The organism is Sphingomonas sp. SORGH_AS_0438, assembly GCF_031453475.1.
Lineage (GTDB): Bacteria > Pseudomonadota > Alphaproteobacteria > Sphingomonadales > Sphingomonadaceae > Sphingomonas.
Genome location: NZ_JAVIZS010000004.1, coordinates 1 through 43741 on the forward strand (window position 1 = coordinate 1; position 43741 = coordinate 43741).

Genomic DNA, 43741 nt, shown 5'->3' on the forward strand with positions numbered 1-43741 from the left:
GGACCAACCACAATTATAGGCGATTAAGCCACTAAGCGATTAAGCTGCAAATTTGGTCCCGATTGGGATGGTATTTCGGGATTATGGAAGTAGATCGGTTAGCCGGTTCCACCTGAGACATCAGGAGCCACTTTGGGGTCCGGGTCCTGCGCCTTGCCGGTCGCGGGTGCCACCTTCTGGCTCGGCATAGCGGTGAGATAAGCAACGATCGCATCGACGTCCTTCTCGGCCACTGGCGCCTTATACACCTCACGCATCTTGGTGACGGTCGCCTTCCACTGATCCGCCGATAGCGCAGGCTGGGTCAGCGCCATGCTGGCTGAGTGGCACGAGGTGCAATTGGCATTGATGACGTCGGCGTGCGGACCGTCGGGGTAGGTCGCGTCGTCGGCCGGCAGGTCGACGCTGGTCGAGGCAAGCGAGAAGCCGCGCGCTGACACGCTGGCGGCCGGTGCCGGCTCAGACATCTCGGAGATCGGAACGGGCGCCTTGCGGCTGCTCGGCGCGCCGATCGAGACGAGGATGATGCCGGTCAGGCCGATCAGGCCAGCAGCCATCATGCCGGGAGACGGAGTCTTCATGATTTGCTCGCTCCTCAGGCCGCGATGATGGTGGTGGTTTCAATGTTGCCGCGCATGAACCCGCCGGGATTCCAGATCGGCTTCATCGGCTGAGCGACACCGTTGGTGTTCCAGCAGCGCACCATGATGGGGTTAGGCCCGCGTCTCAGCGGCACCCGCCCGTCCCAGCGCCGGAAGCTGTACCTGCCCTCGTCCGCTCCGAGCGTCGTCCTGTACCAGGTGCGGCCACCGTCCGACGACACATCGACCTTGGCGACGCCGCAATCGCCGCCCATTGCGATGCCGCCGACCGGGATCGACGCTTCATAGGCGATCGCCTGACCATCGGGCAGGCTGGTCATCCAGCTACGCGGGATCATGCGATTGATCGGTACGGTCGGGAAGTCCTTGGCACCGGGCGCGACATTCGCGCCGGGTGTCGCGGGGATCTTGTAGGCCTTGGCCATCCAATACTGGTCGTCAGGGCCGGGCAGTACCTCGATCGCGTTCAGCATCTTGACCCAATAGGTCGAGTACCAGCCCGGCACGATCAGCCGGCAGGGAAAGCCGTTGAGGAGCGGCAGTTGCTCGCCGTTCATGCCGAAGGCGATCATGACCTCGCCGTCGCGGGCATGGTCGATGTCGAGTGCCTTCTCGAAGTCAGGAGCGCCCGCCACGACCGGCTGATCGAGAGCGCCGAAGCGCACCTGCACCGCGCCTGCCTTGACCCCGGCGAGGTCGAGCACGTCGCGCAGGCGAACGCCGAGCCACTTGGCGTTGCCCATCGCGCCATTGCCCCATTGCGCGCCGGCGACGCGCGGCTGGAACAGCCCGCGGCTGTTGCCCGAGCACTGGTTCACCGCCGCCATCTCGACCCGTGGAAGGCGCAGCAGCTGAGCGAGGCTGATCGACAGCGGCCGATTGACGTGGCCGAAGACGTTGAGGCGGAAACTTTCGACGTCGATCGAGGTCGGTATGTCGGCCCAGTGCCAGCGGACGAAGAACTGGTCGTTGGGCGTGAACACCGACTTGTCGAAGACCTCCATCGGCGTCTCCAGCAAGGGTGGATGGACGCGCTGGAGGATCATGCTGCCCTTGCCGGGAAAGGCGCTGGTCATCGGCCGCTCGGCATTGCCGCCGGGCAGCTTCAGGTCGACGAGCTGCTGCGCCAGTGCCGGCGCGGCGGCAAGGCCGGCGGTGCCGAGCGCGGCATGGCTGAGGAAGCGGCGACGGCTGGTCTCACTCGCCAGCCCGGCGTCGAAATTGTCCATGACAAGGCTCTCCTGTGGCCAGTCACGCTGGCGGATCAAAGGGGCATTCTGCAAGTGATCGGACCGACTGATCCGATCATCATGGCGGATCAGTTCGGGGTGGCGATGCAGGGCGAGACGAACAGGTTGCCCCGCCATGCACCGGCTAGCGTCTTGGCACCGACCAGCAGCCACATCGCCGCGAGCGCAACCGTCAGCACCGTGCCGACGATACCGAAAAACATAAGGTTCAGCGTCGTGCCGAGGCGGAAGGTGGCGACGGTGTAGACGCCGAGCGGGAAGGTGTAGCCCCACCAGCCGAGGTTGAACGGCACGCCCGCGCGCCAGTAGCGGATGGTGATAAGCGTCGCGAGCGCCAGCCACCACAGGCCGAAACCCCAAAGGCAGAGCCCGGCGACAACGCCGATCCCCTGCGCGACGGTGCCGACGCCGGCTAGCCCGTGCGCGGTGAGGATCGCCGGCGCATCCGCGCCGAGCACCAGCATGCCCAGAGCACCCGTGCCGATCGGCCCCAGCGCCAGCCAGGAAGATGCCGCCATGCTTTCATGCGGCAACTTGTGGAGTGCCATGCGCAGGATGAGGATGGCGAGGATGCCAAACGCGACCGGCACCGAATAGGCCCACAGCACATAGGAGGTCGCGAGCGTCACTATCTGCGCGTGGGGATCGGTTAGATGCGGCGCGAGCAGCCCGCCGCTGGCGCCCGCCACTTCGGCAGCGACGACCGGCAGCAGCCATACGGCGGTCATGCCGTCCAGGCTGTGCTCGTGGCGGGTAAACATCAGGTAGGGGATCAGCACGCCGCAGGCGAGCGACATGGCGACGTCGATCCACCACAGGATATGCGCGACCGGCACGATGCCATTTCCGAACCGCGCGATGCCGAAGGCGAGACAGCCGTTGATGATCGTCGCCAGCCCCATCGGAATGGTCCCGATGAACATCGACACGGTGTTGTGCCCGAAGATGCGCCGCGCCTCGTGCCCGAACATCACCCAGCGCGCGCCATAGAGGCCGGCGAACAGCGCGAAGAGCGCGATATTGAAGAACCACAACACCTCGCCGATAGGTTTAAGCGAAGGCCCGATGCCGGGCACCTGCGGCAGCGCGAGGGCAAGGATGCCCGTGCCCATCGTCGCGGCGAACCAGTTGGGCGTGAACTGGCGGATCATCTCGCGGGGGTGATCGAGCCGGCTGAGCGGCTTGAGGCCGCTGAGAACGGAGTGCGTGTCGGCAGTCATGCGACCTGCTCCTTGATGAGATCCGTCAGCGCGTCGGCCGCGCGGGTGCGATAGCGTTCCTTGTGGCGCAGCGCGTGAAAGGCGCGGTCGGGCAGCCCGAGCGGCAGCTCGACGAGATCGCCAGCCTTGAGCGCGCGCGCGACGACCAATCGCGACAAGACGGCAACGCCGGCACCGGCCTCAACGGCGGTGCGCACCGCCTCGTTGGACGGCAGCGTCATCGCTATCGTCAGCTGGGCCGGATCAAACCCGCGCGTTCGCAGCACGTCCTCGAAAGTCGAGCGCGTACCCGATCCCTGCTCACGGACGATCCAGCGTGTAGTGCGCAGCCAGGCCTCGTCGATGCGTTCGGCTTCCTCGCGGCCGACCAGCACCATTGGGTCATGCCCGACATTCCAGTGGGCAAGCGCCGGTTCGTCCACCTCGCCCTCGACAAAGCCGAGTTCCGCCGCGCCGCTCAACACCTGCGCTGCCGCGCCTTCGGTGTTGTCGATCGCCAGCTCGACCGCGATCTGTGGGTGGCGTTCGTGGAAGGCGGCGAGCTTTGCCGGCAACCAATAGCTCGCGATCGTCTGGCTGGCGACGATCCGCAACGAACCACGCGCGAGCCCGGCATAGTCCGCGAGCATCGTCTCGGCATGCGCTGCCCGCCCCAGCACCGCGCGCGCTTCCTCCAGAAAGCCGCGGCCTGCCTCGGTAAGCTGGATGCCACGCCCGACGCGGTGGAACAGCGGAACGCCGTAGCGCGCTTCGAGGGCCGCAACCGCCCCGGAGGCAGCAGACTGCGTGACGTTCAGCGCCTCCGCTGCCTTGGTGACGTGTTCGCGCTCCGCGACACCGACGAATATTCTGAGCTGCTCCAAAGTCATGCAGCATATATCGCGTACTTAGATCGATACGACCAACCGTTTGATATGGTCATTCCAATCTGGATATCGGAATGGTCGGCAGCCTTTCGTCTGCGATGGTCTCGAAGACTTGAAGCGTTACGCGTGCCCGCGACGTTTGATCGTCCATGACCGATATGATCGAGCGCAGTTCTGATCCCTACAATGCCGAGCCGACGCCCGGTGCGTTGATCGAGCGGTTTCTGACGCCGCAGGCGCTGTTCTACGTGCGCAGCCACGGGCCGGTGCCGGATCTGCCCGCCAATCATCGGATCGAGGTGAGCGGGAGGGGCATGGCGAGCCGCTTCTTCTCGGTGCAGGAACTGAAGAGCACGTTTGCCACGCGCACGGTAACGGCGGTTCTCCAGTGCGCCGGCAACCGGCGTACCGATCTCCAGCAGGTCGCCAACACCTCCGGCGATCCGTGGGACGTAGGCGCGATCGGCAATGCGGAGTGGACCGGCGTACGCTTGGCCGATGTGCTCGATGCGGTCGGCGCGCCGGATGCGTCCGAGCTGTTCGTGGCGTTCACCGGCGCGGACGAGGTGGACGTGGAGGGTGAAGAAGCCTTGTTCGGGGTATCGATCGCCATGAGCAAGGCGCGGGAGCCCGACGTACTCCTCGCCTGGGCGATGAATGGCGAGCCGCTGACGCCCGAACATGGCGCCCCGCTCCGCATGGTGGTGCCTGGCTATGCCGGGGTCCGCAGCGCCAAATGGCTGACACGGATCGAGGTGCGTGAAACGCCCTCCGAGGCACCGATCCAGGCGCACGACTACAAGCTCTTCCCCGCCGCTGTGACGAGCGACACCGTCGACTGGAGCCAGGGTCTGACGATCAATGCCATGCCGCTCAACGCCGCGATCTGCTCGCCCGGTGCGGGCGAGAGTTTGGCCGCCGGAGAGGTGCGGATTGAGGGATATGCCATTGCCTATGACCGCCGTATTTCTCGGATCGAAGTGTCGGTGAACGGCGGTCGCGACTGGCAACAGGCGACCTTCGCCGATGATCCGGAGACGCGCTGGGGCTGGCGGCGCTGGATCCTTGACGCCACACTTGCCAAGGGACGCCAGCACCTTGTCGCCCGTGCCTTCGACGAGACCGGGCAGGGACAGCCCGAGCGGCCGGATACGATGTGGAATTTCGCCGGCTATCTGTGCACCGCCTGGCATCACGTTCACGTGCTGGTCGAATGATCGAAGCATCAGCGGCACCGGACGTCGCTTTCTGGATCGATGCGATTGGCCGGCTGGTGGTGGCGACCGCGGCCGGGATGGTGCTCGGCTGGGAACGCTCGCGTGAGAACCGGCAGATCATGGGCCTGCGGACGCTGGGTCTGGTCGGTCTGGCGAGTTGCATCGCCGTTCAGGCGATCGTGCATAGTGGCTTGCCGAACGTGAACGCCGATGCCGCAGGACGGGCGATGCAGGGCATTCTGTCCGGCGTCGGCTTCATCGGTGCCGGTGCGGTGCTGCGGGTCGGCCAGGGTCAGGAAGTGCATGGATTGGCGACCGCCGCGTGCATCTGGGTGACAGCCACGATCGGCGCGGCAGCAGGGTTGGCGGTGTGGCCGCTCATCATCGGCGGGGTGAGCCTTGCAATGCTCGTCCTGTTCGTCGGCGCGCCGCTGGAACGCCGCATCCGCGAGCGAGCCCGTCTGACGCCGGCCGAGACCGACAGGAAGGATGTCGAGCGCAAGCCGTGATCGCGCTGGACCGCCCGGTGCCCGTCGGCGCCGGGAGGCGGCAAGGCGCTATCAGGACACAAGCGCGGCATCTGCCTGACGCCGGACTTCATCGGCGATCGGATGCAGTTCGGCCGCGGGTCGCTCGCCCACCACACTATAGCCGATCCCGTCGACCGCCCATGTGACCCGGCCCATGGTCCCGCTGGACGTGCTGGTCATGCTCGCGGTCTTGTCGATCTGCATGGGCCTCGTCAGCACCGCAAGTTTCGACGCTTGCGGTCCGTCGTAGAGGAGCAGTGCCGCAGGGCCGTGGGGCGTCGCGACCAGTCGCCCCCCGCCATAGCGATAGCCGGCCGTGCTGAGGTCCGGGATCGTGACGCGCTCACCCAATCGAGCGGAGGTCCATCGGATCAGCATGGCGCGCTGGTCGGGGCCGATCTCCGCCGGTCGTATCCGGTCGGCGGCATAGACACGGAAATTATCACTCGCCTCGTTGGCCAGCGCCGCGATGCCCGCGCGGGGTTCGCCGCTCCACCGCGCGCTCGACCAGCCACCGCCAAACCCCAACGCCAGCAGAAGTGACGCGGCGATGGCGAGCTGCCAACGCGGTTGCCGTTGCCGTCCCCTGATCGCTGCCACGCGCATCGTCGCCGGGATCGGTTCATCCGCGACGGGGGCGAACAGGGATGCAAGGGCTCGCGCCTGCTCCGCCTGCTCTCGCACACGGGCATGCACGTCCGGCTGGCCTTCAAGATAGGCGTCGACCAGGCGCTGCCGCTCGGGCGACAGCCTGCCATCGATCCATGCGGCCAGATCGTCCTCGCCGATCGGGCTGGTCATTGCACGCTCCTCAATCGCGGCCGTTCACCCTCCCGGAGGAGGGTCGCCAGACGGTCGCGCCCCCGCGATATGCGCGACATTACCGTGCCCAGCGGCACGCCGACTACGGCAGCGACCTCCGCATAGGGCAGGCCCTCGACCGAGACCAGGAGCAGCACCGTTCGCTGTTCTTCAGGCAACGCATCAAGCGCGCGCAGCAGGTCGCGGTGGTGCAGGCCTGTGTCCTGATCGGCCGGGCGGCCGAGCGCGGCGTCGTCCACGAGGTGGAGCGGAACCGCCGTACCTCGCCGGCTATGCTGCCGCTGATGATCGACCAACAAATTGTGCAGGATCGCATAGACCCACGGGCGGACCTCCGCACCCCGTCGCTGTCGCCAGCGCCCGACCGCGCGCTCCAGGCAATCCTGCACCACGTCATCCGCCATCACCCGGTCGCGCAACCACGACCGGGCATAGCGGCGCAGCCCGGGGATCAGCGGTTCGATCGCGGCGGCAAGCGGGTCCATCTCAGTCGCGCTGCACCTGCACGATGCGCCCCGGCGCGCCGTTCACCACCTCCGCAACCGCCAGAAAGCGCCGGGGTGTCGCGGTGCTGCCCTGAACGATCTGGCGGATCGGACCCGATGCGTTGACGATCGCCGCACCTGCCGGGTTGCTCATGAAGTTCGCAAGCGGCTCTACAGCGCCGCTGCCGTCCGCATTGGCGGTCAGTACGAGCATGTAAGGCTTCTTGGGCTGCAAACCGGTAACGGCACTCTGCACGACCTGAATGATGCCCTGGTCGAAGAGGGTGATGCTGCTTGCCGTACCTTTGCCGCCAATCGGCCCCATGGTCAGATGCAGCGCCTTGCCCGCTGTGCCGAGCGGCTGGAGATTGTCGGTGCCGGGGCCTGTCGGAACTGCGTTCGACACATAGGCGATCGCCTGCGGTGCCTGTCCGACCGGCACGGTAGCGACGACCGTGTTGCCGGCGGTGTCGATCGCGGCCAGCTCATCGGAATTCTCTAGCCCGACATAAACGCGCCGGCCGTCGCCCGATGGCCAAACACCGTGCGGCATCTTGCCGACCGGAATTGTTGCCACCGGCGTGAAGTCGGACGTGCGGAACACCTTGACCACATTCTCTCCGCCGACCGTCACATACGCGAACTGCCCCTTGGCCGTGCGGGCGAAATTGACATGGTTCGTGATAGGCCCGGTATCCAGCACCTTCAGGATCGCGAAGGGTGGCCGAGCATCGAATGCGACCGTCTTGCCGATGTCCTTCAGCGTAAACCACACTTGCTTGCCGTCCGGCGTCGCGGCGATGTTGGGGCAGAAGGGGCTTGGCTGCGCCACCTGTCCGACCTGCGCGTGGGTCGCGACATCGAACACAGCCAATACCGGATTGAACGAAGAGCAGACATAGCCGTACCGGCCATCGGGAGAGAAGATCGTCATGCCCGGACCACCGGGCGTCTTGATGCGCCCCGTCTCCTTGTACGTCGTGGGGTCGAGCACGGCGATATAATCCTCGCCGCGGACCGTGACCCACACCTCCTTGCCGTCCGGCGTGAAGAACGCCTCGTGCGGACTGCGCCCGACATAGGTCGTGTGCTTGACGGTGTTGGTGGCGGTGTCGATCCACGACACGGCGTTCGATCCGATCGACACGACCGCCAAGGTCTTCCCGTCCGGCGAGAAGCCCAGGCCGTGAACCAGCACCTGTCCCTTGTAGAGCGGGGAGAAGTTCATCGGCTGGGGATCGCCGAGTTTGATGACGCCGAGCAGCCGGTTGTCGGCCGGGTCGGTCACCGACACCGTGTTGGAGAATTGTTCAGACGCATAGACGCGGTCGCGGTGGCTGACGGGCATGTCCTTAGCGTTCCACGGCGCCTGCTGGGCCATGGCGAGGCCCGGTGCGGCGCTCATCAGCAAGGCGGCCGAGCGCAGGATGGTCCGGATCATGTCAGTGCTCCATAGGGCTATGGTGGTCGCCGCCCTGCGTCGGGGCTGGCGTCGAAGGCGGTAGCGGCTGGCCGATCGCCAGCTTCATGGCGGCGATCTCCTGCTGCTGATCGATGATGATTTCCTGCGCGATGCGCTTGAGCTGCTCGTTATGGCCGTAGCGCAGCTCCGCCACCGCCATATCGATGGCACCCTGATGATGCGGAAGCATCATCGCCACGAAGTCGCGGTCGACGTCACCGGACGGCTTGACCATCATGCCCGCCATCATCCGGTCCATCGCGACAGACATCATGGTAGCGTAGCCATCGGCGGGGGCGGCCGCGACTGCGCCGGTAAGTAGGGCCGAAGCCGTCAGACCCAGCATCCAATCTCGTCTACGCATAAGCCTCCAGCGCATCGGTCTCGAAAGCGTAGACGATGCTCGTCGGGGTTTATTCCGTGGCCAAAGCCATTTTATCGGTCCTCACCAAAACGATAGTCTCATGCTTCTGCGGTTGGTTGACCGGGTCGCGGTCGGACAGCATATGCGCAGGCACGGCGATGGATTTCCGCCGGGCCATTCGGTCGAACCGCCCTCGCAAGGGCCGATGATTCCTACCAGGCGCCGCAAGGCAGCAAGGAGGAATCGTGCGCGCGACATTTCGCAATCTCTATGACCAGTTCAACATGGCAGCGTTCATTCGCGATCGCCGCACCCATGCCACGTCGGTACTGCGGTGGGCTTTGATCCTGGTCCCGATGGCCGCAGCGGTGGGAACGCTCTGCGCGGCATTCCTGCGGAGCCTCGACGCCGTAACCCGGCTTCGCTTCGCCTTTCCCTGGCTGCTCTACCTGCTGCCGATCGGCGGGTTCGTGGTCGGACTGCTCTACCATCTGACAGGGCGCTCGGTCGAAGGCGGCAACAACCTCATCGTCGAGCAAATCCACGAACCGGGGGGCGGCGTGCCGCTGCGCATGGCTCCGCTCATCTTCTTCGGCACGGTCGTGACACATCTGTTCGGGGGATCGGCGGGACGTGAAGGCACCGCCGTGCAGTTGGGCGGCAGTCTTGCCAGCGGGTTTGGACGCGCGCTCAGATTGGATGCGGAAGCGACACGCACCCTCCTTATGACCGGGATCGCGGCTGGGTTCGGCGCGGTCTTCGGGACGCCGATTGCGGGCGCGGTCTTTGCACTGGAGGTGCTGGCGATCGGTCGGGTCGAGTATCGCGCGCTGGTGCCATGCCTGGTCGCGGCGCTGGTCGGTGACTGGACCTGTCTTGCCTGGGGCATTCATCACGGCGTCTACCATGTCGATGCGCTGGTGCCGGTCGACGCGCTGCTCGTCGCCAAGGCCGGTGTCGCCGGCATTGCCTTCGGTCTGACCGGGCTGACCTTTGCCGAGGCCAATCACGCGCTGGGCGGATGGTTGAAGCGCGTGATCCCCTATGGCCCACTACGACCCGTTATCGGCGGGCTGGCCGTGATTGCGCTGGTCTGGCTGCTCGGAACCCGCGACTATCTTGGCCTGGGTACGCTCGCCGCGACACCGGACAGCCTGACCATCGCCAGCTTCTTTGGTCCCGATACGCACTCGTGGAGCTGGGCGCTGAAGCTGCTCTTTACCGTCGTGACCCTGAGCGCGGGCTTCAAGGGGGGCGAGGTCACGCCGCTGTTCTTTATCGGCGCGGCGCTCGGCAATGCGCTCGCGCCGATGTTCGGAGTACCGTCGGGGCTATTCGCAGCGATCGGCTTCGTCGCGCTGTTCGCGGGCGCGGCCAACACACCGCTGGCTTGCACGTTCATGGGGATCGAGTTGTTCGGCGCGGCCTATACGGTGCCGATCGCAGTCGCGTGCTTCGTCGCCTACCTCTGCTCAGGCCACAACGGCATCTACCTGTCGCAGCGCGTCGCTGTGCCAAAGGTACCTGCCGCACACCTCACACCCGACGCGACCCTGCGCGATGCCCGCACGCACCGCGCTTCTCGCCGGCGCACGCGCGCCTGATCCTGTTTCCTGTCGAAAGCCCGTCATGCCCAATCGTTTCACCGTCCATCACCGCGAAGTCGGGATGCTGCGCATCTATCTGAAACCGTCCGACAAGATCGGCCCGCGTCGCTTCTGGGGGGCAAAGCCGCTCTATCGCGAGCTGATTCGCACCGCGAAGGCGGACGGCATCATCAACGCCGTCGCGCAAAATACCCATTACGGCTTCAGCAATCACGAACCGATCCGGGAGAACGGCTCGGAAATTGCCGATCCGCATCTGACGATCTGTGTCGAACTGGTCGGCGATCGCGATCAGCTCGACCTCTTCTGTCGCCGGCATGGAGATCTGATCGGCGACAAGGTGATCGTCTACAAACGACTGGAGCATTGGACTATCACGCGCAAAACTGAGCTAACCAGAGCCTGATCGGCGTTCCCGTAAAGGAAGCTGAGGCGAGAAGGGCAGGGCGGCAGTGAGCCGTTGAGCGCTGCCGCTCCCTGCATTCCCAAAACCTGTTCCCGATTGCTCTTTCCCAAAACCCACCGGGTACGACGGAGAAATGGGACGGCTGGTTCGTCGCTAATGTCCTGAGTTTCGCGACAGCGGCATGGCTTGCGCTTTCCTCTGATCTGCCGCTGTCGCGATAATCAGGTGCGGATCAGGCGCCATTCGTGATGACAATACGGGTGCCGCTGGTTAGCATGTACCAAATGGCATCCAGACCGGTTCTCTTGACCCCCTTTGAGGATTGAGCAGTGGCCAAGTCCCCTCGCTCAAAATCAACACCCGGCTATAAAACCGTTGGCAAGACGTACGACGGGGTTAAGGTGCTTGCCCCTAAGACAAAGTCTAAGACGTTTACCGCCGCAGAAGTACGGCGTGCTATTGCAAAGGCGACAAGTCAAGCGGCCAATTCGAAAGATAAGCCGTTGAGGGATAGCGATGCTCTTAGGGTGCAGAAGCGCGAGGATGGCCGCTTTGAAGTGAAGAAGAAGGGCGCTAAACGTGCTAGCGCTGTAAAGGACACTCAGGCCCAAGCCATTGAGAGAGCAAGGGAACTTGATCCCGGCCAATCCCCGATAGCTAAACGTGTCCGGAAGTCGCCAGGTGCCAAAAAAGGCACTTGGCGCGAGACGTGATGGCGGCCGCTCGCCCTGGATCACGGAAGAAAGCGAACACGACACTAGACGTGTTTATCAACTGTCCGTTTGATCTGGAATATAAGCCAATATTCAATGCCATGGTCTACACAGTAGTCCGATCGGGCTATAGGGCTCGTTGCGCCTTGGAAACAGACGATGCCGCTGAGAATAGATTAGGCAAAATTATAAAGATCATAGGCGAATGCCGTTATGGTATTCACGATATATCACGAACGGAAGCTGGAGGCGACCCACCCTTGCCTCGCTTTAATATGCCGCTTGAACTGGGGCTTTGGTTAGGGGCCCATCATCTTGGGCGCCCTGACCAAGCTGGAAAGAAGTGCATTGTTTTTGACCGCGAGCAATACAGATACTTGCGATACATATCCGATATTGGGGGTCAGGATATCCATTCTCACGATGGAAATATTGATAAGCTCATATCAGAGCTAGCGGCCTGGCTCAGGCATTTACCGGGCGGCGTGCATGCGGGCGGCGGGCAAGCCATCTTACGAGAATATCGCGCTTTCGAAGAATTGCTGCCGCTCCTTAGCGCTCAAAAGGACATGACTCCTGAAGAGCTTCTGTTTGCCGACTTCAACTTGATGGCGACGGAGTACGTCGCGAGCCTGCAGGAGGCGGCTCCGCTTGTAGTGGAGCCTAACAGAACGGCCACACCAAGCGATGGGGAGCATGTACTGCCAGCTATGGCGCCTTTGCCCGAAGCTCAGGCCGATCCAAGGTGATCGGAGGCCGGTCCCAACCGGCCTCCCCAAATCACTTCTTCTTGTCGGGACGTTGCGATAGGGCAGAGCCTGCCGCCGTCTTTGAGTTCTTGCCGGTTCGGCCATCCCGCAAGACCTTGGAAGCAGCCTTGCCAGCCTTCTCGCTCGTGTGCTCGTTCTTCGCCATGGTCAGGCTCCAAGCATTACACCATATGGTGGTGCAAAGCAGATAACACCCTATTAGTTGATTTGTTCCCTACCTGTTTCGCGCCGCAGTGGACGCGGACTACCACTAAACTCAACCAACCGGTCCGGCTCAGCCGCAAACCAAGCGTAGCTGCCCCATGCGAGGCTATCGACCGTCTTCTTAAACGGCCCGGCACTGCGATCTAGGTAGGCAGTTACGAACGCAACGTGCTCGGCCGGGAAGGCCGCCTCGGCAACTAGCTCCTCTAACGCTTCCTTGCGGCGTTGGCTGATCGGACCATCGGTTGCGACCACCTCCACAAAAACCAGCAACGGGTGTGCCGGCCCAAGGTCGACCAAAATCGTGTCAGGCAGGTTCTTGTCGGCTTGGATGGCGAGGCCGATCGATCGCGCCAGCTCGTCGTCACGCGCCACCACCTTGTTTCCGCTCTCGCTAAGAAACACCACAGCAGGATCAGTGAGAAAGGCAGGCGCAAACACCTCCACAACCGCCTTGGTGATCTCGGAGCTGGGGCCGGGCTTCATCCGGCGCGTCTCTCCGTTCGGGAAGGTGACGAGCACTTGGTCGGTACTAACGCCGGCGCCGCGGCGGACGATCGCTAAGCGGGCGAGCGCACCCTTGTTCAAGGTTTCGGCCTGCCATGCCGCAATACGGGCCTGCAGCGCCTCGCCGGTGAGGGCAGGGTCGAACAAGCCGGCGAAGCTCGCCTTCAAGGCATAGCGCGGTTTGCTCGACGTAGTGGCAAGGTCGGTGCGCTCGGTCACGGCGCCGATTGCCACCAGCCCCTCGCGCAACGTCTCGTCGCGGATCGGCTCGCGGGTGTTGTCCTGGTACCAGCGACGTCCCTCGATCTGGGCACCGGTACGCAGCACACCGGCTGAGTAGGCGGCACGGCTCGCATCATCGAACTGCGCCGCCTGCTCGTCCGTCATGCGGTAGACGTGCTTGGGGCCAAGATACGTGCCGCCGCCCTCGATCGCGTCGATGTAAAGGGCGACAAACACCGTGCTCGCTGCGAGCATGCGGGTCAGATAAGCGCGATTGGGTGCGCCATCGGGGAAGATGGCCTGCAGCCGGGCATGGACCTCCTCGCGGGTGAGCATCGCCATCATGCCGTGACCTGCCCATAGAGCCGCGCCAGCTCGCCTTCGATCTCGGCGCTGCAAGCTCCTCGCGCGACCAGCGCCTCCACTTGTCCCATCGCGTCAGGGGAGGGGAGGGGAAGTGCCTCCATCTCAAAGGCCGACACCGCGACGCTACCGTTGATGCAGCGGAAGAGCTGGTCCACGATCCGGCTGTTCAGCACTGCCGCAACTGTCGCCGGCGACACTGCCGGCTGAGCAGTCGGCCGCACCATGTTCAGGTGGTTCTCAACCACCACCCCGCCATGCTGGACGATGAACTCGGCCGGCAGCTCGGCCGCGATCAACCGGCGGGCCTGTTCCTTGGCAGTGGTGCGCTGGACGAGGACGCACGCTTCCTCGACCAGCAGCCAGGCGTCGCCGCGCTCGATCTTGAAGTAAGGCGCGTGGTTGCGCTTCTCGGCCCGGAACGCGAAGTGGCCATCAGCCGACACCGCCTCCGCCCATATGAGCGGATGCACACCGCGGGCAGGGCGAAGGCGCATCTGATCCTTGTAGCGGTTCCACACCAAAGGTCCGGTCGATACGCTGTAACCCCAATCGGCTAGCCTCGCCGGCATCGCCTCTGCCGCAGCGATCAGGGGGCTGTGGCGCGGCTCGCGGGGTGCCAGCCATGGCTGCGAGGCAGGGGAGGGCAAGCCGATCGTGCCATTGCGGATGACGCGCGCCTCACGCTCGTTCGCCACCTCGACATAATGGACCTGTGCGCGGACGGCCTTGGCCCCGCGCTTATAGGCGGCGAGCAACGTCTCCTGCAGCACGTCCTCGAATACGCCACGGCGCGCGTGCACAAAGTCGATCGCAACCGGGGGCGCCTCCTTCGCGATCAGCTCGCGCAAAGCGGAATAATAATGGCCGGAGAGGAAGCTGGTCGGGGTCAGATAAGCGATCGTGCCGCCCTTCTTAGCCCAGCGAACGGCAATGTCGGTGAACACCCCATAAAGGTTGGCATGGCCGTAGAGGCTGCGTGCAAACCGCTGGCGCTGCTCGGGGGTGAGGGTGATGCGGCCATAGGGCGGATTACCGATTACCAGGTCAAAGCGGGCTGCAGGTGCCTCCTCCAGCGTGTCGGCGACGCGCACGACGACGGGAGCCAGCCGACCTGCAGCCGCGGTCACGTCCGCCAGCAGCAGCTCGACCGCGTTTTGACCGAAGCCTGCCGCGTAGGGGTCCAGCTCCAGCCCGACCAGACGTGTACCAATCTGCCGGAGGACGATGGCCGGCTCAGCCGCCGGAAGGGCGGCGACCATCCGTTCGGCTGCGGGCAGCAGGAATGCACCTCCACCACTCGCCGGGTCGAGCACACGGGCGCGAGTCCAGTCGATCCCCTGCTCCTCGGCCATGTCGAGGAGCCGGTTCGCGAGCACCGGCGGGGTATAGAAGGCGCCGAGCGCGCCACGCTCGCGGGCGTGCAGCAAGGTCGTGTAGAGGCCGGTCAGGAAGTAAGCCGCCTCGGCAATCGGCAGCGGGGCCGCCTCCCGGCCCACCACCTGCGCCAGCTCGGCAACGGCGCGATCCAGGCGGCCATAGGGCTTGGCGAAAGGGGCGCTGAGCCTGGCGTAAGGCCGGGCCTCCGCCTGGTAGGTGTCGATCGCAATGCGTGTGAACAGCGCCGCCATGTCGCGACGCCGCGGCTCGGGCAGCGTTTCCGCCCATGCGCGCGCAAGCTGGCGCGCACGCGCCAACTCGTAGCGTTGCGCCTCAAGGTCTGCAGGCAGGCTGCGCGGAAGTGCGGGGGCGAGGCTCATGCGGCAGCCGAACGGTTGCGATGCTCGCGAAGAACACGCTGCACGGTCGAGCGCGACACACGGAACAGGCTGGCGAGCTGCGAAGGCGATCCCTGGCCAGATTCCGCCTTAGTGATGATCTCGGCGCGCTGCTGGCCGGTGAGGCTTGGCCGTCGCCCTAAGTGGCGACCAGCTTTGCGGGCATGTGCCAGACCGTTCATCGTCCGCTCGCGGATCATAGCCCGCTCGAACTCGGCGAAGGCGCCCAAGGTCTGCATCATCAACCGACCTGCAGCCGTCGTGGTATCCACCGCCTCAGTCAGCGACCGGAAGCCGGCGCCGGCTGCGGTAACCGCCTCCAGGGTGAACAGGAGGTCACGCAGCGAACGCGACAGCCGATCGAGCTTCCACACCACCAGCACGTCGCCCGGCTGCAGGCTCTTGATCGCTTTCGTCAGCTCGGGCCGATCAGCCTGGCCGCCCGAAGCCTCTTCCTGGAACACCGGATCGCACCCAGCTGCGGTAAGCGCTGCGAGCTGGGCAGCTAGGTCCTGATGATCACCGCGGGACACCCGCGCATAGCCGATTTGCATCGTTTGGTTCTGACACGGGATTCTGACACACGCAAACCCTTGGAAAACCGTGGCCAGCTCTGCAGCGTCAAAACCGACCGGTTTTGACACCTACGCCGCTGGCGAATGATTGCGATGGCGTATATGTCGGGGAACGACAGCGGTACGATCGACGAGGGGGGATCGATGGGATTGAAGTCACTTAGCTCACAGTACAAAATTGACGGCGAACGTCAGATTGTCATTACTGAGGTAACCCGCATGACGGGGGGCATGGTGTGTGTAGCCGGCTTAGACATTCATTCTGGCGCTATGATCCGCCCACTGCAGCCTGACGGACGAAATTGGGAACAGTCCAAGTGGGTTGATAAAGATTACATGGTAGTCGGTAACATCCTGTCGCTAGTTCCTGCGGCGGCTGGCTCTTCGGCTTACCCACACGCTAGCGAGGACTACCGCGTAAAAACGGTACGCCGCCTTGGAACAGCATCGAATGACGATCTCTACATTGCTTGTCGAGACAACTCGGATTCCGACGCAGACAGCGTCTTTGATAACCAGATCAACGATGAAAAGTATGTTGTTGCAGGCACAAAGTGTCGCTCACTCGGCTGCATTATGGTTTCACATAGCAAATTAAAAGCAAGCGTCTTTTACGACAAGATTCAGGTTTCATATCGGGATAGCCAAGGCAGTTGGCACAATTTCCCTGTGACCGATCTTACTGCAAAGTCGTCCAAAAGCCTTGAAGAAGGCGCAGCCTCCTTAAATGAAAGAATATCAATGTCCAGCTATTTTAAACCAGTAGCGCTGCGTCTTGGGCTATCTCGGGCGTGGAAGGGGAAGAATAATGAATATAACCCGATGAGATGCTACGTACAATTAAACGGCATTATTGTTTCAGCATAGAAAACATATGCCAAAGCTTTTTACCATAGGTTATTCGGGGCTGGAGCCAAGCTCTTTTGTCGAATTACTCACTAGTAATCTAATAGATGTGGTTTGCGACGTAAGGTCCACCCCCTATTCTCATTATAAGCCAGATTTTTCTAGAGTTCCTCTTAGAGGAATTCTTAATAATGGTGGAATTAAGTACGTCTTTATGGGGGATCAATTAGGCGCCCGACCAAAGGACCGGTCATGCTATGTTAACGGACAAGCCACTTACGACAGGATATCATCGGCAGACTTCTTTAAGGCTGGTCTTTCTAGGCTGAGGAACGGCGTGCAAAGCCTGAATCTTGCCATTGTTTGCTCAGAACGCGATCCTATCGAATGTCATAGAGCCGTTTTAGTTTGCCGAAATCTTCCCGATTTAAGTTCTTCTATATTTCACATCCACACTAATGGGCTGATCGAGTCTCAGAAGCAGTTTGATGAGCGCTTAGTACAGCTTCACAATGCCGCACCTCCACCACTCCTTCGGCAACCAGGTGACTGGGAAAGGTCTGTGAATCTTGCCTATGAAAAACAAAGCGCTGCGGTTGCTTATCGCGAACGCAACCCTTCTCACGAAAGGAAGGCCGAGTGAAGGTTTTTACAATTGGCTTTACAAAGAGCAAAGCAAGCCGATTCTTTAATCGACTACAAGTTGCCGGGGTCACGAAGGTCATAGACACCAGACTAAATCGCGTCTCGCAGTTGTCCGGATTTGCAAAACAAGATGATTTAGAATATTTTTTAGATTCCATTTGTTCTATAAGCTACTCTATTAATAACGATCTTGCGCCTACTAGTGATATACTAGATGCTTATAAGAAAAAAGAAATAGGATGGGCAGAATACGAGCGGCGTTATCTCTATTTAATTTCCTCTAGAAAGGTCGAATTAAAGATTTCTGAAAGCGATCTTAACGGCGCCTGCTTATTATGCAGCGAGGCAACGCCTGAACATTGCCATCGCCGACTAGCGGTCAACTACTTGGCAGATTTTCATCCCGGTATTAATATAGTTCATCTGTAAAGTTGTTTATATTGATGATATATATGTGCATTTATGCTCTCATTATATCATACGATCTGAAAGCGTGAGGAGCGTAATTACGTTATTACCAAACCCTTTGACACACTCCTCGGTTACATTAAATCTTTCAGCATCCCACCGATCAAACCAGGCGTCCGCCCCGATGATCGTTGATCTTGATCGATCGGTATTTCCGTACAGCACTTCCATGGCGTCTGACTCGGGATCTATACTATCCCGGGGGAACCAGTGATCAGGAATGCCACTATTGCGTCGAAACCATCGGCGTCCGTTCTGACTATGGCAAACGATCATACAGGGCCAAGGGCTATGATCGATGAACCGTAGTGCCGTCGCCAACCGGCTGGTCGAAAAGGCAGCAGCCAGAGCATCGATTACCTCGAACGACGGGCGCCGGTGGGCAGCAGCAAGCGGTCGAAACAGATAGGCCGGCATCAATAGGTCGGCGGCATAATTATCGGCTTGCCGTTCAATGCCGGCACCGCCCTGGCTGAAACTCCCGATCTCACTCGCCCTGCAGACCGACGAGCGACCGCGATGATGCTGCCAGTGACCCAGCTCATGCGCGATTGAGAAGCGCCGACGACGCGGATCGCCATCGCCTTTTACGGTGATGATCGCCTGATCGCGAAAGCCGATGATCCGGGCTTCGCAGCTCTCTAGAATGCCGTTGCGCACCTTGGCGCCCATCGTCCACGCGATCGCCTCAATATCGATCTCATCGGGACGAGTGACGCCTAAGGACTGCAAAAGCTTTTCGGCTTGGGCGAGTCCCTTCAAATTGGGTTGCCGTCTTCGTCAATGGCACCAAGCTCTCGCAAATCTGCGAGGATGTCATTCATCTCTTTTTCGGTGATGCCTTCACCGTTGCGAGCAGCCATCGTCAGCCGACTTTTCAGCTTGGTGTCGTCGTTGGCGAACCGGGCGAGGACAGCAGCCCGATCTCTGAGAGGAAGCTGATGGACTTGCCCCCGGCCCGTTCCGGCTGCGCGATCGAGCTCTGCTCGCGCAGCCTGGAGACGCAATTTTCCGGATCGGGCGGTTGCGGTCGAGATTATAGCGCGGATGCGGTCAGCTTCATCTTCGGCATTCAGCCCTTCGGCCTCGACTTCCGCCAGTAATTCCGCGTCCGACATAGCCATGATGTCTGCGACCAGTTCATCCGCCAGACGGTCAATCGGGGGGGGAGGACGCCCCGGCCCGCTCACGATGACCATCCATTAGGAAACGCCGCATCTATCGTGCGACGGACGCGGCGTCGGATAGTGGCATACGCCGTCATATCGACACCGATCATAGTCATGATCTCCTCCTTCGGCAGGTCGTCCAGGTATGCCCACAGGAACAGGGTTGCTTCCTCATCATCGGCAAACAAGGTTTCCAGCGCGTTTCGCCGAGCCGACGCATCTTCACGTGAAAGCGCCAGTTCCTCGACATTGGGTTTCGTTTCTACCGGCTCGTGCAAAAACCGGCCCTCGACGTCGGTCGCATCGACCGACACCAGTTCGGGTTCGACCTTTTGCTGCCTGGCGGACGAGCGGCTGCGCATAACGCCGACTAGGAATTCCACCATTCCCATCCTGCGCGGGCAATTCCGAACGCCTTCGATCGTCTGACATACAGCTTCGTTGAGGAGGTCGTCGGCTTCACAACCTGCCGCAAACGCATATTGTCGTCCCGCCCTCCTCAGTCTGAGAAGGTCGCTTGAAGTCAGGCGTTCGATCGCCTGCCGCGCTTCCGCAAGATCAAGGGTCGGTTCGCTCACTCAACTCCGCCGGCTTCCTGACGGAGTAGGCTGACTTTCAGCGCGGCTCAGACACGACACAAAAAAATGTGTTGGGATGTCCGAGAGCACCCGCCGTTTCAGCCTACCTCCTTGATAGTCAATGAAGACGATCGGGAGCGGGGTCGCAAGCCGTCTTACCCTCGAAGCGCGAGAAAGGAGGTAAAACTATGTCCGGAAAGAACCAGCATGTCGTCCCGCACGCAGGTGGTTGGGCTGTTCGCGGTGCCGGCAACGGTCGCGCGACGTCGGTCCATGACACTCAGCGTGAGGCGATCGATGCTGCGCGAGGCATCGCGCAGCGCCAGCACAGCGAACTTCTGATCCACGGCCGCAACGGCCAGATCAGGGATCGCGACAGCTACGGTGGTGACCCCTTCCCGCCGCAAGGCTGACCCTGACGGGCCGTGTTTACAGGCACGGCCCGTCACACTGAAGCATAGCGGAGAGGATGACTCCCCTTGACCAACAACCTTCAATCACTATCTTCACTTTGCACAGTGAGGTTGGTGAATGATTCGGTACTCGATTTTTGAAATTGCAGCAGAGAAGCTCACACTAGCCGGCAGCGCGATGGGGCGGCAGATGCTAGCCAGTCTAATTAGCGAGACCCGGCCGGTTAACGAGCCGACGATCGCGTATCTTGATTTTGCCGGCATCGACATCGCTACCGGATCATTCCTGCGCGAAGCCGTCTTGGGGTTCCGAGACTTCAGCCGAAAAGCGATGGGTGCCCTTTACCCGGTAGTGGCGAATGCAAATGCTGCAATCGAGGAAGAGCTATTTGACTACCTCGCCGATCATAACGATGCGATGTGGGCTTGTTCATTAGATAAGGCAGGAACTTCAAGTAAGCCGCATATTCTTGGCCTGCTAGATACGGCACACCGCAACACGCTTAAGCTGATTTGTGAAAATCACCGTATCTCTGCTCCGGAACTTGCAAAGCTACGGCCCAATGAAGGGATCGGTGTCAGCGCATGGAGCAACCGACTCGCCACGCTTGCCACTAAAGGCATCGTAATGGAATTTAGGATTGGCAAGACTAAGCTATTCACGCCGGTAATGGAGGCTACCTGATGGGCGTCGATTTCATTCGCGAGCAATCGGGCAAGGCTTGGCGGAAGCGCTGGAACATGGGCCTCGACCGAATGAAGACACCAACCTTGTTCGATGTCCAATTTGCGGAGCAGGCGCGAACTGTGTCAGCCGATCTGGATACCTCCTGCAATCTGCATGTCGGCGATCAGGTCGTTGTTCAGTGCAATGGAGCAGATGTGATCGTTTGCAGCGGACAGCGGTGCATCGGAGCGATTCCTGGCATTCCCGCCCAAATGCGGTTGGCCATTGCCGGTGGCGGCGGGGTTGCTCTGGGTATTGTCGAGCGTGTCGGATTATTCGGCACCCACGCGGAGCTTAGCATCCGATGAAATCTTCGCCCGTCACGCCGCCCCGCACCTTCCGAAACCCGCAGCTACTGTGGGACAATCCCGACACAGCGTCACTGTCGCTGGGCTGTTGGGGCTGCGTGGATCGCGACTCCTGCGGTGGCGCTCACAAAGGTGGCAGCTTTTTCGATTGCAGCGACTATTGCCGTTGCGCCGATAAGTCGACCTGCGATCTGGTTTGCCGAGGCAATCCTGCCGCCTTTGTCGCCCGCGTGCGAGAAGTAGGTGGACTAAAACTGATGGATTCGCCCCGCGGCCCGCGCGTCACTGTCGACCCGTTGCCTGCCATGGTCCCACTCATCGAGCACCGCTCGGCGCGGAGCGGAAGGCTTAACTTCCCAATCGTTGCCGTACCGCTTTACACCCTTATAGATTTGAGCCGCGGAACACTCAAATTCCGTGATCGCGAAGCTTTGGCAACGCAGTTTGGGATCGATCCGGCCGCGCGGTTAGTGGTGTCCGGGGTCGCCCGCGATCGTAAGATTGAACGTTATTGGGAGTTGGCAAATCGCAAGGCGATGCTCGACGAGCTTTGCTCTCTTGATGTTTCGCTAATCACGCCGCCTAACTTCAGCGTGCTCACCGATGTCCCCCGTTACGATAATCTACACGCGATGAAACGCATCCTGCTCACCTGCATGGAAATGGCCAATGCCGGCCTTCCGGTCGCACTTCACCTGAACGCCCGCACGGAACAGGATTATCGGAGCTGGACTCAATTGCTCGCAGCTCGGCCTGAGATTGAATGCGTGGCCTTTGAATTCGCTACCGGCGCTGGTCGTGGTAGCCGCATCGACTGGCATGTCGCGCAGCTTTGCGAGCTTGCCGCCAACGTAGGCCGCGACCTGCGACTTATCGCACGCGGCGGTGTCCGGGTTCTCGAGCCGTTGCGTCTGGCATTCAACGACGTCACAATGATTGATACGGACGCGTTCAACAAAACGCGCTGCCGAAGACAGGCCTACTTCACGGAAGCCGGCCGGCTCCTCTGGCGTAGCTATCCGACAGCGTCCGGTGCACCGCTAGACGATCTTCTCGAACACAATATTGCGACCTTGCATAGCCACCATACCTACTTGGAACGGCTGCACGCTGATCGGCGGCTAAGCTCAGGAGGTCAGCGATTGGCCGTTGCAAAATACGGAAATCGTAAGTCCATCCAAGGGTGCTACCTGCGATAAGGCAGAAGTGGCGATGTTTGCATCAGCTCCTGGACGCAACATCAATGCATGGTCGCCGCTACGAAAGCGCAGCTCAGCAGCATGCCCGACCAGGGCGCGAAACAGCTGCCGAAAACCTCTTCCGCGACCACCTTCCTGAAATCGAGAAACGCCGTCTGTGATCGCCAATTGAAGCGCCTCTCCGTCGTCGGCGACTTCGGCATATTGCGGATTTTGCCGCAGGCTCTTGAGGGCGCCAACACCTCGATCAGCGACTACAAATTCGAATGACGTAGACGTTACGGCATAAGCCACAACTCCGGTTTCTGGTGCACCGCTGTGTTCATACACGTTGTCCTGTAACTCACCGAGAGCGCCGAGTAAGCTGGCAAGCAAAGGTCGGTTCAGTCCCATAGATATGGCAATATTCTCAGCGTGCTTCGTCCACAGATCCCAGTCCGGGGCGTCAGACGTGACCGGATTAATTACATCGAGAGGGAAAGCTCCCGCGACATCTTTAAACCCGCTCCCAAAGTGTCGCCGATTACGAAGTGCCGCGGATAAATTCATAGCAAAAGGGCTGCTCACAGTGAGTGAGCGATACTGATCAGGATAGGCAATGGAAGCCAACGCCAATTCTACAAGGGGACCGATCCTACCTGACCGCTTCAGCTCAATAGATGGACGATCGCCTAGCAGACCTTTGGTCGCTTCACGCAATAGATCATCTGCAACAGAGAAATCTGCCTTCTCAACAGCCATATAGGCTCAATTTTTTTAGAAGCGGTAGCAAGTCTGAGAGACTGCTCTGGAGGCAACTTAATGTCAAATACTTAGCCGTAATTCTGACGGGCTGGTCGCGAATGCCGGAGGCTGACGCATCACAACCAGTGTCAAAACTGAGCGGTTTTGACACCAAAACTCACGACACCTTGCTTGGTTCGTTTATTCTGGTATCTTGGAATAGTCGAATCGAAAGGGTATTATCGATGAAGCTCGCTGTTTACATGATGGCCATGCTCGCAAGCGCTCCGGCTTTGGCGGCTGACCAGCCGCCGGCTCCCACCGTCATGACCGTCGAAGGAGAACAGGGTTTCGACGTAAAGTGCCATGTGTGGCCCCGTGGCGGTGACGAGACGGTGCGCTTCCTCGACAAGAGCCGTCCCAGCCTCTCGGTCAACGGCGTGTGGCGCCTGGAATGCGAATACAAGGGCAGCTCGCGTGGACCGATCACCATCTCGCTGAAATCGCCGACGCTGCCTTGCCCGTTCAAGGATTCCTCTGCCGAAGCCTGCACCACAACGGTGCGCAAGGGCGGCGTCGGATCGTTCGAGGTGCGCGAAAAGCGAAGCTGAGCGAGCTTGGGCGTTGGCGGGGCCCCTCATTTCCGTTACATCAGAAATATGGAAATGAAGAACGCTGTCTCCGGCTTGTCGGCTCTCGCCAACGCCACCCGCCTGGCGATTTTCCGGTTGCTCATCCAGGCAGGCCGGGAAGGGGTTGCCGCCGGCGAAATTGCCCGCCGGCTCGATGTGCTGCCGAACACGCTGTCGGCGAACCTCACCATCCTGTCGAACGCCGGGCTGATCGAGAACCGGCGCGACGGTCGCTCGGTGATCTACACGGCGCGATACGAACAGATGACCGAGCTATTGGAGTTTCTGATGCAAGACTGCTGCGCGGGAAATCCCGAGGTCTGCGCACCGCTCGCCGCGCTGGCGATGCGGAGCCGCTGCCTGCCAGAGGGCAAGGCATGAGCCATATCACCAACGTTCTGGTGCTGTGCACCGGCAACAGTGCGCGCTCCATTCTGGGCGAGGCGATCGTCAATCGCCTGGGGCAGGGACGCTTTCGTGGATTCTCGGCAGGTTCAGCGCCCAAGGGGCAGGTTCATCCGGGCGCGCTGCGGCTGCTCGCCCGGCACGGCTATCCGACCGATGACCTCCGCTCGAAGAGCTGGGACGAGTTCGCGGACGGCAAAGGGCCTTCGATGGATATCGTCATCACCGTTTGCGACAATGCCGGGGGCGAAGTCTGTCCGGTCTGGACCGGGACGCCGATCAAGGCGCATTGGGGTCTGCCCGACCCGGCGGCGGTGACCGGCGACGATGCGACCGTGGACGCGGCGTTCGAAGCCACGCACGACGCGCTGACCCGCCGCATCGCCAAGCTGGTCGAGCTGCCCATCCACAACCGTGAAGTACCGGCAATGGCCGTGCGTCAGCGCCTCCAGGACATCCACGACCAGATGTCCGAACAAGAAAATGCCGACATGGAGCACCGGGCATGACTGACATCGTCATCTACCACAATCCCGAGTGCGGCACGTCTCGCAACGCCCTCGCCATGATCCGCAACGCCGGCATCGAACCGCATGTCATCGAGTATCTGAAGACGCCGCCTGCACGCGCGCTGCTGGTCGAGTTGATCGATCGCGCCGGCATGACGCCCCGCGACTTGTTACGTGCAAAAGGCACGCCCTATGCCGAGCTGGGCCTGGGCGACGCGTCGCTGTCCGACGACGCACTGGTGGACGCGATGATGGCCCACCCGATCCTCATCAACCGGCCGCTGGTCGTCTCGCCCCTCGGCGTGAAGCTGTGCCGGCCATCCGAAGCCGTGCTTGATCTGCTGCCGACCGGCCAGCTCGGCGCGTTCGCAAAGGAAGACGGCGAGCAAGTGGTGGACGCCTCGGGCCAGCGCGTCGCCTGATGCTTCTCGCCGTCCTGATCTTCGTCGCGACGATCGCGCTCGTCATCTGGCAACCCAAGGGCCTCGGCATCGGATGGAGCGCGATGGGGGGCGCCGTCGTGGCGCTGCTCGCAGGCGTCGTCACCCTGTCCGACGTGCCGGTGGTGTGGGGCATCGTCTGGAACGCGACCGCCGCATTCGTCGCGATCATCGTCATCAGCCTGTTGCTCGATGAAGCCGGGTTCTTCGAATGGGCCGCGCTGCATGTCGCCCGCTGGGGCGGAGGGCATGGTCGCCGGTTGTTCGTTCTGATCGTGCTGCTCGGCGCGGCGGTGTCAGCGCTGTTCGCCAATGATGGCGCGGCGCTGATCCTGACGCCGATCGTCATCGCCATGCTGCGGGCGCTGGGATTCAAGGACAAGGCGACGCTGGCATTCGTCATGGCGGCCGGTTTCATTGCCGACACCGCCAGCCTGCCGCTGGTCGTGTCGAACCTCGTCAACATCGTGTCGGCCGACTTCTTCAGGATCGGGTTCGGCGAATATGCGGCCGTGATGGTGCCGGTCGACCTCGTGTCAATCGCCGCCACGCTGGGGGCGCTGCTGCTGTTCTTCCGGCGCGACATACCGGCAGACTATGACGTGGGGGCGCTTCGCGCGCCGCGCGACGCGATCCGCGATGCCGCGACCTTCCGCGCCGGATGGATCGTCCTTGCCCTGCTGCTCGCCGGGTTTTTCCTACTCGAACCGCTTGGCGTGCCGGTCAGCGCCGTGGCCGCTGCCGGCGCAATCCTGCTGCTGGTGATCGCGGGGCGGGGCCATGTGATCCAGACCGGCAAGGTGCTGCGCGGCGCACCCTGGCAGGTCGTGATCTTCTCGCTCGGTATGTACTTGGTCGTCTATGGCCTGCGAAACGCCGGCCTGACCGATCATCTGGCGGCGCTGCTCGATCGCACCGCACAAGGCGGGGTGTGGGGCGCGGCGCTGGGTACGGGTATCATCGCGGCCGTTTTATCGTCGGTAATGAACAACATGCCGACCGTGCTGGTGGGCGCGCTGTCGATCGACGCGACACACGCCACAGGCGCGATCAAGGACGCGATGATCTATGCCAACGTGATCGGTTGCGACCTCGGCCCCAAGCTGACGCCGATCGGGTCGCTCGCAACGCTGCTGTGGCTCCACGTCCTCGGGCAAAAGGGCGTGCGGATCGGATGGGGCTATTACTTCCGGGTTGGGGTCACGCTCACCGTGCCGGTGCTGCTCGTCACCCTCGCGGCGCTCGCGATCCGGATCGGAATTGCCTGATGCCGCTTCGTGACCTGTCCGATCCCAATACCCTACCGGCGCTCGATCCCGCCTATGCCATCCAGCGGCCAGCGCTGGGGCTCGGCCCGCTCGATCCCGCGCCGCGCATCCTCCTGCTCTACGGTTCGCTGCGCGAGCGATCCTATTCGCGCCTGTGCATCGAGGAGGCGGCGCGCCTGCTCCGCTTCTTCGGCTGCGAGACGCGCATCTTCGACCCGTCCACTCTGCCGCTGCCCGACCGGCACGCCGGCGACGACCATCCGGCCGTTCATGAGCTGCGCGAGCTGTCGATGTGGTCGGAAGGTCAGGTGTGGTGCAGTCCTGAGCGACATGGCCAGATCACCGGCATCATGAAGTTGCAGATCGACCATTTGCCGCTGTCGATGGGCGGGATGCGTCCGACGCAGGGGCGCACGCTCGCGGTCATGCAGGTGTCGGCCGGATCGCAGTCGTTCAATAGCGTCAATACGCTGCGCGTGCTGGGCCGCTGGATGCGAATGGTGACGATCCCGAACCAGTCAAGCGTCGCCAAGGCGTTCAACGAGTTCGATGATGCCGGACGCATGAAGCCGTCCAGCTATTACGACCGGATTGTGGACGTGATGGAGGAGCTGGTGCGTTTCACGGTGCTTCTGCGCCCGCACACAGCCCAACTCGTAGATCGCTATTCGGAGCGCAAGGAAGCCGGGGTGCCGATCGACACCGCTAAGGACCTCTCCAGCATCGCGACAGCGCCGCAATCCTGACGGGCTCGTCAGGTGGTGTGTACGTGCGGCCTTAGACCCGCGCTCCGCTAGCCAAATCAGGCGGCCTCGTGATCGCTTCCATAACCCGGCAGTCAGCAATCCTGCCGCCGTCACAATCCCGTGTCGCATCAGCTAAGGCGTCCCTCAGCGCCGTTAGGCGGGCAATGCGGTCTTCCACGCTCGCAAGGTGCCGGCGAGCGAGCGAGCCTGCTTCCTTACAATCCTGATCGGGGTTGGCCGACAAGGCGATCAGGGATCGAATCTCGTCAGTCGAGAACCCCAGATCACGGGCATGCCGGATAAAGGCGAGCTGGCGAACCTCCGCATCACCGTAGGTACGGCGCCCACCTGCCGTGCGCGCAGCCTCCGGCATCAGGCCGATGTCTTCATAGAAGCGGATCGTGTTGACCTTGGTCCCGGTCCTTTTCGCTATGTCGCCAATCATCAACACCTTGCGATCCTCGCGATTTTCCGGTTGCTTCTACAGTGACTGTAGATCGTAACGGAGCGGGATGAGCGCAAGCGAATCCTCTACGTGCGGCTGCACGGGCGATACGAAACGTGCGGAGCGCGACCCAGCCTATCGTCGTGCCCTATGGATCGTCGTACTTCTTAACCTCGGCTTCGGGCTGATAGAAATCGTCGGTGGGTTCATCGCCGACAGCCAGGCGCTCAAAGCTGATGCGCTCGACTTCGTCGGCGACGGCACGATCTCATTGTTCGGCCTCATCGCGCTGAGCTGGACGGCGGCAGCTCGCTCAAGGGTTGCTCTCTCCCAAGGCTTGTTCCTCGGAACATTGGGCCTAGGTGTCATCGGCTTTGCCATCTGGCGCGCGATGAACGCCGTGGCACCCGACGCCGATCTGATGGGCGGCATCGGGATCGTCGCCCTTATCATCAACGTCAGTGCGGCGCTCGTCCTGTCGCGGTTTCGCGAAGGCGATGCCAATGTACGGGCCATCTGGCTGTTCAGCCGAAACGATGCTGTCGCCAATATCGCCGTCGTCATTGCCGCCGGCCTGGTGGCGTGGACCGGAAAGGCATGGCCCGACCTCGCGGTCGCCGGCGTCATCGCGATCCTGTTCCTGCACTCCGCTTGGGAGATTGCCCGAGGTGCGTTGGCAGAAATGGGTGGCCGCTCATGAAGGCCGAAAGCAACGCTGGCCGGGTAGCGTCTGATGATCGCGGGTTACGCCATTCTCGTGGAATGATAAGGAGCAAGCTCATGCGCAAGCTGCTGCCCTTTCTCGCCTGTCTGATGCTGGTCCTGACCGGCTGGGCGGGCATGGCGCAGGCTACGGAAAGCGTCGGGTGCATCGAGACCTCTCAGGTCAATACAATCATGCACATGGCTGGTGACTGCGACGAGGTGCCGGCGGATGCGGACAAGGGCTATCCTCATCATCACACCGTCTGTCACGGCCACCATGTCGCCGCGCCGGCTGAGCATAGTGTCGACGTCGCCCTGATCGACAATTGGGCCGAATTTGCGAGCCACAAGGCTCCGCTCTGGCTTGCTCATCAAAACGATCCGGCGCTTCGACCACCACAGGCCTGACGACGCACCGGGCGCCTTCCGGCGCCTGAGACTGGTTCGTCAGGAGCATCTACAATGAAGCGCATGATAGCGGCCGTGCTGGTCGCGACAGCCTGTGCGTCGAGCAACTCGGCACAGGCACAGGACACGGAGGCGTCGGCACCGCCGCTGACCCTTGATGAAGCACTTACCGCGGCCGGCGCGGTATCGCCGGCGGTCGAGGTTTCCCGATCGGGCATTCAGGCGGCACAAGCGCAACGCTCGATCGCCGGATTGCGGCCTAATCCGTCGCTCGACGCGATGAGCGAGAACGTCGCTGGCACCGGTATCTATAGGGGACTGCGCTCGGCTGAAACGACGGTCGGCGTGTCCCTGCCGCTCGAACTCGGCGGCAAGCGGTCGGCGCGCGTAGCAGTCGCCAATGCGCAACTCGACCGCGCTTCGCTTGAAGCGGCGATCGTACAGGCCGATCTCCGGTTACGGGTCACGCAGGCCTATAACGATGCCGCGGCGTCGCAACGCAGGGTAGTCACCGCCCGCGAACAGGTCGGGATCGCAAACGAGGTACTGCGTGCAGCGCGGGTCCGCGTTGCAGCCGGTCGCGCCTCACCGCTCGAAGAGCAACGCGCCGACGTCGCCCGGCTGAATGCGGAAGGGGCTGCGGAGCGCGCGGAGCGATCTGCCCAAGTGGCGCTCGGTAATCTTGCCCGACTGATCGGGCGCGGCGCCAGTTCGCTGGATACAGCCTGGTTCGCCCGGATCGAAGGCGCAGGACCACGGTTGCCGGTGCGCAGTGAAGGCACGCTGACGGCCGCAGCGGTGCAGGCCGATCTCACCACGGCGACGGCGCAGGTCCGCCTTGCCCGAAGCCAGAGGGTTCCCGACGTGACGATCAGCGCATCCGCACGCAGGCTTGCGATGACCAATGATACTGCTGCCGTGGTTGGCCTATCCGTGCCGCTGCCCCTCTTCAACAACGGCCGCGCGGTTGTCGATCTGGCGTCTGCCCAACGCACCCAGGCGGACGCGCAGCGCCGCCTCGCGCTCCTCGATGCGGAACAGGCCATCGCATCGGCACAGGGCGATGTCGCCAATGCGGCGACGACCGCCCGTAACGCGACCGGCCCGACTCTTGCCGCGGCGCAGGAAGCCGCCCGGATCGCCCGGATCGGCTACCGTGAGGGCAAGTTCGGACAGTTGGATCTCCTGGAGGCTGAGCGCACGCTCGCTGACACCCGTGCGGCCGCGATCGACGCGCTGGCCGCCTATCATGACGCACAGGCCCGGCTGGAACGGCTCGCCGCCCCGGCGCCTGTCGATGCGAAGGATGCACGATGAAAACCAATCATGCGCGGACCCTGCTGTCCGCCTTGCTTCCGCTGGCGCTCGTTGCGTGCGGCGGGGCCGAGAAGAAGACCGACGACATGGCCGGGATGGAGGGCATGGAAAAGGGTGAGGGGGCCGAGAAGAAGGCGGATAAGGATGCGGTGACGCTCACGGCGCGGCAGATCGCCGACGCCGGCATTGAAGTCGCCCGCCCGACGGTGGGCGGGGTCGCCGGCGCGATCGAGTTGCCCGCGCTCGTCCAGGGCGATCCCCAAGGCGTCCAGGTCGTCTCCGCGACCATCGGCGGTCGCTTGGTCGCGCTCACGCGCAACCTCGGCCAGCCTGTTCGGCAGGGTGACCCGCTGGCGGTGATCGAGAGCCGCGAGGCCGCTTCGCTGAAGGCGGAAGTCGAGGCCGCTCGCGCCCGCGCCGCATTGGCGCAGTCGAACCTACGGCGCGAGCAACGGCTATTTGCCGAGCGCGTTTCGCCCGAACAGGACCTGGTGGCGGCGCGGACCGCGGCGACGGAGGCGGGGATCGCGCTGCGACTCGCGCAGCAACAGCTCGGTGCCACGGGGGGCGGTGGTGGTGCCCTCAACCGCATCGCCATGCGCTCGCCGATCTCAGGGCAGGTAATCGCCCGTCCGGCTGTCCTCGGCCAGACCGTCGATGCGAACGCCGAACTCTACCGGGTCGCGAACCTCTCGCGGGTGACGATCACCGCCTCGGTCTCGCCCGCGGATGCAGGCCGTATCCGGCCGGGTACGCGGGTTGAGGTAACCGCAGCCGGTCGTAGACAGGAAGGACGGGTGTCGTTCGTGTCCCCGGCGCTCGATGACAGCACGCGCCTCGTGCCTGTCATCGCCACGCTCGACAATGCGGGGAATACCTGGCGGGTGGGCGAGCCGGTGACGGCGAGCTTCATGCTGCCCGGGAGCGGCGATCGTAGCGTCTCGGTCCCCTCCACGGCAGTGCAAAGCATCGAGAACCGCACCGTCGTCTTCGTCCGCACCCCGACTGGCTTCCACGCGACCCCGGTCACGGCCGGTCGCCGCAACGGCGATCAGGTAATCATCAGCTCCGGCCTCAATGGCCAGGAGCGGATCGCCACCACGAACTCGTTCACCCTGAAAGCCGAACTCGGCAAGGGTGGCGGGATGGACATGGACTGAGCCCATGATCTCCCGCCTTGTCACCTTCTCGGTCGAGCGGCGCTGGCTAGTCCTGCTGCTGACCCTTGTCGCCGCGCTCGCGGGCATCTTCGCCCTCCAGCGCCTCCCCATCGATGCCGTCCCGGACATCACCAACAACCAGGTGCAGGTGAACGTCCTTGCACCCTCGCTGTCGCCCGACCAGATCGAGCGGCAGGTCTCGTTCACGATCGAAACCTCGCTCAAGGGCATCCCCGGGCTCGCCTATACCCGGTCGCTTAACCGCAACGGCTTTGCCCAGATCACGGCCGTCTTCACCGACGCGACCGACATCTACTTCGCCCGCCAACAGGTAGCCGAGCGGATGCGGATGGCCGAGGAACGGCTGCCGCAGGGCGTCATGCCCGAGATGGGACCGATCGCGACCGGTCTCGGCGACATCTTCATGTGGACCGTAGAGTTTCAGGAACTCAACCGCGTGAAGCATCGGGATGGCGAACCCGGTCTCCAGCGCGACGGCAGCTACATCACCCCCGAAGGCGAACACCTCGTCAGCGAACGCGATAAGGCGACCTACCTCCACACCGTCCAGGAGTGGATCGTGTCGCCGCAGCTCCGCGGGACCGAAGGTGTCGCCGGCGTGGACTCGCTGGGTGGGTTCGACCGCGAATATCTGGTCATTCCCGACCTCCAGCGCCTGGCATCGATGCGGCTGACGGTCCAGGACCTCGCTACCGCGCTCGAGCGCAGTAACACCAGCATTGGTGCAGGCACGGTCGATCGGAACGGCGAAGGGTTGTTCGTCCGCTCGGACGCGCGGGTTCGCACCGCTGATGAGCTGTCACGCACCGTGGTGGCAAGTCGCGACGGTGTGCCGATCGTGCTCAATCAGGTGGCGACCGTGGAGGCCGGGCAGGGTATCCGCACCGGCTCGGCCTCCGAGAACGGTCACGAGGTCGTCGTCGGCACAGCCGTGATGCGCATCGGTGAGAACAGCCGCACCGTCGCGACCGACGTCGGTGAACGGCTTAAGGCCATTGGCCGATCGCTGCCTACCGATGTCGTGGTCAAGCCGGTCCTCGATCGTACCAAGCTCGTGAACTCCACGATCGCGACGGTTGCCCGCAACCTCGCCGAAGGCGCGGTGCTGGTCATCGTGGTGCTATTCGTGCTGCTCGGCAATTTCCGGGCGGCGCTGATCGCCGCGATGGTGATCCCGATCACGATGCTGCTCACCGCCACAGGGATGCTGCGTGCCGGTGTCTCGGCCAATCTGATGAGCCTCGGCGCGCTCGATTTCGGTCTGATCGTCGATGGTGCGGTCATCATCGTCGAGAACGCGCTGCGCCACCTCGGCACGCGCCAGCACGAAACTGGAGGTGTCCTCCCGCTCAAGGAACGCCTCGCGATCGTGGCGGCGTCCGCCCGCGAGATGATCCGGCCATCGGTCTATGGGCAGGCGATCATCATCCTCGTCTATGCGCCGCTGCTCACCTTCAGCGGCGTGGAGGGCAAGATGTTCGAGCCGATGGCGCTGACCGTCATCATCGCGCTCGTCTTCGCTTTCGTGCTGTCCCTGACCTTCGTACCGGCGGCTATTGCCGCCTTCTTGGCCGGCAAGGTCGAGGAGAAGGAAAGCCGGATCGTCGTCTGGCTCAAGCGTCGCTACGAACCCGGCCTCGACGCCGCCATGCGGCGTCCGAGCGTCACCATCGGCGGGGCGCTTGCCGGCGTCTTGGTGGCGGCACTCGCTTTCACGACGCTGGGTCAGGAGTTCCTGCCGCAACTCGATGAGGGCGACATCCTCGTCCAGGCCTGGCGTCCGCCCGGCACGTCGGTCGAGCAAAGCCAGCGTATGCAGTTCGCGGTCGAGAAGACGATCAGTCGTGAGCCCGAAGTGCAATACGCCTTCTCGCGGACGGGCACCTCGGAAATCGCCAGCGATCCGATGCCGCCCAACGCGACCGACACGTTCGTGATGCTGAAACCTCGCGAAGAATGGCCCGATCCGAGCCTCCCCAAGGAGGAGCTGGTCGAGCGTATCGAGAAGAAGGTCTCGACCATCCCGGGGAACGGCTACGAGATTACGCAGCCGATCCAGATGCGCTTCAACGAGCTCGTCGCCGGCGTGCGCGGCGACATTGCGGTCAAGGTGTTCGGCGACAACTTTGCCAGCATGAATGCGACCGCGATCCAGATCGCGGACGTGATGCGCAAGGTGCCTGGTGCAGCGGATGTCCGGGTAGAGCAGACCGAAGGACTGCCGCTTCTCGACATTCGTCCCAATAGGGACGCGATGGCGCGGGTCGGTGTTTCTGCTGGCGACGTTCAGGACGTTGTTGCGGCAACCGTAGGTGGCAAACAGGCTGGCGTGATCTTCGAAGGCGACGCCCGCTTCCCGGTCGTGATCCGTCTCAGCGAGACGGCACGCGCCGATTTGCAGACCCTTGGGCAGATTCCGGTGCCAACGGCGAGCGGATCGTTCGTCCCGCTCGCGAGCGTAGCGGAGATTGGGCTTGGCGACGGGCCGAACCAGATCAGCCGCGAGAACGGCAAGCGCCGTGTCGTCGTTCAGGCCAACGTGCGCGGGCGAGACGTGGCCGGCGTCGTCGAGGAGGCGCAGGCCAGGATAGCGCAAAAGGTCGCGTTGCCGGCCGGCACCTATCTGACTTGGGGCGGCCAGTTCGAGAATCTGGCAAGCGCCCGGGCACGCCTGACGATCGTGGTGCCGATATGCTTCGCCGTCATCATGCTGCTGCTTTACGGTGCGCTCGGATCGGTGCGCGACGCAGCCTTGGTCTTCACCGGCGTGCCGCTGGCGTTGGTCGGCGGTATTCTCGCGCTCGTGCTCCGCGGTCTGCCCTTCTCTATCTCGGCCGCGGTCGGGTTCATCGCCTTGTCCGGCGTAGCGGTGCTCAACGGGTTGGTGATGGTATCCTCCATCCACGACCTGATGCGCGCAGGGATGGACCGGACGCGCGCGGCTCGCGAGGGGGCGCTGCTCCGGCTTCGTCCCGTTGCGATGACGGCACTTGTCGCCAGTCTGGGCTTCGTGCCGATGGCGCTGGGCCACGGCGCAGGGGCCGAGGTTCAAAAGCCGCTCGCCACGGTAGTGATCGGGGGACTGATCTCGGCGACGCTGCTGACCCTGTTCGTACTGCCCACGCTCTATACGCGGTTCGGATCGATGGTCACGCCGTCACGAGAACCTGACGAGACACCCGACCTACAAAAGGCGCTTTATGGCGCATGACCACGGCGCAGCCGCCCATTCCTACGATCATACAGCCGGGGCTAATGGGAAGATGCTGGGGTGGGCGCTTGCGCTCACCTCGGTCTACCTAGTCGCGGAGATGATCGATCGCACGGAAGGCCGCCCCTTGATGCCGAAGGCAACAGCGGGGACGGCCATGTTGAGCACATCTTAGTGCATATTTATGGCTTTCAAAGGAAGAGCGTGCTCGTGGAAAACCGAGGACCGCCTCACAGGCGGTCCCGGTGCTAGTTCCCTGATCGGGAAACGGACAGTCCATAAGATGCCGCTTGTCCCGACCTGATAAAGGCCGCTCCGGCTTCGAACAAGGCGCTGCTTAACGAGGCAGTGTGCCACGTGGCACACCAATGGTCGCCGAAAGCACGAAGATTGGGGATTTTTGGGCTGAGGCGCCGGTTACCAACGGCGCCGAGCTACCGAATCTTCGTGCTTTCGACGACCGTTTGCTGATCCGGCTTCGGTTTTCAAAAGCGCGAACGCATCGCCAAATGGTCACAGGCGATAGGGTGCCATCTGTAAATCGGCCGATGCAATTCGTGCTTTCGACAACCGATCGGAGGCGCTGCCCTCGGCGTGCATCCTTGCGCCACAGCATGGCCCTGGTATCGCTAAGGCGTGCGCAACGCCCGCGCACGACCAGAGCCCACCAAGCTGCTACCTTGGTGGGCTCAACCGTCGATCATGAAGGCTCATGCCTCGATGAAGTTGCCAACGACATGGGGTCAGCGTCTGAAATCCTTCAACAGGGCGGCTCGTCATCGTCCGCGGCGCTGGGGCACTACGCGACCGACTAACTCTTAAGGAAGGATTGGATCTTGCTCGGCCTATTGCCGCGCAAGTTCGTCACCCGGATTGATGACCGTGGGAAAAGCTCACGTGGGGCTAACCGATGTTGGATTTACCGCCCGCGGCCACGATCGTCCCTACTACGATCTTGGTCACGCTGCCTGCTCCGCTCGCGTTCCTGCTCCTGCTGCCGCACACGCTCGACGCGGCGTTCGCGCATGACCGCCTCGTAAAGCTTATTGAGGGAAGGATGCGCACGCTCGACCCTGGCACGGGCTAACTCATCGCCGCGATGACGCCGCTGTCCAGTAACGGGGCCAAGATACTCCTTGATCTGACCCAGCCGCTTCCCGAGTTGCATGGACCGCCGCTGCAAACCGCGTGCGGTCTTCTCCCAATTAGCCTTCGCTGCCTCGTAGGACGAGCGCCGTAACGCCGCCAGCAGCCCGGTAGGTGGCAACGGCTGGGTGCGGGCATGGTCACCTCTCACTGCCTCATGGCGCTTGTACATGCCATTCGCCCGCACCTGCGCTCGCTGTGCGCGTGCCTGCACACCCGCCAACTCACGCCCGTGTTCCGCTATCCAGGTTTTCTCAACTTCCTCACGCGTCGGACGCCGTTGCCCTTCGGGCTGCATCTCACGCGAGGACAAGGCGGCGGTGTTAATCGCACCCCTTTCGGGGTTCCGATTGCCCAGAGCCGATCTGTCACCGGTGTTAATCGCCCCCCTTTCACGGTTTCGGTCACCAAAGGGGGACATGGCACCGGTGTTAATCGGCCCCCCTTGCTCCTTGCCGGGCTTCGGCCTGAATCCGGCGAACATCCCGCGCGCCTTGTCGCGAACCTTCTCGACCATCTGGCGCGCGAGTTCCGGGAACCGGATCTCGCGCCGGTCGGCAAAGGCGCGGACATAGTCCTGCTCGCTCCGCTCCGGCGCATAGTCGCCGGCCATGTCCTTCGACCGGTCGCGCGACAGCATGCGCGCGAGCTTACCCTGGTCGGCGAAGTCGTCGCGGCCATAGTGGAGCTGCACGTTATCGCGATGCCGCGTCATCCCGACATAGCTGCTGTGCCGGTCCATGCCCGGCGTCGCCAGCACGTGCCCGCGATCGACGGACACGCCCTGCGACTTGCCGAACGTGGCCGCATAGCCGTGATCGACCGAAGCATAATCCTTGAGGTCGAAGGCAACGCTGCGCCCATCGTCCAACTGGACGCCCATGCGCCCGTCCTTGATCCGCTCCAGTGTGCCCAACGTGCCGTTCTTCACGCCCAATGACCGCTCGTTGCGCAGGAACATGATCCGGTCCCCGGCCGCAAAGTCGCGTTCACCCCGATCGGCCGCGACGGTCCGGTCCTCGCCCAGCTCGCCGCTGGCTCGCACCCGCTCGCGCGCCTCTCGGTTGAGTTCGCGCACCTCGGCGTTGGTGTGGGTGAACATGATGCGGGTCTTGTCCGGCTCGGCCTGACGATCCCGATCCCAGCGATCGACCAGCCCGGCCCGTGCCGCCTCGCGCGTGTCGGCCACATGGACCATGCCGTGTGCGGCATAGGCGTCCAGCGCCTCGGCCGTCCGGCCGGTGGCGAAGGCCCGTGTTGCCTCCTTCTGCCAGTCCTCGCGCTGCCGGCGTATCTCGGTAATCTCGGCTGCACCGTGCCGCTCGGTGATCGACCGGAACGCCGCGCCCGCCTCGATGGCCTGCAACTGCTCGGGATCGCCCACCAGCACCACCTTGGCCCCGGCGTCACGGGCATGGGACAGCACCCGCTCCATCTGGCGGGTGCCGATCATCCCGGCCTCGTCCACCACCAGCACGTCCTTCGGCCCGAGTTGGTCACGACCCTGTGCCCAGCCATGCTCAAGGCTGGCGATCGTGCGCGACGCGATCCCCGACCCGCCCTCAAGGTTTTCGGCCGCGATCCCGGACAGCGCCGCCCCGCGCACCTGGTAGCCCTCGCGCTCCCAAGCCTCTCGCGCGACGCCTAGCATCGCCGACTTGCCGGTGCCGGCATAGCCGACGACCGATGCCAGCCTGTCGCGTCCGGTGATGTGGTCGAAGGCGTCGCACTGCTCGCCCGACAGTACCAGGCCCCGCCCCTCGGCCGCCTCCAGCGCACCGGTCCGCTGCCGGTCAGACACGCCATGATCGCCGCGCCGGGCCAGCTCGTCGCCGGCCTTCTCCAGCCGCGCCTCGGTCACGATCATGTCGCGGGAGGTGAACCGTTCCTGGTCACGCCCGTCCTTGCCCAGCGCCACCAGCTCGGGGCTTGCGCGCACCGCCGCCATCACCTGGTCGAACTGATCCTTGCCGTCCGAATGCCGGAACGCGAACGCGGCGAGGTCGCGGGTGGTGAAGGTGGATTGCTGCCGGGTGATGCCGTCCAGCGCGATGCGCGGATCGGCCGCTATCTTCTCGCCGTTTTCGCGCGCAATCCGCCGGTGGTCGTCAGCACGCTCGGCATCCTCTCCGCGCTCCAGCCGGCGCATCCCCGCCGGGCCGATCTTGTGCTGGGGCTCCAGCTCGATGCCCCGATCGGCATGGCTGCGATGGTCGATCCGGCCCTCCAGCCCCAGCTCGGCCATGCGCTCGTTGACGTGGGCGGCCCATGCCTCGCGCCAGCCCTGCAACAGCTCGCCGCTGTTCCAGTCGCGGTTCTTCTGACCGAACCCCTCCGGCCCCACGTCGCGCATCGACAGCATGACGTGCGCGTGCGGCTTGGGGCTGCCGTCCTTCGCCTTGTCCCAATGCACGTTTAGGTCGGCGACCATGCCGCGCTTCACGAACTGCCCGGCAACGAAATCGCGGGCGAGCGCGACGCCCTGCTTCTCGTTCATCTCGCGCGGGATCGAGAACTCGACCTCGCGGGCGAGCTGCGCGTCCTTGCGCTTCTCGCCGGCCTCAACCTCGTTCCAGAGCACGGTGCGGTCTTTTAAATGTTCCGGCGCGCCTTTCGGCAACATCACCTCGGAGTGGATGACGCCGGCCTTGTTCGAGAAGTCGTGGTCACGTCCCAGCCGCTCGTCATACAGCTCGGATGCGGAGCGATACGCAGCGGACGCGACGGCGCTGGAGCCGTTTGCGCGGCTGATGACCTTGGCGCTGAAATGGTAGATCGCCATCGCGAGCGGCACCATGCACTTCTGAGCGCACGTCAGCAACGACGTATAAGCGCGCACTCATCCTCCGCTTCGCTCCTTCTGATTGACTTGCCCCGCTTTAGGCTTGCGCTCCCCGTCTGCTCTGTCAAACTGGCTGAACGAGGAGAGCATGATGAGCCGTGCTTACGAGGAAGCGATGGAGCGACGCCGCGATGCGTATGTCGCTCAAGCGCTCGGGATCAGCGTCGAGACGCTTGATGATTACCCCTTTGATCTGGACGAGAATGCCAGCGACGACGGCGTGGTCTACGGTTGGCGCGTTCTGTGGAACGAAGAAGCTCCGTCCGGTGTCGATGCAAACGGAACATCGGGGCTGCTGTGGACGGATATTCCTGCCGCGCCGGATGAACCCGACGAGGATGATCGCGATGCGTAAGGTGCGCGATTACGATGCGGAGCTGAAGGCGCTCGGCGACAAGGCCAAGGCGCTCAAGGCGAAGCGGGTGGAACAGCTCGGGGCGCTGGTCACCGCAACTGGTGCCGACGCACTCGATGCTGAAACACTCGCAGGCGTGCTGCTCGACGCGATCGGATCGAAGGATGCGAGCGCGAAGGAGGCATGGCGCGCGAAGGGCGCGGCGTTCTTTCAACGGCGCGGGCGCAAGGGTGGCGGCGCTGCTGCAATCGACGGATCGGGCGCTGCAACTGAACCGCGCGGCGACGCTGCGGACGGAAGCGGGGCAACGGCGAACGGATAGCAGGGGCTGGGTCGTGCAACGCCGCGAACGCACCCGCCACCTGATCGAACTGGGCGGCCTCGTCCAGAAGGCCGGGCTGGTCGATCTCGCCGACGACGATCGCGCGACCATCTACGGTGCGCTGCTGGAGTTGGTCGGCAAGGCAAGGAGCGAGGCTGGCGACGACACGCTGGCATTGTGGAAGCGCCGCGGCCGGCGGGCGTTCGACGCGGAAGAAGCGGAACGGGAGACGGGCGAATGACGACGATCGACCTCGACACGCTGCGGAGCGAAGTTCGTGCGCTGGACTATGTGCGGGGCAGCCCAACCGAGGACACGATGTGGCGCGAGGACGACGAGGACGCTCGCGCCAATCTCGCGATCGAAGGCATGGCGCTGACGCCCGAGGATGATGCCCTGTTCGATATGATGCGCGACGAACGGGTGCCCCCTGCCCTAGCCACGCAAATCCTTCTCAGGCTGCTCGGCCATCCCGATGCCGATTCCGCGCTGGCGATCACTCCGGCCGGCGCGAGCTGCTGATGCCGGTGCGGATCGGGCCGCTCTGGGCGCTGCTGATCGGCTTCGTCGTCCTGATGGCGAGCAATAGCTGGCTCAAGGGCATCTTCGGCGTCGGCGAGATCGCGACTGACGTGCCGTTCCTGCTCACCGGCCTGGTCCTTTTCGCGATCTGGAAGTTTAACCGACGCGGGCAGGGTCGTAACACGCTGATGGGATCGGCTCGCTTCGGCGATCGCCGAGACCTGGCGAAGCTGGAAGGCTCGGGCGATCTCGTCATTGGACGATCGGGCCGGAACAACAAGCTGCTGCGCTATGACGGCCCGGCCCATCTGCTGACGATGGCACCCACCCGCTCGGGCAAGGGTGTCGGCACGATCATCCCCAACCTGCTGCTGCTCGACCGCTCGGTGATCTGCATCGACCCCAAGGGCGAGAATGCCCGCGTCACGGCCCGTACGCGCGCAAGGAAGGGCGACGTGTGGTGTCTAGACCCCTTCGGCGTCTCCGGGCGTCCTGCGGCCCGCTACAATCCCCTGGCGTGGCTCGATGCCGCCAGCCCGGACCTCGCGGAAGACGCACAGACGGTCGCGGACGCGCTGGTCCACGACGCACCGGGACAATCGGGCGAGGCGCATTGGAACGAGGAAGCCAAGGCGCTCATCGCCGGCATCATCCTACACACCGTCATCCATGAGCCCCCTGCCCTCGCCACGCTGGCAACAGTGCGCGACAAGCTCACCCGCGATCCCGCCGGCTTCGCCGCGCTGCTTGCCGACATGCAGGCCAGCACCGGCGCGCACGGCCTGATCGCGCGCGCCGCCAACCGCCACCTCGGCAAGTCCGATCGCGAAGCGGCCGGCGTGCTGTCGTCCGCCCAGCGCCACACCCACTTTCTCGACAGTCCCCGCATCGTGGACAGCACGTCGGCATCCGACTTCCGGTTCGCGGACCTGAAGGAGCGGCCGAGCACCGTGTTCTTGTGCCTGCCGCCCGATCGGCTCGATACCTATGCGCGCTGGCTGCGGCTGCTGGTGAGCCAAGCCGTTACCGACATGGCGCGCTCCCCTGCCCGGCCGGACAAGCCGGTGCTGTTCCTGCTCGACGAGTTCGCGGCGCTCGGCCGCCTCGACCCGGTGGAACGCGCGATGGGGCTGATGGCGGGTTACGGAATGCAGCTCTGGCCGATCCTCCAGGACATGCACCTGCTCAAGGCCACCTATGGCGAGCGCGCCGGCACCTTCATGTCCAACGCCGGTGTGATCCAGACGTTCGGGGTCAACGATCTTGCCACCGCCGACATGCTGTCGCGCACGATCGGCGACACCACCATCGAATATGAGACGTTCGGCACATCCGGCCCGGCGAGCATCTTCAGCGACGGCACCCGATCGGAAAGCTCCAGCGGCCACGTCGCCGCGCGCCGGTTGGCGACGCCCGACGAAATCATGCGGATGAACCCCGACGATCTCCTCCTGCTGCGGCAGGGCCAGCACCCGCTCGTCGTTGGTAAGATCCGCTACTATGCCGAACGCGAGTTCGCCGGCCTCTACGATCCGGCGTGATCGTACACGCCTACACGCCGGCGAAACCGACGATAGGCTTCGGGACACCTCCCCACCCTGCCTTTTCAACGAGCGTGACGCCGACAGGCACACACCGCCGGATCGGCTTGGCTTCTTTCGGAAGCCTGCGGCTGTTAGGCCGCTCCTGTGACGGCGATAGCCGGCACGAAACGAAGGCGCATTGCCTCAAAGAGGCAATTCCGCATTCCCTTTCCGTTCCTTGAATACGTCCGTGTCGGTTAAGTGATTCTGTTAAATAGGAATCGTTAAGAAGGTTAAGGGGTCCAAAAAGCGGAATCTTTGGCCTGTTTTCAGTAGCCTACGAGAATGCCCGGTGGGTGAAACCCCGTGATTCGGTGGGTGAAACCCCGATAGTGCGGTGGGTGAAACCCCGAAGCAATGGTGGGTGAAACCCCGAGTCAGACGTACCCGAAAACCGCGTGCCCGGATCGATTATCCACAGACTGAGAGGCTGTACGCCATCCGGAGCGGTACGCCGGCGACCGCTGGAAGACTATGCCGGGTGGGTGAAACCCCGATAGTTAGGCCAGCGGTGGGTGAAACCCCGATAGTCAGCGTCGGCCCGCGAGCTTGTCCATCCGGGCATCCACCTCCTCAGTGCGCCGGCGATCAGCGTCGAAGCGCGCGCGCCGCTCCTCCTCCGCCCGCATCTTCTCCGCCAGCGCCAGCGTCTCAGCCTCGCCGCGGCGTCTGAACTGGACGGCCGGACTCCTGTCGGTCGTCTCCGCCAGCTCCATCGCATAGTCGGGGAGCTGATCGGCCTCGATCACGCGCCGGAGCATCCGGTTGAATTCCTTGGGCTGGGCGTCGCTGCCGGTCTTGTCGCGCAACACCTCGACCCGGCACAACCACCCACCCTGTTGCGAGCCGACATGCTTGCGCGCGATCCGATACAGCGCCCGCTCCAGCCCCCCGGACAGGAGGAAATAGTCGGGGTGCATGGTCAGCAGCGACTTCTCGTTGACGATGCCCTCGTAAACCCAGTCGGAGAGGGTCAGCGTCATCCCGCGCGGCTGTTCGGTGTCAGCGTCGGTATCGAACGTCCAACTATCCAGCCAGTTGAAGCCCGCCTTCTGCCTGCGCTTCGTCGCCCGAATCGAGGTCGTGATGGATGTGGTCTGAAGCCGGAGCAGCGCGGCTTGCAGCTCCTGATAGTCCCTGCCCCCGGTGCTGCGCTTGATCGCCCGCAACAGGTCGTAGGGCGTCGTCGTCAGCGTGCGCGGCAGGTCGTTCAATCCCTGCTGCTTCATGCGGTTGAGCGTAGACGCCGCCCAGATCAGGATATCGGCGTCCCAAATCGTCGCCATGCCGTAGTCGGGAATCGCCTGGACGCGCACCCACGCCTCGCCATCCGGACTTTTGTATTCGATCGGCTTCAACCGTTTGCGCTTCTGGAGCGAGAAGAACGGCCGCTCCATGACCTCGCGCTGGTCGCGGAGCGGCAGGTCGCCCAGCGCCGGGATGAACAGGTCGAACTCGGGGTTGGGATCACGCCGCTTGCTCATGGCGCGAACCTGGTGTGCCCCCGCTTGACCAGATACTGGCGGAGCAGGCGTTCGGTGATAACGGTAAGCGGTTCCCCGCCCTCCTCGACGCTGAGCTGACGCAACGCGCGGTGCATGTCCTCGGGGATATGGATCAACACCGGCTTCTTGCCGGGATGACTGCTGCGCTTGGCTGGCGCTGCCGAGGCGCCGGCGTCGCGGCGTGATCGACGCGCGGGTGCAGACTGCTGAGGCATGGGGGCAGGCTCGACGGCGGGTGCCGGCGCCTGTTCTTCGGGCTGGTCATCGAAGATGCCGGCCAGCGCGGAAGGCTTCCTTGCCATCATGCAAACTCGCTTACTTGCTTAGTCGTATAACCGCTTAGTCGCTTAGCCTCTTTATAGGCGCTTCGTAACTCGGCCGCCGCCTTGCTGTCCGGCTCCGTCTCGGCCGCTGTCCGTCCGAGCGGCGTCGCCTTGTAATAGTCCTTGCGGAAATGGAGGCGGCTGTCGAACAGCGTCACTCCCTTCGCCGCGAAACCGGCGTGAGCTTCCTGCCCCTCCCCGCCCTGGTGTGGCACTTGGGTTAGGATGACCGCGAACGGCGTGCCCGCCTGCTGGACCTGCTTTACGGTCTGCAAGACCGAATGCACGTCGAGCCCGCGCGGCGCGACGGGGATGATGACGAAATCCGCCTGCTCGGCCGCAAGCATGGCGATGTCCTTCGAGTTCGCCGGCGTATCGATGATGATGAGGTCGATCTTGCCGCTGCTCCGTCCGCGCGAGACGTGGAGCGGCAGGCCGGCGACGCTGCTGTCCTTGACCATCACATCGTCCATGTCGCGTCGTTCCGACCAGTAAAGCGCCGAACCTTGCCGATCGTCAGCATCAAGGATCACGACAGACGCCCCCTCGCGCGCCGCCTCGACGGCGAAGCCGGTAGAGAGGGTCGTCTTCGATTGACCGCCCTTCTGCGCAATCACGGCCCATACCTGCATAACTGCTACTCCCACTAAGCGGCTAAGCGACTTATACCGCTTAGCCGCTTAGTCGTAAAGGTGATTAGTCGCTTAGCCACTGTCCTCGGAACGTTGAGATGACCTCGATCGTCGACTCTACTTTATGGCGAACGACGGCGGAGGGGGGCGAGACACAGCCCGGCTGATTGCCGTTGCGAAGAGAAAAGGCGGTTCCGTACAGGAC

Annotated in this window: 50 protein-coding genes and 1 riboswitch; of the genes, 29 read left to right on the forward strand and 21 right to left on the reverse strand. The window is 63.1% G+C overall.

The window, feature by feature from the left end; genetic code table 11:
• Window positions 1-98: 98 nt before the first annotated feature.
• The 4 genes from QE452_RS18740 to QE452_RS18755 form a co-directional block, all read right to left on the reverse strand.
• On the reverse strand, window positions 99-581 hold the full coding sequence (locus tag QE452_RS18740) for a cytochrome c (RefSeq protein WP_007406258.1): 483 nt from the start codon (window positions 579-581) through the stop codon (window positions 99-101).
• Between the two features lie 14 nt (window positions 582-595).
• A complete protein-coding gene (locus tag QE452_RS18745) occupies window positions 596-1831 on the reverse strand; it encodes a molybdopterin-dependent oxidoreductase (protein ID WP_007406293.1) in 1236 nt (411 codons plus the stop codon).
• Window positions 1832-1920: 89 nt separating this feature from the next.
• A complete protein-coding gene (locus QE452_RS18750) occupies window positions 1921-3072 on the reverse strand; it encodes a TDT family transporter (RefSeq protein WP_309730723.1) in 1152 nt (383 codons plus the stop codon).
• Window positions 3069-3941 (reverse strand): LysR family transcriptional regulator, encoded by an 873-nt coding sequence (locus tag QE452_RS18755; RefSeq protein WP_007406272.1) that lies wholly within the window; start codon window positions 3939-3941, stop codon window positions 3069-3071. The genes QE452_RS18750 and QE452_RS18755 overlap by 4 nt, the downstream gene beginning before the upstream one ends.
• A gap of 146 nt (window positions 3942-4087) precedes the next feature.
• Between QE452_RS18755 and QE452_RS18760 the strand changes: the two genes are divergently transcribed.
• The gene (locus QE452_RS18760) at window positions 4088-5155 is read left to right on the forward strand and encodes a molybdopterin-dependent oxidoreductase (RefSeq protein WP_007406227.1); all 1068 of its coding nucleotides are present in this window, start codon (window positions 4088-4090) and stop codon (window positions 5153-5155) included.
• Entirely contained in the window at window positions 5152-5664 is a 513-nt protein-coding gene (locus QE452_RS18765; RefSeq protein WP_007406274.1) for an MgtC/SapB family protein, read from the forward strand. Before QE452_RS18760 ends, QE452_RS18765 begins: the two co-directional genes overlap by 4 nt.
• Window positions 5665-5715: 51 nt before the next feature.
• Here the strand turns inward: QE452_RS18765 and QE452_RS18770 are convergent, their stop codons facing one another.
• The 4 genes from QE452_RS18770 to QE452_RS18785 are packed head-to-tail and all read right to left on the reverse strand — an operon-like array spanning window position 5716 to window position 8800.
• Entirely contained in the window at window positions 5716-6486 is a 771-nt protein-coding gene (locus tag QE452_RS18770) for an anti-sigma factor (protein ID WP_007406229.1), read from the reverse strand.
• The gene (locus QE452_RS18775; RefSeq protein WP_007406239.1) at window positions 6483-6992 is read right to left on the reverse strand and encodes an RNA polymerase sigma factor; all 510 of its coding nucleotides are present in this window, start codon (window positions 6990-6992) and stop codon (window positions 6483-6485) included. The genes QE452_RS18770 and QE452_RS18775 overlap by 4 nt, the downstream gene beginning before the upstream one ends.
• 1 nt (window position 6993) lies before the next feature.
• Window positions 6994-8433, reverse strand: a complete 1440-nt coding sequence (locus QE452_RS18780; RefSeq protein WP_007406255.1) for a YncE family protein — start codon at window positions 8431-8433, stop codon at window positions 6994-6996.
• 1 nt (window position 8434) lies between these two features.
• Complete coding sequence (locus tag QE452_RS18785) at window positions 8435-8800, reverse strand: DUF305 domain-containing protein (RefSeq protein WP_219994278.1); 366 nt, start codon at window positions 8798-8800, stop codon at window positions 8435-8437.
• A 163-nt stretch (window positions 8801-8963) separates the two neighbouring features.
• A riboswitch (Fluoride riboswitch) is annotated at window positions 8964-9040 on the forward strand.
• Window positions 9041-9063: 23 nt separating this feature from the next.
• Between QE452_RS18785 and QE452_RS18790 the strand changes: the two genes are divergently transcribed.
• The 4 genes from QE452_RS18790 to QE452_RS18805 all read left to right on the forward strand — a co-directional run bounded on the left by QE452_RS18790 (window position 9064) and on the right by QE452_RS18805 (window position 12293).
• Complete coding sequence (locus QE452_RS18790) at window positions 9064-10422, forward strand: voltage-gated chloride channel family protein (RefSeq protein WP_007406263.1); 1359 nt, start codon at window positions 9064-9066, stop codon at window positions 10420-10422.
• Entirely contained in the window at window positions 10379-10831 is a 453-nt protein-coding gene (locus tag QE452_RS18795; RefSeq protein WP_204200589.1) for a DUF190 domain-containing protein, read from the forward strand. The genes QE452_RS18790 and QE452_RS18795 overlap by 44 nt, the downstream gene beginning before the upstream one ends.
• Window positions 10832-11160: 329 nt before the next feature.
• Window positions 11161-11544 carry a DUF2188 domain-containing protein gene (locus QE452_RS18800; protein WP_309730739.1) on the forward strand — a complete coding sequence of 128 codons (384 nt, stop codon included), beginning with the start codon at window positions 11161-11163 and terminating at the stop codon, window positions 11542-11544.
• 50 nt (window positions 11545-11594) lie between these two features.
• A complete protein-coding gene (locus tag QE452_RS18805) occupies window positions 11595-12293 on the forward strand; it encodes a hypothetical protein (RefSeq protein ID WP_309730742.1) in 699 nt (232 codons plus the stop codon).
• A 31-nt stretch (window positions 12294-12324) separates the two neighbouring features.
• On the opposite strand, the gene QE452_RS18810 is transcribed toward QE452_RS18805, so the two are convergent.
• The 4 genes from QE452_RS18810 to QE452_RS18825 are packed head-to-tail and all read right to left on the reverse strand — an operon-like array spanning window position 12325 to window position 15942.
• Complete coding sequence (locus QE452_RS18810) at window positions 12325-12459, reverse strand: hypothetical protein (protein WP_309730744.1); 135 nt, start codon at window positions 12457-12459, stop codon at window positions 12325-12327.
• A gap of 53 nt (window positions 12460-12512) precedes the next feature.
• Window positions 12513-13592, reverse strand: a complete 1080-nt coding sequence (locus QE452_RS18815; RefSeq protein ID WP_309730747.1) for a BsuBI/PstI family type II restriction endonuclease — start codon at window positions 13590-13592, stop codon at window positions 12513-12515.
• Window positions 13589-15370 carry an Eco57I restriction-modification methylase domain-containing protein gene (locus tag QE452_RS18820; RefSeq protein ID WP_309730750.1) on the reverse strand — a complete coding sequence of 594 codons (1782 nt, stop codon included), beginning with the start codon at window positions 15368-15370 and terminating at the stop codon, window positions 13589-13591. Before QE452_RS18820 ends, QE452_RS18815 begins: the two co-directional genes overlap by 4 nt.
• A complete protein-coding gene (locus QE452_RS18825) occupies window positions 15367-15942 on the reverse strand; it encodes a recombinase family protein (protein ID WP_309730752.1) in 576 nt (191 codons plus the stop codon). The genes QE452_RS18820 and QE452_RS18825 overlap by 4 nt, the downstream gene beginning before the upstream one ends.
• Window positions 15943-16056: 114 nt before the next feature.
• Between QE452_RS18825 and QE452_RS18830 the strand changes: the two genes are divergently transcribed.
• The 3 genes from QE452_RS18830 to QE452_RS18840 are packed head-to-tail and all read left to right on the forward strand — an operon-like array spanning window position 16057 to window position 17883.
• Window positions 16057-16830: a dual OB domain-containing protein gene (locus QE452_RS18830; protein ID WP_309730754.1), complete on the forward strand. Its 774-nt coding sequence runs from the start codon at window positions 16057-16059 to the stop codon at window positions 16828-16830.
• Window positions 16831-16837: 7 nt separating this feature from the next.
• Window positions 16838-17452, forward strand: coding sequence for a DUF488 domain-containing protein (locus QE452_RS18835; protein WP_309730756.1), 615 nt, complete (start codon window positions 16838-16840; stop codon window positions 17450-17452).
• Window positions 17449-17883: a DUF488 domain-containing protein gene (locus QE452_RS18840; protein WP_309730758.1), complete on the forward strand. Its 435-nt coding sequence runs from the start codon at window positions 17449-17451 to the stop codon at window positions 17881-17883. Before QE452_RS18835 ends, QE452_RS18840 begins: the two co-directional genes overlap by 4 nt.
• 42 nt (window positions 17884-17925) lie before the next feature.
• Here QE452_RS18840 and QE452_RS18845 read toward each other — a convergent pair whose 3' ends face one another.
• Genes QE452_RS18845 through QE452_RS18855 form a run of 3 tightly spaced genes read right to left on the reverse strand, consistent with a single transcriptional unit; the run spans window position 17926 to window position 19669 of the window.
• A complete protein-coding gene (locus QE452_RS18845; RefSeq protein WP_309730760.1) occupies window positions 17926-18684 on the reverse strand; it encodes an ImmA/IrrE family metallo-endopeptidase in 759 nt (252 codons plus the stop codon).
• A complete protein-coding gene (locus QE452_RS18850) occupies window positions 18681-19112 on the reverse strand; it encodes a hypothetical protein (protein ID WP_309730762.1) in 432 nt (143 codons plus the stop codon). The genes QE452_RS18845 and QE452_RS18850 overlap by 4 nt, the downstream gene beginning before the upstream one ends.
• A complete protein-coding gene (locus tag QE452_RS18855) occupies window positions 19109-19669 on the reverse strand; it encodes a hypothetical protein (RefSeq protein WP_309730764.1) in 561 nt (186 codons plus the stop codon). Before QE452_RS18855 ends, QE452_RS18850 begins: the two co-directional genes overlap by 4 nt.
• Before the next feature lie 188 nt (window positions 19670-19857).
• Here QE452_RS18855 and QE452_RS18860 point away from each other — a divergent pair, with 188 nt between their 5' ends.
• The 4 genes from QE452_RS18860 to QE452_RS18875 all read left to right on the forward strand — a co-directional run bounded on the left by QE452_RS18860 (window position 19858) and on the right by QE452_RS18875 (window position 22316).
• Window positions 19858-20082, forward strand: coding sequence for a DUF2188 domain-containing protein (locus QE452_RS18860; RefSeq protein WP_309730767.1), 225 nt, complete (start codon window positions 19858-19860; stop codon window positions 20080-20082).
• A gap of 118 nt (window positions 20083-20200) precedes the next feature.
• Window positions 20201-20767, forward strand: coding sequence for a hypothetical protein (locus tag QE452_RS18865; RefSeq protein WP_309730770.1), 567 nt, complete (start codon window positions 20201-20203; stop codon window positions 20765-20767).
• On the forward strand, window positions 20767-21117 hold the full coding sequence (locus QE452_RS18870; RefSeq protein WP_309730773.1) for a hypothetical protein: 351 nt from the start codon (window positions 20767-20769) through the stop codon (window positions 21115-21117). Before QE452_RS18865 ends, QE452_RS18870 begins: the two co-directional genes overlap by 1 nt.
• Window positions 21114-22316, forward strand: a complete 1203-nt coding sequence (locus QE452_RS18875) for a DUF4417 domain-containing protein (protein WP_309730776.1) — start codon at window positions 21114-21116, stop codon at window positions 22314-22316. The genes QE452_RS18870 and QE452_RS18875 overlap by 4 nt, the downstream gene beginning before the upstream one ends.
• On the opposite strand, the gene QE452_RS18880 is transcribed toward QE452_RS18875, so the two are convergent.
• Window positions 22245-23057: a hypothetical protein gene (locus QE452_RS18880; protein WP_309730779.1), complete on the reverse strand. Its 813-nt coding sequence runs from the start codon at window positions 23055-23057 to the stop codon at window positions 22245-22247. The two genes, QE452_RS18875 and QE452_RS18880, sit on opposite strands and share 72 nt — an antisense overlap.
• A 227-nt stretch (window positions 23058-23284) precedes the next feature.
• On the opposite strand from QE452_RS18880, the gene QE452_RS18885 reads away from it, so the two are divergent.
• The 6 genes from QE452_RS18885 to arsH are packed head-to-tail and all read left to right on the forward strand — an operon-like array spanning window position 23285 to window position 27039.
• A complete protein-coding gene (locus QE452_RS18885; protein WP_309730783.1) occupies window positions 23285-23650 on the forward strand; it encodes a hypothetical protein in 366 nt (121 codons plus the stop codon).
• 54 nt (window positions 23651-23704) lie between these two features.
• On the forward strand, window positions 23705-24052 hold the full coding sequence (locus QE452_RS18890; protein WP_405052843.1) for an ArsR/SmtB family transcription factor: 348 nt from the start codon (window positions 23705-23707) through the stop codon (window positions 24050-24052).
• A complete protein-coding gene (locus QE452_RS18895) occupies window positions 24049-24585 on the forward strand; it encodes an arsenate reductase ArsC (protein WP_309730788.1) in 537 nt (178 codons plus the stop codon). Before QE452_RS18890 ends, QE452_RS18895 begins: the two co-directional genes overlap by 4 nt.
• On the forward strand, window positions 24582-25007 hold the full coding sequence (gene arsC, locus QE452_RS18900) for an arsenate reductase (glutaredoxin) (protein WP_309730793.1): 426 nt from the start codon (window positions 24582-24584) through the stop codon (window positions 25005-25007). Before QE452_RS18895 ends, arsC begins: the two co-directional genes overlap by 4 nt.
• The gene (locus QE452_RS18905; protein ID WP_309730796.1) at window positions 25007-26293 is read left to right on the forward strand and encodes an arsenic transporter; all 1287 of its coding nucleotides are present in this window, start codon (window positions 25007-25009) and stop codon (window positions 26291-26293) included. The genes arsC and QE452_RS18905 overlap by 1 nt, the downstream gene beginning before the upstream one ends.
• Window positions 26293-27039: an arsenical resistance protein ArsH gene (gene arsH, locus QE452_RS18910; RefSeq protein WP_309730799.1), complete on the forward strand. Its 747-nt coding sequence runs from the start codon at window positions 26293-26295 to the stop codon at window positions 27037-27039. Before QE452_RS18905 ends, arsH begins: the two co-directional genes overlap by 1 nt.
• A 31-nt stretch (window positions 27040-27070) precedes the next feature.
• Here the strand turns inward: arsH and QE452_RS18915 are convergent, their stop codons facing one another.
• Window positions 27071-27490 (reverse strand): helix-turn-helix domain-containing protein, encoded by a 420-nt coding sequence (locus QE452_RS18915; RefSeq protein WP_405052844.1) that lies wholly within the window; start codon window positions 27488-27490, stop codon window positions 27071-27073.
• Between the two features lie 61 nt (window positions 27491-27551).
• Between QE452_RS18915 and QE452_RS18920 the strand changes: the two genes are divergently transcribed.
• The 5 genes from QE452_RS18920 (at window position 27552) to QE452_RS18940 (ending at window position 34306) form a co-directional block, all read left to right on the forward strand.
• Complete coding sequence (locus QE452_RS18920) at window positions 27552-28184, forward strand: cation transporter (protein ID WP_309730802.1); 633 nt, start codon at window positions 27552-27554, stop codon at window positions 28182-28184.
• An 80-nt stretch (window positions 28185-28264) separates the two neighbouring features.
• A complete protein-coding gene (locus QE452_RS18925; RefSeq protein ID WP_309730803.1) occupies window positions 28265-28597 on the forward strand; it encodes a hypothetical protein in 333 nt (110 codons plus the stop codon).
• A 54-nt stretch (window positions 28598-28651) separates the two neighbouring features.
• Window positions 28652-29914 carry a TolC family protein gene (locus QE452_RS18930; RefSeq protein WP_309730806.1) on the forward strand — a complete coding sequence of 421 codons (1263 nt, stop codon included), beginning with the start codon at window positions 28652-28654 and terminating at the stop codon, window positions 29912-29914.
• The gene (locus QE452_RS18935; RefSeq protein WP_309730809.1) at window positions 29911-31074 is read left to right on the forward strand and encodes an efflux RND transporter periplasmic adaptor subunit; all 1164 of its coding nucleotides are present in this window, start codon (window positions 29911-29913) and stop codon (window positions 31072-31074) included. The genes QE452_RS18930 and QE452_RS18935 overlap by 4 nt, the downstream gene beginning before the upstream one ends.
• A gap of 4 nt (window positions 31075-31078) precedes the next feature.
• Window positions 31079-34306, forward strand: coding sequence for a CusA/CzcA family heavy metal efflux RND transporter (locus QE452_RS18940; RefSeq protein ID WP_309730812.1), 3228 nt, complete (start codon window positions 31079-31081; stop codon window positions 34304-34306).
• A 919-nt stretch (window positions 34307-35225) separates the two neighbouring features.
• Here QE452_RS18940 and traA read toward each other — a convergent pair.
• Window positions 35226-38234: a Ti-type conjugative transfer relaxase TraA gene (gene traA, locus QE452_RS18945; protein ID WP_309730841.1), complete on the reverse strand. Its 3009-nt coding sequence runs from the start codon at window positions 38232-38234 to the stop codon at window positions 35226-35228.
• A gap of 151 nt (window positions 38235-38385) precedes the next feature.
• Between traA and QE452_RS18950 the strand changes: the two genes are divergently transcribed.
• The 5 genes from QE452_RS18950 to QE452_RS18970 are packed head-to-tail and all read left to right on the forward strand — an operon-like array spanning window position 38386 to window position 41034.
• Complete coding sequence (locus QE452_RS18950; protein ID WP_309730815.1) at window positions 38386-38649, forward strand: hypothetical protein; 264 nt, start codon at window positions 38386-38388, stop codon at window positions 38647-38649.
• Complete coding sequence (locus QE452_RS18955) at window positions 38642-38971, forward strand: conjugal transfer protein TraD (RefSeq protein WP_309730818.1); 330 nt, start codon at window positions 38642-38644, stop codon at window positions 38969-38971. Before QE452_RS18950 ends, QE452_RS18955 begins: the two co-directional genes overlap by 8 nt.
• A 13-nt stretch (window positions 38972-38984) precedes the next feature.
• Window positions 38985-39212: a conjugal transfer protein TraD gene (locus QE452_RS18960; RefSeq protein WP_198355687.1), complete on the forward strand. Its 228-nt coding sequence runs from the start codon at window positions 38985-38987 to the stop codon at window positions 39210-39212.
• Entirely contained in the window at window positions 39209-39493 is a 285-nt protein-coding gene (locus QE452_RS18965; protein WP_309730824.1) for a hypothetical protein, read from the forward strand. Before QE452_RS18960 ends, QE452_RS18965 begins: the two co-directional genes overlap by 4 nt.
• Window positions 39493-41034 carry a type IV secretory system conjugative DNA transfer family protein gene (locus tag QE452_RS18970; RefSeq protein WP_309730827.1) on the forward strand — a complete coding sequence of 514 codons (1542 nt, stop codon included), beginning with the start codon at window positions 39493-39495 and terminating at the stop codon, window positions 41032-41034. Before QE452_RS18965 ends, QE452_RS18970 begins: the two co-directional genes overlap by 1 nt.
• A 572-nt stretch (window positions 41035-41606) precedes the next feature.
• Here the strand turns inward: QE452_RS18970 and QE452_RS18975 are convergent.
• Genes QE452_RS18975 through QE452_RS18985 form a run of 3 tightly spaced genes read right to left on the reverse strand, consistent with a single transcriptional unit; the run spans window position 41607 to window position 43536 of the window.
• Window positions 41607-42560, reverse strand: a complete 954-nt coding sequence (locus QE452_RS18975) for a replication initiator protein A (protein ID WP_309730830.1) — start codon at window positions 42558-42560, stop codon at window positions 41607-41609.
• Entirely contained in the window at window positions 42557-42886 is a 330-nt protein-coding gene (locus tag QE452_RS18980) for a hypothetical protein (protein WP_309730833.1), read from the reverse strand. Before QE452_RS18980 ends, QE452_RS18975 begins: the two co-directional genes overlap by 4 nt.
• A complete protein-coding gene (locus QE452_RS18985; RefSeq protein ID WP_309730835.1) occupies window positions 42883-43536 on the reverse strand; it encodes a ParA family protein in 654 nt (217 codons plus the stop codon). The genes QE452_RS18980 and QE452_RS18985 overlap by 4 nt, the downstream gene beginning before the upstream one ends.
• Window positions 43537-43741: the final 205 nt, after the last annotated feature.

Bases quoted from the DNA above. Each gene is read 5' to 3' on its own strand.
- QE452_RS18885 (WP_309730783.1), top strand. From the start codon at position 23,285: ATGAAGCTCGCTGTTTACATGATGGCCATGCTCGCAAGCGCTCCGGCT.
- arsC (WP_309730793.1), top strand. From the start codon at position 24,582: ATGACTGACATCGTCATCTACCACAATCCCGAGTGCGGCACGTCTCGC.
- QE452_RS18875 (WP_309730776.1), top strand. From the start codon at position 21,114: ATGAAATCTTCGCCCGTCACGCCGCCCCGCACCTTCCGAAACCCGCAG.
- QE452_RS18795 (WP_204200589.1), top strand. From the start codon at position 10,379: ATGCCCGCACGCACCGCGCTTCTCGCCGGCGCACGCGCGCCTGATCCT.
- QE452_RS18980 (WP_309730833.1), bottom strand. From the start codon at position 42,886: ATGATGGCAAGGAAGCCTTCCGCGCTGGCCGGCATCTTCGATGACCAG.
- QE452_RS18880 (WP_309730779.1), bottom strand. From the start codon at position 23,057: ATGGCTGTTGAGAAGGCAGATTTCTCTGTTGCAGATGATCTATTGCGT.
- QE452_RS18890 (WP_405052843.1), top strand. From the start codon at position 23,705: ATGAAGAACGCTGTCTCCGGCTTGTCGGCTCTCGCCAACGCCACCCGC.
- QE452_RS18835 (WP_309730756.1), top strand. From the start codon at position 16,838: ATGCCAAAGCTTTTTACCATAGGTTATTCGGGGCTGGAGCCAAGCTCT.
- QE452_RS18740 (WP_007406258.1), bottom strand. From the start codon at position 581: ATGAAGACTCCGTCTCCCGGCATGATGGCTGCTGGCCTGATCGGCCTG.
- QE452_RS18860 (WP_309730767.1), top strand. From the start codon at position 19,858: ATGTCCGGAAAGAACCAGCATGTCGTCCCGCACGCAGGTGGTTGGGCT.
- QE452_RS18755 (WP_007406272.1), bottom strand. From the start codon at position 3,941: ATGACTTTGGAGCAGCTCAGAATATTCGTCGGTGTCGCGGAGCGCGAA.
- traA (WP_309730841.1), bottom strand. From the start codon at position 38,234: ATGGCGATCTACCATTTCAGCGCCAAGGTCATCAGCCGCGCAAACGGC.
- QE452_RS18955 (WP_309730818.1), top strand. From the start codon at position 38,642: ATGCGTAAGGTGCGCGATTACGATGCGGAGCTGAAGGCGCTCGGCGAC.
- QE452_RS18895 (WP_309730788.1), top strand. From the start codon at position 24,049: ATGAGCCATATCACCAACGTTCTGGTGCTGTGCACCGGCAACAGTGCG.
- QE452_RS18925 (WP_309730803.1), top strand. From the start codon at position 28,265: ATGCGCAAGCTGCTGCCCTTTCTCGCCTGTCTGATGCTGGTCCTGACC.
- QE452_RS18970 (WP_309730827.1), top strand. From the start codon at position 39,493: ATGCCGGTGCGGATCGGGCCGCTCTGGGCGCTGCTGATCGGCTTCGTC.
- QE452_RS18930 (WP_309730806.1), top strand. From the start codon at position 28,652: ATGAAGCGCATGATAGCGGCCGTGCTGGTCGCGACAGCCTGTGCGTCG.
- QE452_RS18870 (WP_309730773.1), top strand. From the start codon at position 20,767: ATGGGCGTCGATTTCATTCGCGAGCAATCGGGCAAGGCTTGGCGGAAG.
- QE452_RS18985 (WP_309730835.1), bottom strand. From the start codon at position 43,536: ATGCAGGTATGGGCCGTGATTGCGCAGAAGGGCGGTCAATCGAAGACG.
- QE452_RS18785 (WP_219994278.1), bottom strand. From the start codon at position 8,800: ATGCTGGGTCTGACGGCTTCGGCCCTACTTACCGGCGCAGTCGCGGCC.
- QE452_RS18815 (WP_309730747.1), bottom strand. From the start codon at position 13,592: ATGATGGCGATGCTCACCCGCGAGGAGGTCCATGCCCGGCTGCAGGCC.
- QE452_RS18920 (WP_309730802.1), top strand. From the start codon at position 27,552: ATGAGCGCAAGCGAATCCTCTACGTGCGGCTGCACGGGCGATACGAAA.
- QE452_RS18775 (WP_007406239.1), bottom strand. From the start codon at position 6,992: ATGGACCCGCTTGCCGCCGCGATCGAACCGCTGATCCCCGGGCTGCGC.
- QE452_RS18820 (WP_309730750.1), bottom strand. From the start codon at position 15,370: ATGAGCCTCGCCCCCGCACTTCCGCGCAGCCTGCCTGCAGACCTTGAG.
- arsH (WP_309730799.1), top strand. From the start codon at position 26,293: ATGCCGCTTCGTGACCTGTCCGATCCCAATACCCTACCGGCGCTCGAT.
- QE452_RS18830 (WP_309730754.1), top strand. From the start codon at position 16,057: ATGGCGTATATGTCGGGGAACGACAGCGGTACGATCGACGAGGGGGGA.
- QE452_RS18865 (WP_309730770.1), top strand. From the start codon at position 20,201: ATGATTCGGTACTCGATTTTTGAAATTGCAGCAGAGAAGCTCACACTA.
- QE452_RS18950 (WP_309730815.1), top strand. From the start codon at position 38,386: ATGAGCCGTGCTTACGAGGAAGCGATGGAGCGACGCCGCGATGCGTAT.
- QE452_RS18780 (WP_007406255.1), bottom strand. From the start codon at position 8,433: ATGATCCGGACCATCCTGCGCTCGGCCGCCTTGCTGATGAGCGCCGCA.
- QE452_RS18935 (WP_309730809.1), top strand. From the start codon at position 29,911: ATGAAAACCAATCATGCGCGGACCCTGCTGTCCGCCTTGCTTCCGCTG.
- QE452_RS18760 (WP_007406227.1), top strand. From the start codon at position 4,088: ATGACCGATATGATCGAGCGCAGTTCTGATCCCTACAATGCCGAGCCG.
- QE452_RS18750 (WP_309730723.1), bottom strand. From the start codon at position 3,072: ATGACTGCCGACACGCACTCCGTTCTCAGCGGCCTCAAGCCGCTCAGC.
- QE452_RS18745 (WP_007406293.1), bottom strand. From the start codon at position 1,831: ATGGACAATTTCGACGCCGGGCTGGCGAGTGAGACCAGCCGTCGCCGC.
- QE452_RS18905 (WP_309730796.1), top strand. From the start codon at position 25,007: ATGCTTCTCGCCGTCCTGATCTTCGTCGCGACGATCGCGCTCGTCATC.
- QE452_RS18810 (WP_309730744.1), bottom strand. From the start codon at position 12,459: ATGGCGAAGAACGAGCACACGAGCGAGAAGGCTGGCAAGGCTGCTTCC.
- QE452_RS18965 (WP_309730824.1), top strand. From the start codon at position 39,209: ATGACGACGATCGACCTCGACACGCTGCGGAGCGAAGTTCGTGCGCTG.
- QE452_RS18770 (WP_007406229.1), bottom strand. From the start codon at position 6,486: ATGACCAGCCCGATCGGCGAGGACGATCTGGCCGCATGGATCGATGGC.
- QE452_RS18825 (WP_309730752.1), bottom strand. From the start codon at position 15,942: ATGCAAATCGGCTATGCGCGGGTGTCCCGCGGTGATCATCAGGACCTA.
- QE452_RS18940 (WP_309730812.1), top strand. From the start codon at position 31,079: ATGATCTCCCGCCTTGTCACCTTCTCGGTCGAGCGGCGCTGGCTAGTC.
- QE452_RS18975 (WP_309730830.1), bottom strand. From the start codon at position 42,560: ATGAGCAAGCGGCGTGATCCCAACCCCGAGTTCGACCTGTTCATCCCG.
- QE452_RS18765 (WP_007406274.1), top strand. From the start codon at position 5,152: ATGATCGAAGCATCAGCGGCACCGGACGTCGCTTTCTGGATCGATGCG.